This is a genomic window from Nocardia sp. NPDC055029, assembly GCF_053608525.1.
The window spans coordinates 1-57671 of record NZ_JBSGVQ010000018.1 but is presented as its reverse complement, the minus strand read 5'-3'; the positions used below and the strand labels follow the sequence as shown (position 1 = coordinate 57671).

Annotated in this window: 50 protein-coding genes and 1 pseudogene (1 of these 51 running past the window's edge); 21 read left to right on the top strand and 30 right to left on the bottom strand. The window is 69.7% G+C overall.

The annotated features are described in order from the left end of the window. Positions 1-1811: the 3' portion of an AMP-binding protein gene (locus ACWF9G_RS17625; RefSeq protein ID WP_452516436.1), read on the top strand. The gene continues 733 nt to the left of window position 1, outside the view; the window shows 1811 of its 2544 coding nt (coding positions 734-2544); the start codon falls outside the window, past its left edge; its stop codon occupies positions 1809-1811. Here the strand turns inward: ACWF9G_RS17625 and ACWF9G_RS17620 are convergent. Beyond that, entirely contained in the window at positions 1713-2018 is a 306-nt protein-coding gene (locus tag ACWF9G_RS17620) for a hypothetical protein (RefSeq protein WP_189023021.1), read from the bottom strand. The two genes, ACWF9G_RS17625 and ACWF9G_RS17620, sit on opposite strands and share 99 nt — an antisense overlap. A gap of 335 nt (positions 2019-2353) precedes the next feature. On the opposite strand from ACWF9G_RS17620, the gene ACWF9G_RS17615 reads away from it, so the two are divergent. The 6 genes from ACWF9G_RS17615 (at position 2354) to ACWF9G_RS17590 (ending at position 12503) form a co-directional block, all read left to right on the top strand. Then, on the top strand, positions 2354-3493 hold the full coding sequence (locus tag ACWF9G_RS17615) for an XRE family transcriptional regulator (RefSeq protein WP_452516434.1): 1140 nt from the start codon (positions 2354-2356) through the stop codon (positions 3491-3493). A gap of 83 nt (positions 3494-3576) precedes the next feature. After that, on the top strand, positions 3577-5136 hold the full coding sequence (locus tag ACWF9G_RS17610; RefSeq protein WP_452516433.1) for a TIGR02677 family protein: 1560 nt from the start codon (positions 3577-3579) through the stop codon (positions 5134-5136). Further along, positions 5133-6515, top strand: coding sequence for a DUF2398 family protein (locus ACWF9G_RS17605; RefSeq protein ID WP_452516432.1), 1383 nt, complete (start codon positions 5133-5135; stop codon positions 6513-6515). Before ACWF9G_RS17610 ends, ACWF9G_RS17605 begins: the two co-directional genes overlap by 4 nt. A 4-nt stretch (positions 6516-6519) precedes the next feature. Continuing rightward, positions 6520-10749, top strand: coding sequence for a TIGR02680 family protein (locus ACWF9G_RS17600; protein ID WP_452516430.1), 4230 nt, complete (start codon positions 6520-6522; stop codon positions 10747-10749). Between the two features lie 531 nt (positions 10750-11280). Further along, complete coding sequence (locus tag ACWF9G_RS17595) at positions 11281-12075, top strand: hypothetical protein (RefSeq protein WP_452516428.1); 795 nt, start codon at positions 11281-11283, stop codon at positions 12073-12075. Then, positions 12072-12503 carry a hypothetical protein gene (locus tag ACWF9G_RS17590; protein ID WP_452516427.1) on the top strand — a complete coding sequence of 144 codons (432 nt, stop codon included), beginning with the start codon at positions 12072-12074 and terminating at the stop codon, positions 12501-12503. Before ACWF9G_RS17595 ends, ACWF9G_RS17590 begins: the two co-directional genes overlap by 4 nt. A 6-nt stretch (positions 12504-12509) precedes the next feature. Here the strand turns inward: ACWF9G_RS17590 and ACWF9G_RS17585 are convergent, their stop codons facing one another. After that, positions 12510-13472, bottom strand: coding sequence for a helix-turn-helix transcriptional regulator (locus ACWF9G_RS17585; protein WP_452516425.1), 963 nt, complete (start codon positions 13470-13472; stop codon positions 12510-12512). A gap of 83 nt (positions 13473-13555) precedes the next feature. Here ACWF9G_RS17585 and ACWF9G_RS17580 point away from each other — a divergent pair, with 83 nt between their 5' ends. Beyond that, positions 13556-14692: an epoxide hydrolase family protein gene (locus ACWF9G_RS17580; RefSeq protein ID WP_452516423.1), complete on the top strand. Its 1137-nt coding sequence runs from the start codon at positions 13556-13558 to the stop codon at positions 14690-14692. Between the two features lie 61 nt (positions 14693-14753). Here ACWF9G_RS17580 and ACWF9G_RS17575 read toward each other — a convergent pair whose 3' ends face one another. The 6 genes from ACWF9G_RS17575 to ACWF9G_RS17550 all read right to left on the bottom strand — a co-directional run bounded on the left by ACWF9G_RS17575 (position 14754) and on the right by ACWF9G_RS17550 (position 21599). Beyond that, on the bottom strand, positions 14754-15272 hold the full coding sequence (locus ACWF9G_RS17575; RefSeq protein ID WP_452516421.1) for a M15 family metallopeptidase: 519 nt from the start codon (positions 15270-15272) through the stop codon (positions 14754-14756). A gap of 106 nt (positions 15273-15378) precedes the next feature. Further along, the gene (locus ACWF9G_RS17570; protein WP_452516419.1) at positions 15379-16698 is read right to left on the bottom strand and encodes an MFS transporter; all 1320 of its coding nucleotides are present in this window, start codon (positions 16696-16698) and stop codon (positions 15379-15381) included. Further along, on the bottom strand, positions 16695-17804 hold the full coding sequence (locus tag ACWF9G_RS17565) for a PLP-dependent cysteine synthase family protein (protein ID WP_452516417.1): 1110 nt from the start codon (positions 17802-17804) through the stop codon (positions 16695-16697). Before ACWF9G_RS17565 ends, ACWF9G_RS17570 begins: the two co-directional genes overlap by 4 nt. Positions 17805-17906: 102 nt before the next feature. Beyond that, positions 17907-18308 (bottom strand): putative copper homeostasis (lipo)protein LpqS, encoded by a 402-nt coding sequence (lpqS, locus tag ACWF9G_RS17560; protein WP_452516415.1) that lies wholly within the window; start codon positions 18306-18308, stop codon positions 17907-17909. A gap of 109 nt (positions 18309-18417) precedes the next feature. Continuing rightward, positions 18418-19821 carry an ABC1 kinase family protein gene (locus ACWF9G_RS17555; protein WP_452516413.1) on the bottom strand — a complete coding sequence of 468 codons (1404 nt, stop codon included), beginning with the start codon at positions 19819-19821 and terminating at the stop codon, positions 18418-18420. A 101-nt stretch (positions 19822-19922) separates the two neighbouring features. Then, positions 19923-21599, bottom strand: coding sequence for a fumarate hydratase (locus tag ACWF9G_RS17550; RefSeq protein WP_379307089.1), 1677 nt, complete (start codon positions 21597-21599; stop codon positions 19923-19925). 220 nt (positions 21600-21819) lie between these two features. Here ACWF9G_RS17550 and ACWF9G_RS17545 point away from each other — a divergent pair, with 220 nt between their 5' ends. Continuing rightward, positions 21820-22350 (top strand): MarR family winged helix-turn-helix transcriptional regulator, encoded by a 531-nt coding sequence (locus tag ACWF9G_RS17545; protein WP_452516411.1) that lies wholly within the window; start codon positions 21820-21822, stop codon positions 22348-22350. A 25-nt stretch (positions 22351-22375) separates the two neighbouring features. Here ACWF9G_RS17545 and ACWF9G_RS17540 read toward each other — a convergent pair whose 3' ends face one another. The 3 genes from ACWF9G_RS17540 to mftE form a co-directional block, all read right to left on the bottom strand. Further along, a complete protein-coding gene (locus ACWF9G_RS17540; RefSeq protein ID WP_452516410.1) occupies positions 22376-22843 on the bottom strand; it encodes a hypothetical protein in 468 nt (155 codons plus the stop codon). Between the two features lie 164 nt (positions 22844-23007). Then, positions 23008-24225, bottom strand: a complete 1218-nt coding sequence (gene mftD / locus ACWF9G_RS17535) for a pre-mycofactocin synthase MftD (protein ID WP_452516408.1) — start codon at positions 24223-24225, stop codon at positions 23008-23010. Then, positions 24222-24926: a mycofactocin biosynthesis peptidyl-dipeptidase MftE gene (gene mftE, locus ACWF9G_RS17530; RefSeq protein WP_452516406.1), complete on the bottom strand. Its 705-nt coding sequence runs from the start codon at positions 24924-24926 to the stop codon at positions 24222-24224. The genes mftD and mftE overlap by 4 nt, the downstream gene beginning before the upstream one ends. A 64-nt stretch (positions 24927-24990) precedes the next feature. On the opposite strand from mftE, the gene mftR reads away from it, so the two are divergent. The 6 genes from mftR to ACWF9G_RS17500 all read left to right on the top strand — a co-directional run bounded on the left by mftR (position 24991) and on the right by ACWF9G_RS17500 (position 30374). Beyond that, positions 24991-25590 (top strand): mycofactocin system transcriptional regulator, encoded by a 600-nt coding sequence (gene mftR, locus ACWF9G_RS17525; RefSeq protein WP_452516405.1) that lies wholly within the window; start codon positions 24991-24993, stop codon positions 25588-25590. A 118-nt stretch (positions 25591-25708) separates the two neighbouring features. Further along, complete coding sequence (locus tag ACWF9G_RS17520) at positions 25709-26614, top strand: STAS domain-containing protein (protein ID WP_379033410.1); 906 nt, start codon at positions 25709-25711, stop codon at positions 26612-26614. A gap of 10 nt (positions 26615-26624) precedes the next feature. After that, complete coding sequence (locus ACWF9G_RS17515; RefSeq protein ID WP_379033604.1) at positions 26625-27005, top strand: STAS domain-containing protein; 381 nt, start codon at positions 26625-26627, stop codon at positions 27003-27005. Next, a complete protein-coding gene (locus ACWF9G_RS17510) occupies positions 26995-27408 on the top strand; it encodes an ATP-binding protein (RefSeq protein ID WP_189024773.1) in 414 nt (137 codons plus the stop codon). The genes ACWF9G_RS17515 and ACWF9G_RS17510 overlap by 11 nt, the downstream gene beginning before the upstream one ends. Further along, the gene (locus ACWF9G_RS17505; protein WP_189023053.1) at positions 27401-28024 is read left to right on the top strand and encodes a PP2C family serine/threonine-protein phosphatase; all 624 of its coding nucleotides are present in this window, start codon (positions 27401-27403) and stop codon (positions 28022-28024) included. Before ACWF9G_RS17510 ends, ACWF9G_RS17505 begins: the two co-directional genes overlap by 8 nt. Positions 28025-28034: 10 nt before the next feature. Continuing rightward, complete coding sequence (locus ACWF9G_RS17500; RefSeq protein ID WP_452516403.1) at positions 28035-30374, top strand: SpoIIE family protein phosphatase; 2340 nt, start codon at positions 28035-28037, stop codon at positions 30372-30374. A gap of 469 nt (positions 30375-30843) precedes the next feature. Here the strand turns inward: ACWF9G_RS17500 and ACWF9G_RS17495 are convergent, their stop codons facing one another. The 15 genes and pseudogenes from ACWF9G_RS17495 to ACWF9G_RS17425 all read right to left on the bottom strand — a co-directional run bounded on the left by ACWF9G_RS17495 (position 30844) and on the right by ACWF9G_RS17425 (position 49723). After that, positions 30844-32340 carry a flavin-containing monooxygenase gene (locus ACWF9G_RS17495; protein ID WP_452516402.1) on the bottom strand — a complete coding sequence of 499 codons (1497 nt, stop codon included), beginning with the start codon at positions 32338-32340 and terminating at the stop codon, positions 30844-30846. Then, the gene (locus tag ACWF9G_RS17490) at positions 32337-33830 is read right to left on the bottom strand and encodes a flavin-containing monooxygenase (RefSeq protein ID WP_452516400.1); all 1494 of its coding nucleotides are present in this window, start codon (positions 33828-33830) and stop codon (positions 32337-32339) included. The genes ACWF9G_RS17495 and ACWF9G_RS17490 overlap by 4 nt, the downstream gene beginning before the upstream one ends. 9 nt (positions 33831-33839) lie before the next feature. Then, positions 33840-35012, bottom strand: a complete 1173-nt coding sequence (locus ACWF9G_RS17485) for a hydroxymethylglutaryl-CoA synthase (RefSeq protein ID WP_452516399.1) — start codon at positions 35010-35012, stop codon at positions 33840-33842. Beyond that, on the bottom strand, positions 35009-36067 hold the full coding sequence (locus ACWF9G_RS17480; RefSeq protein ID WP_379307066.1) for a hydroxymethylglutaryl-CoA reductase: 1059 nt from the start codon (positions 36065-36067) through the stop codon (positions 35009-35011). The genes ACWF9G_RS17485 and ACWF9G_RS17480 overlap by 4 nt, the downstream gene beginning before the upstream one ends. After that, entirely contained in the window at positions 36060-37157 is a 1098-nt protein-coding gene (gene fni / locus ACWF9G_RS17475; protein ID WP_379307064.1) for a type 2 isopentenyl-diphosphate Delta-isomerase, read from the bottom strand. The genes ACWF9G_RS17480 and fni overlap by 8 nt, the downstream gene beginning before the upstream one ends. Next, positions 37154-38338 carry a phosphomevalonate kinase gene (locus ACWF9G_RS17470; protein WP_452516397.1) on the bottom strand — a complete coding sequence of 395 codons (1185 nt, stop codon included), beginning with the start codon at positions 38336-38338 and terminating at the stop codon, positions 37154-37156. Before ACWF9G_RS17470 ends, fni begins: the two co-directional genes overlap by 4 nt. A gap of 94 nt (positions 38339-38432) precedes the next feature. Then, a pseudogene (mvaD, locus tag ACWF9G_RS17465) lies at positions 38433-39422 on the bottom strand (diphosphomevalonate decarboxylase); the annotation flags it as partial. A 98-nt stretch (positions 39423-39520) separates the two neighbouring features. Continuing rightward, positions 39521-40570, bottom strand: coding sequence for a mevalonate kinase (gene mvk / locus ACWF9G_RS17460; RefSeq protein ID WP_452516395.1), 1050 nt, complete (start codon positions 40568-40570; stop codon positions 39521-39523). A gap of 76 nt (positions 40571-40646) precedes the next feature. Continuing rightward, positions 40647-41456, bottom strand: coding sequence for a methyltransferase family protein (locus tag ACWF9G_RS17455; protein ID WP_379307058.1), 810 nt, complete (start codon positions 41454-41456; stop codon positions 40647-40649). Next, positions 41447-42439: a fatty acid desaturase gene (locus ACWF9G_RS17450; protein WP_379307056.1), complete on the bottom strand. Its 993-nt coding sequence runs from the start codon at positions 42437-42439 to the stop codon at positions 41447-41449. The genes ACWF9G_RS17455 and ACWF9G_RS17450 overlap by 10 nt, the downstream gene beginning before the upstream one ends. Positions 42440-42497: 58 nt before the next feature. Continuing rightward, positions 42498-43769, bottom strand: a complete 1272-nt coding sequence (locus ACWF9G_RS17445) for a hypothetical protein (RefSeq protein ID WP_379307054.1) — start codon at positions 43767-43769, stop codon at positions 42498-42500. Continuing rightward, entirely contained in the window at positions 43766-44779 is a 1014-nt protein-coding gene (locus tag ACWF9G_RS17440; protein WP_379307052.1) for a polyprenyl synthetase family protein, read from the bottom strand. The genes ACWF9G_RS17445 and ACWF9G_RS17440 overlap by 4 nt, the downstream gene beginning before the upstream one ends. Before the next feature lie 881 nt (positions 44780-45660). Continuing rightward, positions 45661-47376: an ABC transporter ATP-binding protein gene (locus ACWF9G_RS17435; RefSeq protein WP_379307050.1), complete on the bottom strand. Its 1716-nt coding sequence runs from the start codon at positions 47374-47376 to the stop codon at positions 45661-45663. Continuing rightward, a complete protein-coding gene (locus ACWF9G_RS17430; protein WP_452516392.1) occupies positions 47373-49187 on the bottom strand; it encodes an ABC transporter ATP-binding protein in 1815 nt (604 codons plus the stop codon). The genes ACWF9G_RS17435 and ACWF9G_RS17430 overlap by 4 nt, the downstream gene beginning before the upstream one ends. Positions 49188-49285: 98 nt before the next feature. Beyond that, positions 49286-49723, bottom strand: coding sequence for a DoxX family protein (locus tag ACWF9G_RS17425; RefSeq protein WP_452516391.1), 438 nt, complete (start codon positions 49721-49723; stop codon positions 49286-49288). Positions 49724-49834: 111 nt separating this feature from the next. Between ACWF9G_RS17425 and ACWF9G_RS17420 the strand changes: the two genes are divergently transcribed. The 3 genes from ACWF9G_RS17420 to ACWF9G_RS17410 all read left to right on the top strand — a co-directional run bounded on the left by ACWF9G_RS17420 (position 49835) and on the right by ACWF9G_RS17410 (position 51861). Then, on the top strand, positions 49835-50404 hold the full coding sequence (locus ACWF9G_RS17420; protein WP_379307044.1) for a TetR/AcrR family transcriptional regulator: 570 nt from the start codon (positions 49835-49837) through the stop codon (positions 50402-50404). 41 nt (positions 50405-50445) lie between these two features. After that, positions 50446-51219 (top strand): helix-turn-helix transcriptional regulator, encoded by a 774-nt coding sequence (locus ACWF9G_RS17415; protein ID WP_452516389.1) that lies wholly within the window; start codon positions 50446-50448, stop codon positions 51217-51219. Positions 51220-51372: 153 nt separating this feature from the next. Beyond that, positions 51373-51861 carry an HIT family protein gene (locus ACWF9G_RS17410; protein ID WP_452516387.1) on the top strand — a complete coding sequence of 163 codons (489 nt, stop codon included), beginning with the start codon at positions 51373-51375 and terminating at the stop codon, positions 51859-51861. A 7-nt stretch (positions 51862-51868) separates the two neighbouring features. Here the strand turns inward: ACWF9G_RS17410 and ACWF9G_RS17405 are convergent, their stop codons facing one another. The 3 genes from ACWF9G_RS17405 to hutC all read right to left on the bottom strand — a co-directional run bounded on the left by ACWF9G_RS17405 (position 51869) and on the right by hutC (position 53878). After that, on the bottom strand, positions 51869-52471 hold the full coding sequence (locus tag ACWF9G_RS17405; protein ID WP_452516385.1) for a hypothetical protein: 603 nt from the start codon (positions 52469-52471) through the stop codon (positions 51869-51871). Between the two features lie 9 nt (positions 52472-52480). Beyond that, the gene (locus ACWF9G_RS17400; RefSeq protein ID WP_379307037.1) at positions 52481-52804 is read right to left on the bottom strand and encodes a hypothetical protein; all 324 of its coding nucleotides are present in this window, start codon (positions 52802-52804) and stop codon (positions 52481-52483) included. 294 nt (positions 52805-53098) lie between these two features. Beyond that, a complete protein-coding gene (hutC, locus tag ACWF9G_RS17395; protein ID WP_452516513.1) occupies positions 53099-53878 on the bottom strand; it encodes a histidine utilization repressor in 780 nt (259 codons plus the stop codon). 140 nt (positions 53879-54018) lie between these two features. Between hutC and hutU the strand changes: the two genes are divergently transcribed. After that, positions 54019-55698: a urocanate hydratase gene (gene hutU / locus ACWF9G_RS17390; RefSeq protein ID WP_379307034.1), complete on the top strand. Its 1680-nt coding sequence runs from the start codon at positions 54019-54021 to the stop codon at positions 55696-55698. Between the two features lie 246 nt (positions 55699-55944). Here hutU and ACWF9G_RS17385 read toward each other — a convergent pair whose 3' ends face one another. Next, on the bottom strand, positions 55945-56442 hold the full coding sequence (locus ACWF9G_RS17385; RefSeq protein ID WP_452516383.1) for an NUDIX hydrolase: 498 nt from the start codon (positions 56440-56442) through the stop codon (positions 55945-55947). Between the two features lie 107 nt (positions 56443-56549). On the opposite strand from ACWF9G_RS17385, the gene ACWF9G_RS17380 reads away from it, so the two are divergent. Then, on the top strand, positions 56550-57119 hold the full coding sequence (locus tag ACWF9G_RS17380; RefSeq protein WP_452516381.1) for a TetR/AcrR family transcriptional regulator: 570 nt from the start codon (positions 56550-56552) through the stop codon (positions 57117-57119). After that, complete coding sequence (locus tag ACWF9G_RS17375) at positions 57116-57646, top strand: hypothetical protein (protein WP_452516380.1); 531 nt, start codon at positions 57116-57118, stop codon at positions 57644-57646. The genes ACWF9G_RS17380 and ACWF9G_RS17375 overlap by 4 nt, the downstream gene beginning before the upstream one ends. Positions 57647-57671: the final 25 nt, after the last annotated feature.

Genomic DNA, 57671 nt, shown 5'->3' with positions numbered 1-57671 from the left:
TCGAACCGGACAGGGTGCGCGCCTACGCGCGGCTCGGCGCGGCGGCGGGCTGGCGGTTCTTCGTGATGTACGGGCAGACCGAGGCCACGGCCCGGATGGCCTATCTGCCACCGGAACTGGCGGTGGATCATCCCGACTGCATCGGAATTCCGGTGCCCAATGGGCATTTCACGCTCGAGCCCGTCGACGACGGCTTCGCCGACGAACTCGTCTACCACGGCCCCAACGTCATGCTCGGCTACGCGCGCCGCCCCGCCGACCTGGCGCTGGGGCGCACCGTGGACGCCCTGCGCACCGGCGACCTGGCGCGACGCACGGCCGACGGCCTGTTCCAGGTCGTCGGCAGGCGCAGCCGCTTCGCGAAGCTGTTCGGCCTGCGCATCGACCTCGGCCGGATCGAATCCGAGCTCGCCGCAGCCGGTTTCGGCGCGGCCTGCGCCGAGGACGGCGCGCGGTTGATCGTGGCGGTGAGCGGCACCGGCCGTGGTGATCCCGCCGCGCTCATCGCCCGGGTGTCCGGGCTGCCCGCCGCGGCGATCGCGGTGGTGCCCGTCGGCGAGCTGCCGCGCCTGGCCAACGGCAAGATCGACTACCCGGCTGTGCGGGCGACGGCCCCGGAACCGACCGCGACGGGCGAGGATGTCCGGTCGATCTACGCCGACGCGCTGGCGATCCCCGCCGAGCGGATCTCGCCGCAGCAGAGTTTCGTGGAGCTGGGCGGCAATTCGCTCAGCTACGTCACCACGGCCGCCCGGCTCGAACGGGTGATCGGCCGGTTGCCCGCCGACTGGCCGCAGCAGCCGATCGATCGACTCGAGCGGACACCGCGCTCGCGCACCGGCTTCGGCCGGGCTCTGGACACGTCAACGGCCTTGCGCGCGATCGGCATGGTCCTCGTCCTCGGCTCGCATATCCAGCTGTTCGAAGTGTGGGGCGCGGCGCACGTGCTGCTCGCGGTGGCCGGCTACAACTTCGCCCGCTTCGCGGTGAGTTCGGCGCCTGCCGCACAGCGGCTGCGCCACACCGGGCGGGCGGTGGCGATGATCGCGGTGCCGACGGCACTGTGGGTGCTGCTCACCATGATCGTCCAGCCCGGCTATTACAGCTGGCAGAATGTGTTGCTGCTCAACAAGGTCCTCGGCCCGCGTAACGACACGGCGGGACATCTGTGGTTCCTGGAGGTGCTGGTCTACTGCACGGTGGCCGCGGCGCTGCTGCTGCGGATCCCCCGGATCGACCGGTGGGAGCGGCGCGCGCCGTTCTGGTTCGCCCTCGCGCTGCTCGGTCTCGCCCTGGTGCTGCGCTGGCAATCGTTCGGGCTCTACCCCGAGCGGGAAATCCCGTTGTCACCGCTGGCCTGTTGGTACTTCGTTCTCGGCTGGGCCGGAGCGAAGGCGACGGCAGTCTGGCAGCGGCTGATCGTCAGCGCCGTGCTGCTGGCAAGTGTGCCCGGGTATTTCGGCGTCACCGATCGGGAACGCCTTGTCATGGCGGGCATTCTCGTGCTCGTCTGGTTGCCCGCGCTGCGCGTGCCCGCCGTCTTCGCCGTGGTGGCGGTGACAGTGGCCGACAGCTCCTTGTTCGCGTACCTGCTGCACTGGCAGGTGTACCCGATGTTCGGCGACCAGCGACTGCTCGCACTGTTCGCCTGTCTCGCGGCCGGAGCCGTCGCTACCGGGATGGTGGTTCGGAGTCGGCGGATGTGGCCACGGCTAGCGCTCCAGGGTCAGAACCTGGGCGGCCGCTTCGTGCGCCAGCTTCGCGATCAGCATGTCGCGCGGGATCGTCTGGCCGGCAAGGTGATCGAGTGACGGCACCACCACATGGTGGGCGTCGGCCCGCTTCAATTCCTGGGTGAGCTCGGCGAACGCCGCACCGTCACCCGCGGTCGATTCATGGAATGTCGCGGCGAAACACATCCCCGCAGTGCGCGCCAGGCTGCGTAGCGCGTCCTCCAATTGGTCGCTCTGGCCGTCGGCCAGGTCGTCCCGCAAGTATCCATAGATCAACGCTTCCACCCGAACCTCCGTTGGATAGGGATCGCTGTTCTGTTGTCGGATCCCCCCGCGCCACGCCGTACGTCGCGCGGGGGTACTGCGTTGCCCTGCAAGCTCTCCTGCACAGCGGGTGTCCGGTCTCTGCGGGCCGAGCACCTGCTTACAGCATGCGTATTCGCGGCCCGCCGCAGCAGATGTCAAGCCGATGACATCTACATGCCCTATTCGGGACGCCGAACGTTAACTGGTGGGATACTACCGCCGTGACCGCAACTGATGATCGACCCGTCTGGGCTGTCCGGATGCGCTCGGAACGTGACGCGAGGGGGTGGTCGCAAGCCGATGCCGTCCGCGCGATGCGTGCCAAGTCCTCCCACAACCTGCCGACGGACAGTACTCTGCTGCGCAACTGGCGGCGCTGGGAATCCGGGGAATCGCGACCCGACGAGTTCTACGCGCCGATCATCGCGGCCGCGTTCGACACCGTCACCGCCGCGTTCTTCCCCAAGTCCCGGCCCAACCGCGATGACGAGCTGTTATCGGCGACAGGCATGGACACCTTGGAGTTCATCGGCAGGCTCCGGATGTCCGACGTCAACAGCGCGACCCTGGACGCGGTGCGGATCACCGCCGAACGGCTGTGCTGCGAGTACGCCTACGCCGACCCGCACGAGCTGCACGCCGAGGGCACCGCGTGGCTGCGCCGGATCACCTCGCTGCTCGACGGCAGGCTCACCCTGAACCAGCATCGGGAAATCCTCGTGCTGGCAGGCTGGGTGGCGTTGCTGGTCGGTTGCGTCGACTACGACCTCGGGCAGCGGGCGGGCGCCGAGGCGACCCGCCGGGCAGCGGATTCGCTCGGGCGGGAGGCGGGCAATGTCGAGATCTCCGCGTGGGCCGCCGAGATGTCGGCCTGGTTCGCGCTGACCGAGGGCAACTTCCGGGGCGCGATCGACGTCTCGGAGAAGGCGATGCCGGGCACCACGTCGATGAGTGTCGGGGTGCAGCTGGCCGCTCAGCGCGCCAAGGGCTGGGCCCGGCTCGGCGACCGCCGCGCCGTGCAGACCGCGCTCGACGAGGGCAGGGCCATCCTGTCGCGGATGGGTCATCCGGCCGGTCTGGACAACCACTTCGTCATCGACGCGACGAAGTTCGACTTCTACGCCATGGACTGCTGCCGCGTCGCCGGTCAGGACCGGCTGGCCGAACGCTACGCCCACCAGGTGATCAGCGATTCGACCCGGCCCGACGGGTCGATCCGCAATCCGATGCGGGTGTCGGAGGCGCGGCTGACGCTGGCCGTTGTCGCCGTGCGCGACCGCGATCTCGAACGCGCGATCGAGGAGGGCATGTCGGCCTTCACCGCGGGCCGGCGCTCGTTGCCGTCGCTGGCGTGGATCGCGGGCGAGGCGGCCAGGGAGATCATCGAACGCTACCCAGGAGATCCGCGCACGCGGTCGTTCCTCGGGCAGCTGCGCTCGCTCAACGTCGGGTGAACCGTGAATACCAGACGCGGGAGGCGCGCCGATCCGGGACGGGTCCCCATGACCTCCCGGCGGCCACCACTAACCTGTCTCCGGTGACCGACCTCGCCGACGGCCTGCCCAGCGCCGTACCCGCCCTGTGGGACGAGCGTCTGCGGTTGTTCTCGTTCGCGACCGCCGAGAAGCGCGCCGATTACCTGCGGGTGCTGCGCGCTTTCGACAGCGCCCGCGCCGCGTACGTGGTGTTGTTGCACGCCGACGACGTCGCGGAGTGGATCGCCAGGGCCGAGACGGGCGTGCACGCGGGGCCCGCGGGCGTGCCGTTGCCCGCCGTCGAGATCGGCCCGCTGCTCGAGCAGCTGCATCGCTGGGGCGTGCTGGAGCGCAGCTACGACGGCACCAGGGCGGCCACCCTCGCCGAGTACCGCAACCGGCACTACGTCTACCAGTTCGCCCAGGCCGGTTTCCAGGCGTACCGGGCGGTGGCAGGGGTGCTGACGGCGAGGATGGACGACGCGTCGCTGTCGCGCCTGGTGCTGCCCGAGCTGCTCACCGATCTGCGCACCCTGGCCACCGCCAACCGCGACGGCGACGCCGAGCGCGTCTACACGACGCTGCGCAGGCTCGACGCGACCCTGACCGACATGGCGGCGCGGGCCGCGCATTTCTACCTGTCGCTGGGCGATCTGGTGCGCACCACCGAGATCACCCCGGAATCCTTTCTCGCGCACAAGGATGCGCTGCTGGCGCACATGCGCGAGTTCAGCATGGACCTGGCGCGTTTCGCGCCCCGGCTGGCGGCCGCGATCGGTGAGGTCGAGGACACCGGGGTCGAGCAGCTCATCGGGCGCGCGGCGAGCTGCGACGAGCGGGTGTTGCTGAGCCCGGCCGAGCGGGAAGCGGACTGGCGGTCGCGCTGGGACGGCCTGCGCACCTGGTTCGTCAGCGCGGGCAGCGGCGAGGCGAACGAGTCGTGCGAGGCCGACCGGCTGCGGGAGGCGACGATGAGTGCGATCGCCGCGGTGCTGTCGCTGTTGCGCCGGGTCACCGAGACCCGCCGCGGCGGGGTCAGCCGGGAATCGGCGCTGCGGCATCTGGCCGCCTGGTTCGTCGACACCCCGACAGCGGGCAGTGCGCACGCGCTCTACGACGCGGTGTTCGGCCTGGGCAGACCGCGCCACCTGGCGCTGGAGCATCCCGATGCGGAGGTGATTCCCGCGGGCCGATCCTGGTGGGAAGCACCACCGTTGGAAATCTCGCGGACTCTCGCCGAGACGGGCCGCGCACCGACCGCGGGCGCGCCGGCCCGGATCGCGCGCAACGACGCGGGCATCCGCAGACTGCGCGAGGCCCAGCTGGCCGCGCAGCGCGAGCGCGCGGCGGCCGCGGCATCGCTGGCCACCGGCGCCGTGCACGAGCGGGTGCTCGACCAGCGCGAGACCGAGGTCCTGCTGCGACTGCTCGACGCGGCATCGACGGCGTGGGTGCCGGTCAGCGGGAAGGTCGACGGCACAACGGGTTCCGACAACGGCGTCACGCTGACGGTCCGCCCCTGTGACGGGTCGACGATCATCCGCACCGCGGCGGGCCTGCTGCATCTGAACAATCGCCGCCTCGAGGTCACCGCGACGACGCGACGGGGGACGCCACGATGAGACAGCAACGCCGCATCGACGCCCTCGCCCTGGACAGCTACCAGCGCGCCGCCCGGGTGATGCTCGCCAACCACCTGGTCACCCGGGTCTATCCCGACCGGATCGCGCTGCCGTTGATCCGGCGCTGGGCCACCGAGCTGCGCGAGGACCTCGCCGAACTGTTCGGCTACCGCCTGGAAGTCACCGAGACCACGGCCCGGCTCTACCCCGTGCACGACCGGCTCGACGACACCGTGCCCGCGCGCAGCGTCAACGATCGCGTCTTCGATCGCCGTCGCTACGCCTACCTCGCCCTGGCACTGGCCGCGCTCGGCCGGGCGGGCGACCAGATCACCCTGTCCGAATTGGCCGAGCACGTGGCCGACTACGCGAGCCGGATCGATGGCCTCGAGTTGTCCACCGACCGCGCCGCCGACCGGGACGCCTTCGTCGACGCGGTCGGCTGGCTGGGTACCCGGGGCGCGCTGACACTGGCCGACGGGGACGCGGGCGGCTGGGCCAGCGATCCCGAGGCGGGCGAGGCGCTCTACGACATCGACCGGCCGGTGGTCTTCGCGCTGTTCCGGCCGCCGCGCGCGCTGCAGCACCTGCACAGCGTGCGCGGTCTGCTCGCCGACGACACCGAGCAGGCGCCCGCCGAGCAGGCCCGCCGGGTACGCCGCGCCCTGGTGGAGCGGCCGGTCGTGTACCTGGCGGACCTCCCGCCCGCCGACCGTGCCCTGCTCGGCCAGGACCGCCTGGTGGGTGAGGTCGAGTACTGCACGGGTCTGCGCGCCGAGCGCCGCGCCGAAGGGGTCGCGCTCATCGACACCTCGGGCAGGTTGTCCGACACCCGCTTCCCCGGCACCGGCACCCTCGCGCAGGTGGCGCTGCTGCTCATCGGCGAGATCGCCGACGTGGTCCTCGACATCGACAATCCGGTGCCACACCGCCCCGCTGCCGCCGACGAGGACGCACTGCTCGACCTGCTCGACGCGGCCATCCCCGAGGCAGGCGTGTTCGCCCCGCTCGCCGAGGATGCCGAAACCCTCGACACCGCAGCGGATTCCCGCGCCGAAGACCTCGGTGACACCGGGCCGGTCACCTACCCGTTCCTCGAGGACACCTGGGTGCGCGGCACCGTCACCGCGCTCACCGACCGCTACGGCGCGACCTTCGCCGCGCAATGGCAGGCCGACGTCGGCGGGCTCACCACCGAGGTGATCGCCCTGCTCACCAGATTGCGGCTGATCCGGCCGGTCGAGGGCGGGCTGCTCGTGCTGCCCGCGCTGGCCAGATACCGCGGCGCGGTGGTCACCGTGCGGGTCCGGCAAGCCGAGGAATTGTTCGTCACCGCCGCCGGCACCGACGGCAGCAGTACCGGAACGGGAGGGAACTGAGGAGATGTCGCTCATTCACGGCGGAGTGCGTTTCGTCCCGACCCGCGCGGGCATCGTCAACCTGTGGGACTACCGCGACCAGGAGTTCTGTTTCGCCGACGGCCGCCTGGTGCTGCGCGGCCCCAACGGATCCGGCAAGACCAAGGCCCTGGAAGTGCTGTTCCCGTTCGTCCTCGACGGGCGGATCGAGCCGCGCAGGCTCAATCCGTTTGCCGGTGAAGAACGCACCATGAAGTCGAACCTGCTCTACCGCAAGCAGGAATCGGCCTACTCGTATGTGTGGATGGAGTTCGCGCGCGGCAGCTGGGACGATCCGGAAGTCGTCACCGTCGGGATCGGCATGCGCGCGACCCGGTCTTCGGACAAGGTGACCCGCTGGTACTTCGTCGCCGACGGCCGCGCGGGCGTGGACTTCTCCCTCATCGGTCCCGACGACCGCCCGCTGACCCGCAAGCAGCTCGCCGAGCAGATCGGCAGCGACGCCATCGTCGACCGGCCGGTGGAGTACCGCGCCGCCATCGACGCGCGCATGTTCGGGCTCGGTGTGCAGCGCTACGACCAGCTGATCAACCTGATCCTCACCCTGCGTCGGCCGCAGCTGGCCAAGAACCTGGACCCACGGGGCCTCTCCCAGGCGCTGACCGACGGCCTGCGGCCGCTCGACGAGCAGCTGATCCTGGACGCGGCCCGCTCGTTCAGCGATATGGAGGAGGTCGGGCGCACCCTCGACGGGCTCGTCCAGGCCGACACCGCGACCCGCCGTTTCGTCGACGTGTACCGGAAATACCTTGCGGTACAGGCGAAGACCGATGTCGACCAGGTCCGCACCCGGCTCGACGCGGTGACCAACGCCTCGACCGCCCTGTTCGCGGCCACCGCCCTGCGCACCCGTCGCGAGGCCGACCGCACCGAAGCCGAGACCAGGGCCGAGGAGGCCGACCGCGCCTACGAGCAGGCCATCGCCGACCGCGAGAACCTGCAGCGTTCCAGCGCCTACGAGGGCAAACAGCAACTCGACGACCTCGCCGACGCGGTCCGCAGGCTCGAGACCTCCGCGGCCGTGCACCGCGACAAGGCCGCCGAGGCGGGCCAGACCCTGCAGCGCCGCGCCGAAGAGGCCGAGCGGGCCGCCGAAGCGGTGCGCACCGCCGCCGCCGCACTGGTCCGGGGCGAGGACGCCTTGCGCGCCGCCGCCGAGGAAGCCGGCATCGAGTGGGTGGCGCCGAGCGCCGACGGCCGCGGCGACCAGATCACCGCCGCCGTGCGCGGGCACGCGGAGGAACGCGATGCCGATGTCCGCGCGGTGCGAAAAGCGTTGAGCCGCTGGGAATCCCTGGCCGCCGACCGCACCCGCGCCCAGCGCCTCGCCGAACGTGCGGTCGAGTTGCGCGACGCCGCGGCCGCCGAGGTGGCCCATGCAGAAGCCGCCGTCGCCCTGGCTCGAACCGAATCCGCTGCCGCCCTGCGCACCTGGTGGCAGACGAACTCGGCGGTCTTCGCACCGCTCGTCGCCGATCCGAATCGCCCCGGGCTGTTCGCCGCCTTGGAATCGGCCGTTGCCGCGGCGGGCGCCGAGGACGCGCCGTCCGCGCACGAGGTGCTGGCCGAGCATTGCGAGCCCCTGCAGGAACAGATCCGCACCCGCCGTCAGGACGCCAAGTCCAGGGCAGCCGCTGCCATCGCGCGCCGGGAAAGCCTTCGCGCCGAACGCAAGCGCGTGGCCGCTGAACGCGACGACGCACCACCCCCGCACCCCACCGACTCCGGCGAACACGACGGTCTGCCCGGCGCGCCCCTGTGGCTGCTGGTTCGCTTCGCGGACACTGTAACTCCCGCCGAAGCCGCGGGCATCGAGGCCGCCTTGCAAGCCGCAGGCCTCCTCGACGCCTGGATCTGCGGCCCCGACCTCCCACCGGATGTCGAGGGCGTTCGCTACCTCCTCCCGCTTGCCACCGAGGACCGTCCCACCGGCCGCACCCTCGCCGAAGTCCTTGTCGTCGAGGAGAATTCCGACGACCTGTCGATCCCGACCGCGACCGTCGCCGACGTCCTCGCCTCGATTGCGCTCGACGACGCATCGGCATCGGACAACGAGGCCCCCGTCGTCATCGGTACCGCAGGTGCCTACCGCCACGGCCTGCACGTGGGCCGCCACACGAAGCCCGAGGCCGAATTCCTCGGTGCGACCGCACGCGCCCGCCGCCGTGAATTGCGCCAAGCCGAGCTCGACGCGGCGATCGACGAAGCCACGGCTGAGGCAGACGCGGCAAAGGCCGAGGAGGCCACGGCCACCGCCGAATTGGCGGCCATCAGTGCGGCGACCAAAGCCCTCCCCCGCCCCTCCGCGATCACCTCGGCCCTCCGCGCCGTCGCCGAGACCGCCGGTCTCATGCGGTCGAGATCCGAGGCCGTCACCCAGGCCGAACGTGAGCTCGACCAAGCGGTCGGCGAGGCCACCGCGATGGACAAGAAGCTGCGCGCCACCGCCCAGGCGCACCGCACCCCGACCGAGGCGCGCGAACTCGACGCGCTGGCCGCCGCGATCCGGCACTTCGAGAACACCGGAACCGGGCTGCTGCGCCTGCGGGCCGAGCACGAGCGGGAGCGCGAACGCGAACGCGAGGGCGCCGACCGCCACGACGAGGCGCGGGCGCTGGCCGAGGCCTTCGCCGAGGAGGCCGAGGCAGCCCGCCTCGGATACACCGAGCAGCAACGCAAGCTCGAGACCCTGCGCGAGGCACTGGGTGCGAGCGCCGCCGATATCGATCGCGAACTCGACGCCGCGCGCGCCGCGATCGAGGCCGCCAAGGCCGAGCAGCGGGCCGCCCGCAAGGCCGCCAATGCCGCGATCGAAGCCGTCGGCGATGCCGAGGCCGCCTATCGCACCGCCAACGAAGCCCTCGCCACCGCCCTCACCGAGGTACTCGCCGAGGTGCGCTCGCTGGCGCCCTATGCCCGGCCCGACCTGCTCAGCCTGCTCGGCGCGTCCGTCGAGCACCGCTGGCCGAGCACCGAGGCCGCCTGGTCGACCCAGGAACAGTTGCAGTACCGGATCGTCGCCGCAGGCCCCGAGACCGATCCCGTGGTACTGCCCGACGAGGTAGGCGCCCTGTTCGCCGATCTCGACACCGCCACCGCCCAGGTGCGCGCCACCGAGGCCGGGCGCAAGTCCACCCGCTCGGCGGTCACCAGCGCGCTGCAGGAGTTCGACGCCGCGCTCACCGCCTCGGGCCGCGACTACCGGCTGCACTGGGACGCCGCCGACGGGCTCACCGTGGTGGCCGTGCACGACGAGAACGGTCAGGCCGCGCTCGCCGATTTCGCCGCCCGCATCGACGCCGCCCGCCGCGACCAGGAACTGCTGCTCACCGACGCCGAGCGCCGCATCCTCGAGGACGCGCTGCTGACCGGCCTTGCCCAGCAGATCCACGAACGCACCAGCGACGCACGCGAACTCATCTCCCGCATGGGCGCGGAGATGAAGCAGCGACGGATGTCCTCGGGCAACACCATCGGGGTGCACTGGGTGCTGGCCGACGGCCTGTCCGAGGCCGCCCGCGCCATGTGCAAGCTGCTCGACCGCGACACCGCGGCGCTGAGCCCGGAGGATCTGGGTTCCGTCCGTGCCCATTTCGCCAGTGAGATCCGCGCGGCCCGCACCGCCCACCCGGAGCGGTCCTATCCCGAGATCCTCGCCGCCACCCTCGATTACCGCACGTGGCGGGTGTTCTCGTTCACTCTCATCAACGGCGACGGTAGCGAGGACAAGCTGACCGTGGCCCGGCACAGCGCGCTCTCCGGTGGCGAGCAGTCGGTCTCGCTGCACCTGCCGCTGTTCGCCGCGGCGCACGTGATGCTCGACTCCGCCGACCCGCAGGCCCCGCGCCTGCTCGCGCTGGACGAGGCGTTCGCCGGTGTCGACGACAACGGCCGCAGCGAATTGCTCGGCCTGAGTGTGCAATTCGATCTCGACCTGTTCATGACCGGCTACGACCTGTGGATCACCTACGGGCACGTCCCCGGCTGCGCCCACTACGACCTCGCGCATTCGACCGCCGAGAACACCGTCAGCGCGACGCTGCTCGTGTGGGACAGCGGCGAACTACTGGCCGAACACGACGGCGGTGACCTCACCACCGCACTGGGCTCACCCAACCGGCGCCGCGTCCCCAACACCATCGAGGGCGGACTCACCCTGGAGGGCATGCCGGGCGAACCGGCGCCGGTGGGCTGAACAACCTCCGGTTCGCCAACCGTCCTTGACGCCACCACGCGGCCGCGGCAGCGTGGTGGCCAGGGAATTGCCGGACACCCGAGACCGACCGGTTTTCTCTCTCGGGAATTGTCGCATCGAATTTCGCGGAATCGGTTGCTCGAAATCCTCAGTGCTGCCAGGATTTTGCTCACGTGACGGCGAAGACCCGGTCGGGCCGACACGATCACGGTGCGGTCGACACCGCACATCGTCAGCAAGTCTTCAGGGGATCGTCGTGCCTTACCGACAGAATCAACACCTTCCACCCCAGTTTTACCGGCAGATTTCCGCTATCGCGCGGAGCCGCGCACTCGTGCGTTCCGGCCCGTCGTGGTCGCCGCGTGCACCGATGCGCTGAGTTCGCCGGAACTCGGCCGACCCAACCCGATGAAGGTGCCGGAAATATTCGCCGGAATTGTTCGGTGGCCGTTGCTGGCCCGCCTGCGCGGGGGTCGCCATTCCCTCGAGCCTGCACCGACCTTCCCCTGTCCACCGCGGGATGTGACCACCATGCAGCTACCCGTCCCCCTGCGGGACACCACCCGTCCGCTCGACACCGCACTCACCGACGCGCGCACGGGCCGGCGTTCCGGCATCCTGCGGGTCACCGGCGAACCGGGCGGTGACATCCGGTTCGCCGACGGCCGGATAGTCACCGTGAACACCTGCGGCGCACCGGGTTTCGACGTTCTCGACCGGGAGGAGCAACCGCTCGGCGCGGCCCGCGCCCGCCTGCTGCGGATGACGGCCACCGTCGACGGCCTGTTCGCCATCGCGGCGGGCTGGATCGATCGCTGCTACTGGATCGACGCCGACCCGGAGGTCTTCGCGGGTGCGGATCCCGGCTACGAATCCGAGTGGCTGCTCGGCGAGACCGCGCGCCGGCTGTCCGCGCTCGCCGCCGCCGGCTTCTCACCGCACCGGAACCTGTTGGCACTCACCGAGTTCGGTCGTTCGCGGCGTGACGAGGATGACAGCGCCGCCATTCTGCGCCTGGTCGACGGCACCCGCAGCTGCCGCGATCTGGCCTTCCTGCTCGGCCGCCCGCTCTACCCGGTCACCGTCGAGGTCGCCCGCCTCCTCGCCTGCCACCAGCTGACCATCCCCGCCCGGCCTGCCGCCGCCCGATCCCCCGGCACCGCGGACACCGGGATGGTCGATCCGGCACTTCCCCGCCGCCGCCGTGGCGCCAGCGGAATCAACGACACTCTGCGGCCGCGCCCACCGCAGGCCGCGCCCCCGTCCGCGATCGCCGTGGACGTGCCCGACTCTTCGCCACGGCGGAGAACCGAAAGGATCCCATGAACCCCAACGGCACCCCCGCCACCATGACCGAACGGCTCGGCGCGACGGTGAAATCGCTGCGCGCCGAAGTACCCGACTGCGTCGCGGCGGGCGTCATCGACCTGTCGACCGGCATGCTGCTGTCGGTGGAGACCGTCGACAACCACCCGCCCGAGGTCCTCGACCTGCTCGCGGCCGCCACCCTCGACCTGTTCCAGGGCCGCAATGTGGTGATGATCGAGGACATCTGGAAGGAACGGCGCGGCATCCGCAGCGACGACCACTATTTCCAGGAGATCCTGGTCAATTCCAACAACCTCACCCACCTGTTCCTGCGCGCCGAGAGCCGCGATGATCTGGTGGTCGTGGTGGTCTGCCGCAAGACGGTCAATGTCGGCATGCTCTTCGCCCAGTCACGCCGGGTGCTCAAGGACGCGGGCAGGCTGTAGCCCGGTTCATCCCTCCAGCGCGTGCGCGACGCGCCCCGCCAGCTGCCGCAACCTGGTGCGCAGCTCGGGCGAATCGTGCACACGGAAGCGCACTCCCAGTGACATCAACTGCGCCGCAAGCCATTCCGGGTCGTCGTCGCGGGTCTCGGTGAGCCTGCACGCGGTGTCGCCGTCGGCGACCAGCGAGTCCACGGTCTCGCCGAGCCTGCCCGCGACCCGCGGCAGCGGCGCGTCGATCGTCACGTCGACCCGGTATTCCGGTGTGCCCCAATCGGTCCGGTACCCGCCCACGTACTCGGCGGCATTCGCGGCGGGCAGCTGCCGCGCGACGATGCGGGCGCCGGTGGGCTGCGGACTCTCGATGCGGTCGGCGCGAAAGCTGCGCCACGCTTCCCGGTCGAGGTCATAGGCGACGAGATACCAGCGCCTGCCCGCCGCCGCGACGCCCACCGGTTCGACGTGACGGCGCGACTCCACACCGGCCGCGTCCCGGTAGCGCAGCCGCAGCCGTTCCCGGTTGCTCACCGCGGCGGCGAGGGTGGTGAGCACCTCCGGATCGACCGTGGGCCCGGTGCCCGCGCGCACCGCGACGGCCGCGCCGACCACCCGCACCCGCCTGCGCAGTTTCGCGGGCAGCACCTGCTCGAGCTTGGTCAGCGCGCGCACGGAGGCATCCTCGATACCGGCGACGGCTTGCCCCGCCGCGACCCGCAGGCCGACCGCGACGGCCACCGCTTCGTCCTCGTCGAGCACCAGTGGTGGGAGTGCCGATCCGGCGGTGAGCCGGTATCCGCCGGTGGCGCCCATGGCCGCCACCACGGGATAGCCCAGCTCGCGGAGCCGGTCGACATCGCGGCGGACCGTGCGGTCGGTGACGCCGAGCCGCTCGGCGAGTTCGCTGCCCGGCCATTCGCGGGGCATCTGCAGCAGCGAGAGCAAACGGAGCAGGCGGGCGGCGGTATCGGTCATGCCGAGAATTCTCTCCTACATCTAGGACCGATTCTGTCCTAGATGGCTTCTACCGTGGTGAACACACCGACCGAGGAGTTCGCATGACGACCATTCGCCCCTTCCGTATCGACATCCCGCAGGCCGACCTCGACGACCTGCGCGACCGCCTGCGCAGGACCCGCTGGGCGGCGCCACTGCCGGGTGCTGGCTGGGATCGCGGCGTGCCGACCGACTATCTGCGCGAGCTGGCGCGGTACTGGGCCGAGGACTTCGATTGGCGCGCACAGGAATCCGCGCTCAACGAGTTCCCGCAATTCGTCACCGAGATCGACGGCCTCGACGTGCACTTCCTGCACGTCCGCTCCCCCGAGCCCGATGCGGTGCCGCTGCTGCTCACCCACGGCTGGCCGCTGTCGTTCGTCGAATTCACCCGCACCATCGGCCCGCTGACCGATCCGCGGGCCCACGGCCTCGATCCGGCCCTCGCCTTCCACGTCGTGGTGCCCTCGGTCCCCGGCTTCGCCTTCTCGGCAGCGCCGCGCGACACCGGGATGAGCACGGCCAGGGTGGCGCGCATGTGGACGACCCTGATGGACCGCCTCGGCTACGACCGTTACGGCACCCAGGGCGGTGACCTCGGTGCCTACATCGCCCCCGAGATGGCGCTCGCCGCGCCCGAGCACGTCATCGGCGTGCATCTCGACGGCGGGATCGGCATGCCGACAGACGCCGACGTGCCGACGATGTCGGACGAGGACCTCCTGCAGTGGGAGGAGATGCAGCAGTGGATGACCGGCGGCATCGACCACCACACCCTGCTGCGCGCCGCGCCGCAAACCTTCGCGCTGGGCTGGAACGATTCCCCGGTGGCACTGCTGGCCTGGCTGATGCAGAAATACCAGGAGTTCACCCCGATGGCCGACCTGGCCGAGGACGTGATCGACCGCGATCACTTGCTCACCAACATCGCGATCTACTGGTTCACCCAGACCACCGGCACCTCGTCCTGGCCGATGTACAACGGCCTGCGCGACGGCGGTTTCGGCTGGCCCACCGGCCAGAACCTTGTCCCGACCGGCGTCTACGGCGGCGGCTCACCCCTGATGCGCAAACTCGCCGACCGCGACAACAAGATCACCCACTGGCCCTCCGGCAACCCGGGCAACCACTTCGTCGCCATGGAGGAACCCACGGCCCACGTCACCGACATCCGAACCTTCTTCGCCGCCCTCCGCTGAGCCGCAGCGAGCCGGGCACGCGTCACGCTGCCCGGCTCGGTCGGCTACCGCGGACCCGGCCTCACCGCATACTGGCGTCGGGCACCCGCGGTGGGCACGCTGCGCCGGGGGCGGTGGCCAACTCGAAATGCCACCATTCGTTGTCGAAGGTCCGGCACAGGCCCCAGCGGTTGCCGTTGGTTTCCAGCCATTGCGCGCCGACCTGGGGGCCGACGTCGACGGCATGGCCGGAGACGTGGGTCGACTCCTCCGGTGGCAGGACCCAGCGGCGGGCCTCGTCGGGGCTGCCGTAGGTGGCGAGGCCGTCCTGCCACAGCATTTCCTGCTGCTCGTGCGAGCGGTAGCCCGAGGTGATCGACAGTGGAATGCCCTCGGCGTGCGCCTGCTGTTCGGCGAGGGCGTAGGCCAGGGCCAACGACGGATCGAGCCCCTCGGTGCCCGCGGCGGACTGGAACTGTTCACGCTGGTCGGTGGCACCCGGCTGGGCCTCGACGATGCCGATACCGACGGCGGTCACGGCCGCGGCGGCCGTCATCGTCACCAGCATCCGGTCGGCCACCCGGCCGAGCACAGTAGTCATGGCAGGAGTCTATCGACCGGCCCGCGCCCGAGCCGACCACCGAGGTGGGCTCGAGCGCGGTGCACGGCGGTCACGGCGGATCATTCCGCCGGGGCCGGCGACCGTCTCACGGTGTGCGGGTCAGCTCGGCCGGGGACGCACCGGTTGACCGGACCGGCCAGCGGCCCGGTGCCGCGGTGTAGGCGGGCAGTGCGTCGGGCTGCCGGTGCCGACCGGGAACCGGCCGGATCGCGCGATGCACCGCGAGGCCGGTCAGCACGCCGATCAGCGTCAGTCCCACCCACACCAGCCGGTCGGCGCCCGCCGAGCGGGCCACGTCGAGGACCGCGCCCGTCCCCAGGTTGCCCGCCAGGATGGCCACCCCGACGATCGTGTTGTAGAACCCGTAGTGGGTCGCCACCAGCTTGCCCTCGCTCAGCGAGACGACGGTGTCCATCTCGAACGGGAAGACCGCCGCCGTCCCGACCGCCAGCAGCGCGGCGGACAGCAGCAGCGCCACGGCCGCGGCCACCGTCCCGAACGACCCAGCGCCGGGTACCAGCGCGAGCGGGACGAACGCCGCGGCCAGCACGCCGACGCCGAGGACCAGACCGCGCCCGATCCCCCAGCGCGCTCGCAACCACGCGGTGATCCGCACCTGACCGGCGACGGCGACCACACCGGACACCACGAACACCAGCGCGGTCAACTCCTGCGCGCCTGCCCCCGAGATGGCTCCCGCGTGCAGCGGCAGGGCCAGATACACCTGGAACGACAGCACATAGGTGCCGCCCATGGCCACCGCGAACGCCACGAAGCGCCGGTGACCGGCGATCGCGCGCCAGTCGGTCCACACCGACGAAGTCGTGGTCACGCCGCGGCGCTGTGGCAGTGCGCACAGCTGCGCCACCGAGAGCACCGCGAACACGGCGGCCGCTACCGCGGCGGTCCAGCGGAAATCCACGCCGAGCAGGGCGATACCGACGAGCGGGCCGGCCAGGATGCCCGCCTGGTAGAACACGTTGAACACCGCGAACGCCTCGACCCGCCGCTCGCCCGCGTCGGCGGCCAGGTACGCGCGCACCGCCGGGTTGAACAGGGCACCCGCAAATCCCGTTGCGGCGGAGGCGATCAGCAGCATCGGCAGCGAGGTGGCGAAGATCAGCGCGGCGAATCCCGCGGTGCGCAGCACACATCCGGCGACGATGAGCGGTTTGTAGCCGAGGCGGTCGGCCAGTGTGCCGCCGATCAGGAACATCCCCTGCTGCGAGAAGTTCCGGACGCCGAGCACCAGCCCGACCGCCCACGCGGCCAGGCCGAGCGGGCCGGACAGATACCCGGCCAGATACGGCATCAGCATGTAGAACCCGAGGTTGATGCCGAACTGGTTGATCATGAGCAGCCGGGCGGGTGTGTCGAAACCGGCGAAGGTCCGCAGCGTCTTCATGCGCGCACCGGTCCTGCCGCGTCCTCGGCCGCGAGCGCGCCGGGATCGAGCACCGTCGTGCAGCGCGTCCAGGACTCGACCACCCGCTCGGCCGGGTGGTCGATCGTGTCGGGGTCGGTGGCGGGCGGCCCCGTCAGCAAGCCGTGCTCCCGGCAGTAGCCGTCGTTGTAGACCGTGTCGAAGTAGCGGTGCGGGCCGTCGGGGAAGATGGCGACGATCCTGGTCTCCGCGTCGGCGGTCCGGGCGGCCCAGCCGGCGACGAGGGCGACCGCACCGACGCTCCACCCGCCGGTGGCATAGTGCGTGGCGGCCAGTGTCCGGCAGGCCCAGACCGCTTCCGCCGGTGCGACCCAATGAATCTCGTCGAAGGCCCGGTAGTCGACATTGGCCGGGTGGATGTTCGAGCCGAGGCCACGCATCAGCCGCGGCCCCGCGGGCTGGCCGAAGATCGTGGAGGCCACCGTGTCGACGCCGATCAGGCGAAGCCCGGGATACCGACGGCGCAATTCCCGTGCGACACCCGCGGAATGGCCGCCCGTGCCGACCGCGCAGACGAGCACGTCGACGCGCCCGACCTGGTCGATCAGCTCGTGCGCGAGCCCGGCGTAGCCGTCGGCGGCGTCGGGATTGCTGTACTGGTCCGGGCACCACGCGGTGGGCTCGGCGGCGAGGAGTTCGGCGACCCGGTCCCGGCGGGCCTGCTGCCAGCCCCCGGTGGGATGGGCCCGCTCGACCAGGTCGACCCGGGCGCCGAAGGCGGCGAGCATCCGCGCGACGATCGGTTCCAGCCCGGGATCGGTGACCACGGTGACCGGATGATCGTGCACAAGTCCGGCCAGGGCGAGCCCGAGCCCGAGTGTGCCGCTGCTGGATTCGACGATCCGCGCGCCGGGGGCGAGGTCGCCGCGCTGCTCGGCCCTGCGCACCATGTGCAGAGCGGGACGATCCTTCATCCCGCCGGGGTTGAATCCTTCCAGCTTGGCCCAGAACCCCCGGCCGGCGGTGGTCAGCGGCGCTCCCACCCACATCACCGGGGTATTGCCGACAAGTCCCTGTGGACGCTCGGCGATCGAGGCAACGCTCCGGTCGAGCACGTATTCCTGCATGTCTGTCGCTTCCTGTGTCGGCCGCCGGGCACGACGGCGCGGACGAGAACGGGCACGCGGACACCGGCCTGTCACCGGTGTGGCAGGCCTGGCGCTGACCGATCAGCGTCGACAGATGCAGAACTGGGTGAGGATGTCGCGGCCCTGGCGATACCGCAGCGGCGAGCGAGGCGGGGCGCGGGCGGCCACGGCCGGATGACCGAGGCTCGCGAGGAGAACGACGACCAGCGCGCCGAGCAAGCCCAGGATGGGCAGCACGAGCCCGGTATCGGGCGCCGCGGTACCGACCAGGCAGTGGTCGGGCAGCGGATGACCCGGAACGGCGAGCCCGGCCCCCTCGGCGACGACGGCGACCACGCCGAGCGGCGCGTCCACACCATGGTGGTCGTCGTGATGCACCGTGGTGCAGTCGATCACGAGCGCGCACACGGCGGCCACGATCATGACGAACGCGCACAGGACACCCGGGCGGCGCGGCGAGGGACGGTCAGTCCGATGACCCACCGTGCCTCCTTCCGCTCGTCGCCGGTGACCTACGCCGACCAAGCTACTACGTCATTGCGTAGACACAGGTCAGCGCCGTCGGACCGGCCGATCCGGGTGTGGTGGAGGCCTAGTGGCCCGCCCGCCTGCGGGCGATCGCGCGGCCGATCTCGGTGGCAGGCGGCTCGCCGTAGAGCCACTCACGGGCCAGCTGATGCCAGTTGGCCCTGACCTGCAACTGACCGAGGGTGGCGAAGGTGAACAGGTCGGCACGCCGGGAGAAGACGTGCTCGGGCGGGAGCAGTTGCCTGCGCATGCCCTGGAATTCGGCCGAGCGCGGGTCGACGGCGAGCAGGACGGCGCTGGTGGCCAATTCGGGGGTGATGGTGACTTCTTCGTCGAGCAGATGCCACCCGCAGGCCGCCCAGACATACGCCAGGCATTCCTCGACGGTGACCCCGGCGTCCGGGTCGATGATGCCGCGCCCGACCCAGGCCGCGTACAGGTCCTCGGGCCGGTCCTCGGCGGCGGCCCGCAGGCAGGAGCGCTCGAAATCGACGTGCTCGGGGTCCATCAGGTTGTAGAGCCCGAAATCGACGAAGGCGAGCCTGCCGTCCTCGGCGAGCAGCACATTGCCCGGATGCGGGTCGCCGCAGAACTCGTTGTCGGTGAACAGGGTTCCGAGGTAGAAGCGATAGATCAGTTCGCCGTAGTGGTCCCGGTCCGCGGCGGGCAGCCCTTGCAGGTGCGAGAAGCCGTGGCCCGCCACGTATTCGGTCACCAGCACGTTGTGCGAGCAGTGCTCCTCGATCGCGTCGGGCACGGTGATGTAGGGGTGACCGCGGTAGCGCTGGGCGACCAGGTGCTGGGTCCGCGCCTCCCGCAGGTAGTCGAGTTCGCTGCGCAGATTGGCGGCGATCTCCTCCAGCACTCCGGTGTCGGCCATGCTCGGGAGCACGGATCTGGCCATCTTGCTGAGGAATTCGAGATTGCCGATATCGGCGTGGACGGCGCGTTCCACGCCGGGGTACTTCACCTTGACCGCCACCGCGCGGCCGTCACGCAGGGTCGCCCGGTGCACCTGACCGATCGAGGCCGCGGCGATCGCGGTCTCGTCGAAGTCGGCGAAGATCCCCGACAGCGGGCCGAGGTCCTCCTCGATCACGCGGCGCATGGTGGGGAACTCGACCGCGGGAGCCCGGTCGCGCAGCGCCGCGAGCTGGCGGGTGAACTGCGCGCGGTGCGATTCGGGGACGAAGTCGAGATCGAGCACCGACAGCATCTGCCCCAGCTTCATCGCCGAGCCCTTCATGCTGCCGAGCACCGCGACGATCTGCTGCGCGGTCTTCATCGCCGACCGCTCGGCCAGCACCTGCCTGGCCTCCTCGGTGCGCCCGATCATCGACAGCCGCGTCCCGACCCCGCGCACGGTCTGCTCGGCGGCCAGCCTGCCCAGCTTCCCGCCGCGCGCCACTCGTCCGGAGGGAACTCCGGAGGTCGCCATCTCCACCCCCGTCGAGCCGGTCCAGCGCATGTCGCGTCACACTACACCGCACCGCGACCGCGCACGGCCGGACCAACGAAGACCCCGGATCGCACCGTGGCGAGGCCGGGGTCTTCGGGATCTGCGACCGACTACACGCGTTCCTTGGAGCGGGTGCGCACGCGCAGGGCGATGGGCTTGGAGGTTTCGGCGAAGAAGTCGTTGCCCTTGTCGTCGACGACGATGAAGGCGGGGAAGTCCTCGACGTCGATCTTCCAGACGGCTTCCATGCCGAGTTCGGGGTATTCCAGGACCTCGACGTTCTTGATGCAGTCCAGGGCGAGGCGGGCGGCGGGGCCGCCGATGGAGCCGAGGTAGAAGCCGCCGTGTTCGTTGCAGGCCTTGGTGACCTGGGCGGAGCGGTTGCCCTTGGCGAGCATGACCATCGAGCCGCCCGCGGCCTGGAACTGGTCGACGTAGGAGTCCATGCGGCCCGCGGTGGTGGGGCCGAAGGAGCCCGACGCGTAGCCCTCGGGGGTCTTGGCCGGACCTGCGTAGTAGACGGCCATGTCGCGCAGGTACTGCGGCATCGGCTCGCCCGCGTCGAGGCGTTCCTTGATCTTGGCGTGCGCGATGTCGCGGGCGACGACCAGCGGGCCGGTGAGCGAAAGCCGGGTCTTCACCGGGTATTTCGACAGTTCGGCGCGGATCTCGTCCATCGGGCGGTTGAGGTCGATCTCGACCACGTCGCCGCCGAGGATGTCCTCGGTCTGTTCCGGAAGGTACTGGGCCGGTTCGGTTTCCAGCTGCTCCAGGAAGATGCCGTCCTTGGTGATCTTGGCCAGCGCCTGGCGGTCGGCCGAGCAGGACACCGCGATGGCGACGGGGCAGGAGGCGCCGTGGCGGGGCAGGCGGACCACGCGCACGTCGTGGCAGAAGTACTTGCCGCCGAACTGCGCGCCGATGCCGAACTCACGGGTGAGCTGGAAGACCTCTTCCTCGAGCTCCAGATCGCGGAACGCGTGCCCGGTGATCGAGCCTTCGGTGGGCAGGTTGTCCAGGTAGTGCGCGGAGGCGTATTTCGCTGTCTTCAAGGCGAATTCGGCGCTGGTGCCGCCGATGACCACCGCGAGGTGGTACGGCGGGCAGGCCGCGGTGCCCAGCGAGCGGATCTTCTCGTCGAGGAACTGGAGCATGCGCTCGGGGTTCAGGACGGCCTTGGTCTCCTGGTACAGGAACGACTTGTTGGCCGAACCGCCACCCTTGGCCATGAACAGGAACTTGTAGACCGGGTTGTCGGGGGTGCCCTCGGTCGAGTACAGCTCGATCTGCGCGGGCAGGTTGGAGCCGGTGTTCTTCTCGTCCCACATGGTGATCGGGGCGAGCTGGGAGTAGCGCAGGTTCAGCGTGGAGTAGGCGTCGAACACGCCGCGGCTGATCCACTCGGCGTCGTCGACCCCGGTGAGCACGCCCTCGCTCTTCTTGCCCATCACGATCGCGGTGCCGGTGTCCTGGCACATCGGCAGCACGCCACCGGCGGAGATGTTGAGGTTCTTGAGCAGGTCCAGCGCGACGAAGCGGTCGTTACCCGAGGACTCCGGGTCGTCGATGATCTTGCGCAGCTGGCGCAGGTGCGCGGGGCGCAGGTAGTGGCTGATGTCGTGGATCGCCGTCTCGGTGAGCAGCCGCAGCGCTTCGGGCTCGACCTGCAGGAAGGTGCGGCCGTTGTGCTCGAAGGTGCTGACCCCCTCGGTGGTGAGCAAGCGGTACGGCGTGTCGTCGGCGCCGATCGGCAGCAGATCGGAATAGCGGAACTCCGGCGCGGTCACGAATCGCACTCCTCGGGTGGCTGGTCACAAAGCACTCGGAAGCCTATCGACCACCCGCACCCACCTGCTGGTTAGGCAACCCTATGTGACGCACGACAATTGCCTGAACCAAGATCGAGGTTGCACGTTCAACCCAAACGGTGCTACCCATTCTCCGGACGGTGGCGGGGTGTGCACCGTTCCAATCCGAAGCCTGCACCGGAGAATCTGGAGCTCGATCGTGACCGATCCACAGTGGCTCGATGATGTCGAAATGCGTGCCTGGCTGGGCTATGTCCGGACCCGTGACCTGATCGCCGCGGCGATCGGGCGTGACGCGGGCCGGGCAGCGAACCTCAGCTGGGTGGAGTACTCCGTGCTGGTCTATCTGGCCGACGCACCGGGCCAGCGGCTGACCTTCGCCGATCTGGCCGGTGCGCTCGAGTGGTCGCAGAGCAGGCTCTCGCATCAGATCACCCGCATGCAGAAGCGCGGGCTGGTGGCCAGGGAGACGATGCCGCACGATCAACGCCGCACCGTCGCCCGGCTCACCGCCGCGGGCGGGCAGCTCCTCACGACCGCGGCGCCCGCCCACGTGCGCAGCGTGCGCAGGCACATGATCGACGTGCTCGATCGTGGCCAGCTCGCCGCGCTCGCCGAGATCTACGACGTGCTGATCGACCATCACCGCAGTGCGGCAAACGGATTCGGGCCGACCGGGCGTGGCCCCGCCGCACAGCCTGCCGAGGAGCCCGCCGCGGATCTGGCGTAGGTGGCGACAGCGCCACCGGAGGGCGCTACGACCCGCTACCGCCGCCGGAATCGGGCCGGTTGTTTCCGAGACCGCCGCGCTGGACTTTCCCGCCGCTGTCGGGCACACCACGGTCGTAGACGCCCGTTCCGGACGGGCGGAGGAAACTGCCGGCGGCCAGGGCGACAGCGGCGCCGATCGCCGGGTACACCAGCGTGTCCGTGTGCTGATACCAGAAGTTGGCGTAGCGGCTGTCGGAGGTGTCGCACAGGCCGTCGGCCACACGGGTCGACGATGTCGTGTCCACGCAGACCCCGACGGCGGTCGGCTGCGCGGCGGCGCTGGTGGTCGGGCGGACCGAGGTGGTGGTCGTCGTCGGCCGCACCGTGCTGGTCACCGGGGGCTTCGTGGTGGTCGCCGCGCGGTGCGACGCCGCGTCGGCACCACACCCCGCCGAGACGAGCGCCATCGCCACGACCGCGGGCAGCGTGCAGGACACGCTGCGCGACTTCATGACTCGGGCACGCCGACGTTCGCTCCTGGATCCCCCGCTCACGCTGCCCCCTCAAGTCGGTACCGAACCCCGACGATCCTAGCGGCGCACCGTGACTCGCGTACCGTGATCGACTCCGGCGACGGACCCCGTCGTGGACGGGACCCGTCGCCAATAGACAAGTGCTACTGCTGGACGAGATCCGCTGTGCTGAGCGGTCGTTCGAGGTCGGCGGGCACGCCGAGGGCTCGTTCGAAACCGGCGGGCACGATGATGTCGCCGCGGTCGAGGTCGGCGATCGAGGTCTTGCGCAGGCCGAGCAGCGCGGAATCGATGCCGCCGCGCAGGATGTCGAGCACGTTCTCCACGCCGGCCTGCCCGTTGGCGGCCAGGCCCCACAGGTAGGCGCGGCCGATCAGCACCGCGCGAGCGCCCAGCGCCACGGCCTTGACGACGTCGCTGCCGCGGCGGATACCGCCGTCGAGCACGACCTCGATCTGGTCACCGACCGCGTCGGCGAGCACCGGCAGCGCCCGGATGGCGGCGGGGGTGCCGTCGAGGTTGTTGCCGCCGTGGTTGGACACCGAGATGCCCGCCACGCCCGCGTCGACCGCGCGCAGCGCGTCGTCGACCCGCATGACGCCCTTGAGCAGCACCGGACCGTCCCACTGCGCGCAGATCCAGGCGACGTCGTCCCAGTCGGGCGCCGGGGTCTGCATCCATTCGCCGTAGGCGCCGAAGAAGCCCGGCGCCGCGCCGCCGCCGACGGCCATGTTGGGTGCGGTCAGATCGGGGATGGAGCCCGAGCGCAGGTAGGTGGCGAGCCAGCGCGGGCGGGCCAGGGTCTGCGGCGCGAACTTCATCATGGTGCGCAGATTCAGCGATTCCGGGATGACCGGGCTGCCCCAGTCCCTGCCGTGCGAGAACGACCAGTCCAGGGTCAGGATGAGCCCGACCGCGCCTGCCGCCTTCGCCCTGGCCATCCGCTCGAGGATCTGGTCCTTGTTGCCACACCAGTACAGCTGGAACAGCGTGGACGGGTTGGCCGCGATCACCTCTTCGATCGGCTTGCTCGCGAACGAGCTCAGGCCCATGGCGATACCGCGCGCGGCGGCGGCCCTGGCGACGGCGACCTCACCGTCGGGGTGCACGGCCTGCACGCCCGTCGGCGAGATGAGCACCGGCATCGAGAGCTGCTGGCCGAGCACGGTGGTCGACTGGTCGCGCTCGCCGATCGGGCCCGCGCAGTGCGGGGCGAAGCCGAGTTCGGTGAAGGCGGTCTGGTTGTCCTCGATGGTCTGGCCCCGTTCGGAGCCCGCGATCAGCGCCCCGTACACCGATTTCGGCAGGCGCTTGCGGGCGCGGCGCTGCGCCTCGGCGACGGTCTCGAACCAGGGGTTCATCGAAGTGGTCCTTCCTCACGAGCCTGTGGCCACCATCGGCCCAGGTCTTCCAGTAGTGCGGTGGTGGCCGCGCGCAGCAGCGCGGCGCCTTCGTCGGCGCTCGACCCGGTGGGGTCGCCGAGAATTCCGTTGGGGCTCACGGCCCGGACGCCGCCCGCGCGCAGCAGCGGCAGCAGTTCGGTCAGCGGGCGCCGGTCCCCCGGTTCGGCCAGCTCGGCGCGCACGTGCTCCGGCGACAGCGCGAGCTGGATCGAGGTTTCGGTGCGGCCCGCGTGCGGGTCGCCGCCGTAGCCGGGTGCGAACAGCCGCACATCGCGCGACTCCGACCGCAGCAGCGCCACGGCGCGACGCAGCGCCTCGACATTGCCGCCGTGCCCGTTGACCAGCACGATCCGCGAGAAGGTGTCGGTGGCCGACCGGCACAGCTCGACGACCAGCAATTCCAGCGCGGCCTGCCCGATCGACAGGGTGCCCGCGAACCCGGCGTGCTCACCGCTGGCGCCGTAGGGAACAGCGGGCGCGACCACGACATCGGCCCGCTCGGCCGCGGCCAGGGCGCACACGGCGGCGGCGATATCGGTGTCGGTGGACAGGGGCAGGTGGGGGCCGTGCTGCTCGGTGGCGCCGAGCGGGATGACCAGGATCACGCCCGCGGCGGCACATGTGCCCGCCTCGGGCCATGTGAGGTGGGCCACGAACATGGTTCCGACATTAACGTCAGTCACTGACATAATCAAGAGCGCGCCGAGTCCCTAGTCTGTATCCATGTCAGCCCCGACACCGCGCGCTCATCGCGGTCGCCCACCGCGCACCACGCGCCGCGAACTCGAAGTCATCGCGATGAAGCTGTTCGCCGAGCACGGGTTCGACGACATCACCGTCGACCGCATCGCGGCCGAGGCCGGTGTCAGCGAACGCACCTTCTTCCGGTACTTCCCCAGCAAGGCCGAGGTGCTCTGGCACCAGTTCGACAATGAGGTCGCCGACCTGCGCGCCGCCTTCGCCGCGGTCCCCGACGACGAGCCGATGATGGCGGCCGTGCGCCGAATCGTGGTGGCGGCCAACAGATATCGCGCCGAGGACATCCCCGAGCTGCGCACCAGGATGCGCCTGGTCTCCGGTGTCCCCGCGCTTTCGGCCGGCGCCGGCGCGCACTACGACGCCTGGGAACGCGCGGTCGGCGAGTTCGCCGCGCGCCGGCTCGGCACCACCGCGGGCGACCTGGTCCCCCTGGCCGTCGGGCGCACCACGCTGGCCGCGGCGCGGGCCGCCTTCGACGCCTGGCTCGAACGCGGCGACGCCGATCTGACGGCCTATCTCGACCGCGCGCTGCGCGCCCTGGAGCGGGGGTTCGCCCCGGAGTAGCCCGCGTGCGGCGAACAACCCGCAGGTTTGGGCGGCATCAGGGATGGGGTATGAGTAGGCTCGGGTCAACGCGCGCTGTGCGCACCGACAATGTCCGTCGAAAGGGGCAGGAGTTTCCATGTCCGAGGTGTCCATGAGTCTTTCGGCGGATTCGCTGCCGGCACGCCCGGTAGACAACTTGCTGCCGCAATTGGTCGACCACCTCCGGCAGAACCGCACCGCCCTGCGTGAGGAATGGGCCCGGCGCATCACCGACGCCCAGCTGCTGACGGCGATGACCCCGGAGGAGATCTTCTCCGAGGCCACCTCGATCTTCGACAACTACGTCGAGGTGCTCGAGACCGGTAGCGTCGAGGCACTGCAGGCATACGCCCGCGATCTGTCCGAGCGCATCATTCCCCGAGGCGTCGAGACCGACGAAGTCCTCGGCATCGTGCTGCTGCTGCGCGACGTGCTGGCCCGCTCGCTGTTCTCCAAGTACCAGTCCAACTTCGAGCTGCTCAACCAGGTGCTCGACGCCTACGAGCCTGCCGCCAACCGCATCGCCAACACCGTGGGCGTGTCGTTCGTGCAGGAGCGCGAGCGCGTCATCCGCCAGCAGCAGGAAGCCATCCGCGAGCTGTCGACGCCGGTGCTGCAGGTGCGCGAACAGCTGCTCATCCTGCCCATCATCGGTGTGCTCGACTCCCAGCGCGCCCGCCAGCTGACCGAGCAGCTGCTGCGTGCCATCCGCGCCAATCGCGCCAAGGTCGTCGTCATCGACATCACCGGTGTCCCCGCGATCGACTCGGTGGTGGCCAACCACCTCGTGCAGACCGTCGACGCCTCGGGTCTGATGGGCGCCAACGTCATCATCACCGGTCTGTCCTCGGAGATCGCGCTCACGCTGGTCACCATCGGCCTGGATCTGTCCAAGATGAACGCCGTCGGTGACCTCCAGGGCGGTATCGAAGAAGCCGAGCGCCTGCTGGGCTACGAGGTCTCTCGGGTCACCGAGCGCGCCGGTGAGCGGGACGGGCGCTGATTCCCTCACCATGCCGGTACCTATTCTCAAACAGGGCACGTTCCTGATCGCTTCGGTGCAGTCGGCGTTGACCGATGCCGACACCGAGCGGTTGCAGGACGACCTGATGAAGCAGGTCAGTCGCTATCGCGCGACCGGCATCATCGTCGACGTCACCGCGATCGACGTCATGGACTCCTTCGCCGCGCGCTCGCTGCGCACCATCGCGCACATGACCCAGCTGCGCGGCGCGGAGACCGTCATCGTCGGTCTACAGCCCGAGGTCGCCTTCGCGATGGTGCAGCTAGGTCTGACCTTCGAGGACATGCACACCGCGCTGGATCTGGAAGAAGGCCTCGCCTGGCTGAACCGGCACCCGCGCCGACGAGACGGTCGCGACAGTGGCCGCTGAGCAGGTGGCGATCGCGGTCAAGGTGTCCGGTGACATCGTCATCGCCCGGCAGGCCGGACACGAACTGGCAGCAACACTCGGCTTCACCCTCACCGACCGCACCATGATCTCCACCGCCATCTCCGAAATCGCCCGCAACATCACCAGTTACGCGGGCAGCGGGGAGATTCGCTTGCTTGTCGACCTGCGCGAGGGCAGACGCGCGCTCGTCGTCCAGGCCGAGGACCAGGGTCCCGGCATCAGAGACATCCCTCGTGCACTGGAGGACGGTTACTCCACCGGCCGTGGCCTCGGCCTCGGCCTGCCCGGCGCACGCAGGCTGATGGACCGGCTCACCATCGATTCCGCCCCGGGTCGCGGGACGTTGATCGAGATGTGGAAGTGGGTACCCGACGGTGCATGAAGACGGGATTATCGGCCGCACGGAATGGTCGACGGCCGGTCGGGCACTGCCCGGCCAGGAAGTCTCCGGTGATCGTGCCGTCGTCCTCGACACCGGCGACGGTGGCGCGCTCTTCGGCGTGCTCGACGGGCTCGGGCACGGCGCCGCGGCGGCCGACGCGGCCGACCGCGCGATGGTCATCCTGTCCGACAACCGCGGCGAACCGCTGGACGTGCTGATGGTGCTGTGTCATCGCGCGATGGTCGAAACCCGCGGCGCCGCGGTCTCGTTGGCGCTGATGGGTCCCGGCGAGACGTTACAGTGGCTCGGTGTCGGCAATGTCGAGTCGCGACTGCTGACGCTGGGCCCGGCTGGTCCGGAACTCCGGGCGACCATGCTGCTGACCGGCGGCATCGTCGGTTACCGGTTGCCCTCGCATCTGCAACCGCAGACGCTGCCGATCCGCCCCGGTGACCTGCTGCTGATGGCGACCGACGGGATCGTCTCGGTCGGCCCCGAGTCGATCGACCTGGCCCGCCCCGCCACCGCGATCGCGGGCGATCTGCTCGCCCGCGACGCCAAGGACACCGACGACGCACTCGTGCTCGCGGCCCGCTTCCGCGGAGCCTGCCCGTGAAAGGTTGCCGATGACCGCTGGCCTGGCCGCATTTCTGGACGACTACTCGGCTGCGTTGCGCCGCCACGTCGCCGCGCCCGGCCAGGCGGGCCTGACCGAGGGGTACGACCTCGGCAGACGTGCCCTCGTCGAGGGCATCAGTTTGCTCGACCTCACCGAGAACCACTTCCGGGCGGTCGCGGAGTACACCGGCGCCGAGGGTGATCCGCGCAGCGCCGAGGTGGCGCTGGAATTCCTCCTGCAGACGATGGCCGCGCTCGACATCGCCACCCGCGGCTATCTCGACGGCACCCGCCGCTACGAACAGCAGCGCTCGCGGGCCGAGGATCTCGCCGGCCGCGACGCCTTCCGCACCGCGCTGGTGGAGTCGCTGCAGGACGGGTTCTTCGTCGCCGACTCCCAGGGCACCATCGTCGAGGTGAACTCCGCGTTCGGGGTGCTCACCGGGTACGGCGCCGACGACGTTCCGTACCGGCTGCCCCATCCGTGGGCGCTGTCGGACCAACCGGGCTATCCCCAGATCGGTACGGAGGCATCACGTTTCGTGATGCCGGTGCGTCACCGTGACGGCCGGGAGCGCTGGCTCGCGGTCAGCGCCAGCTCGCTGGTGAAGCAGGAGAACAACGAGCAGATCTTCGTCGGCACCGTGCGCGACGTCACCGCCGAGCACGATGCGCAAGCCCGTGATCAGGCGGCCTCGCGGCTGGCGACCGCGGTGGGCGCGGCGACGAGCATGGTGGAGGTGCTCGCGGTCGGGCTCGACGAGTTGCGCCGGACGATGGGCGCGCAGACGGCGCTCGTGGCGGTGTGGCCGAGCCGGACCGGGCAGCCGGACGTGTATTCCTGCGGCGAGCCGCCGTTCCCCGAGCCCACCGCCACCGAAAGTATCGAGGGCACACCGCGATTCGTCGCCGCTCCCGTCTCGGACCCCACGCGGCGGGTCACCCTCGACGAGGAGGTGCGGACGCTGCTCGATCGCTCGCGCAGGCAGCCCGCGCGCGGCCTCTCGGCCATCACCGGCGAGGAAGGCGGCGTCGACGCCGTGATCGCGCCGCTCGGCGAGACCGGCGATGCCGCGCTGTGGGTGCGCTTCGGCGCCCCGCGCGCGATCAGCGCGGCCGACTGGGCGCTGTATTCACTACTGGTCGGACATCTCAGCGTCGCGCTGCAGCGTGCCCGCAACTTCGACCAGGCCCGCGCCACCTCACTCACCCTGCAGCGCGCGATGCTCGGCCCGATCGAGCTGCCACCGCGCTTCTCGGTGCACTACGAGCCCGCGCTGCCGCCGCTCGAGATCGGCGGCGACTGGTACGACGTGGTGCCGTTGCGGGACGGCACCATCGGTGTCGTCGTCGGCGACTGCGTCGGCCGTGGCCTGTCGGCCGCGGTGGTGATGGGCCAATTGCGGACGGCGGCACGGGCTCTGCTGCTGCGCGGCGCCGGGCCCGCCCAGCTGCTTGCCGAGCTCGACGCCGTCGCCGCCCGGATCCCCGGCGCCATGTGCACCACGGTGTGCGCGGCCGTGCTCGATCCGGAGCGCGGCATGGTCCGCTACTCCAATGCCGGCCATATGCCCCCTGTCCTCGCGCCGCCCGGCGGACCGGGCCGGGTCCTCGAGGGCGGACGGGCCGTGCCACTGGCCACGTTCGACACCCCGCGCAGGCCGGAGGCCACCACGGCGCTGCCGCCGGGCGCGACCCTGGTGCTGTTCACCGACGGGCTCGTCGAGCAACGTGGGTACGACATCGAAGAGGGCTTCGTCAAGATCGCCGGCGTGCTCAGCGAGACCGGCGGCGCACTCCCCCGTGACGTCGCCGACGCCGTGCTGTCCCGGTTGTGTCCGCCCGCGGGCTACGACGACGACGTCGCGATGGTCGTCTACCGGCAGCCGCCCGAGCCGCTGCGCCTCGACATCCCCGCTGCCGCATCGGAATTGACGGGCCTGCGGCGCAACCTCTACCGCTGGTTCGCGACCGCCGCCGTCCCGCACGACCTGGCCGCCGACCTGGTCGCCGCCGCCAACGAGGCGTGCAGCAACAGTGTCGAACACGCCTACCGCGACACCGAGCCCGGCCGCGTCACGCTCACCGCGACGTGCGAAGGCGACCGCGTGGTCATCGAGGTCACCGACTCGGGCCGCTGGATTCCCACCCCGACCGATCCCGGTTATCGCGGCCGCGGTGTGGAGATGATGCGGGTACTGACCGAAGATCTGGAATTCAGTCATGACGAGAACGGCACCCGGGTCCGCATGTGGGTGACCCTGCCGTCGATAACATTTCCGACGGCAAATCCCCTGCGTGGGTCAACGCGGGCACCCGAACAGTCACCCAACAATACGTTCCGATAACAGCCGGTCTTCTTACCGTGCCGAAGAGGAAAGCCGGTCACGACGGCATTCCGCGACCGTGGCCGAGTCGGCACTCATCACAAATACCTGCCCTGACCAGGTCATTCGGCAGAGTTTCACGATTTCGTTAGCAAACCTCACCATCCTTGAACGCGTGAATCCACGTTTGCTACGGTGTGAACGCGATTCCACACCATCCCGGTGTGACCCAGAAATTCCAGCGATCTCCCCGCAATCTGAATTGCAGAGTTTCGCCAGTCTCTACCGCTTCGAAGAAGTCGACATATATGCGTCGATTTCATGCACGCCTGCGGGTCGATCATCCGAATGAAAGGAGATTCTCATGTTCTCTGCTTTTCTCGGTGACCTCCTCGATGTAGTCGTGACGTTGATCGAAACGCTGTCCGCCATCACCGAGTAACCCAGCACTGCCCCCGGGACGGCCCGCGCCGTCCCGGGGGCAGCTGTGTCAGGAGTTCGCCGCGGCCTGCTCGCTGTGCGTGGTCGTCTCGTAGGCCTCGACATCGAAGGAGCGCAGCATCCGATGGAATCGGAAGCTGAAGTCCGGCCACAGGCGGGAATGCTCGCCTCGTTCGTCGACGAACCAACTGGTGCAGTCGCCGTTCCAGACGGTTCCCGCGAACTTGGTCTGCAGGTCCCGGTTGTAGTCGGCCTGTGCCTGTTCGCGGACTTCCACGGTCCGCAGGCCCTGCGCGTCCATCGTCCTGATCGCATCGACGATGTAGTTGATCTGCGATTCGATGGTGAACACCGCCGAGGTGTAGCTCAAGGCGGCGTTCGGGCCGATCATCAGGAACAGATTCGGGAAGTTCGCGATCGTGGTGCCTTTGTACGCACTGAGACCGTCGGCACCGAACACCTCCGCCAGCGTGCGCCCGTCGCGGCCGCTGATCAGGTCGTAGGTCGGCGAGTCGGTGATCCGGAAACCCGTCGCCAGCACGATCGCGTCGATCTCGCGTTCGGTGCCGTCGTTCGCGACGATCGACTGCTCCCTGATCTCCTCGATGCCGTCGGTCACGACCTCGACATTGTCGCGCGCCAGCGCCGGGTAGTACTCGTTCGAGATCAGCATCCGCTTGCAGCCCAACCGGTAGCCCGGGGTGAGCTTGCGCCGCAGCGCCGCGTCCCGGATCACCCACCACAGCTTCAGGCGCGCGCCGAAGGCGAAGAAGTCGGCCAGCGGCGGGTATTTCGACTGCCAGAGCACGAAGGACTCACGCAGCCAGTAGACCCCGGCGCGGGCCACCCGTTGCGCTCCAGGGACATGCCGGTAGGCGAGGCGTTCCAGCAGGGTGTACCGGTGGCCGAACCGCGGCAGCACCCAGGGCGCACTGCGCTGGTACAGGTCGAGCCTGCCGACCTCGCCCGCGATCGACGGCACGATCTGGATGGCCGAGGCGCCGGTACCGACGACCGCGACCCGCTTACCGGCCAGATCGACGTCGTGATCCCACCGCGCGGAATGGAACAGCGCACCGCGAAACCTGGTGATGCCCTTGATGTCCGGCAACTTCGGCGCGCTCAGCGGACCCGCCGCCGACACGGTGACATCGGCGGTGAACGCCCCTTTGCCGGTCTGGATTTCCCAGCGTGCCGTCGCGCTGTTCCAGCGCGCGTCGGTGACCTCGCAGTCGAGCACAATCGCCTCGCGCACCCCCGCGCGGTCGACGACGTCCTGCACATACTGCTGGATCTGCGGCTGTGTCGAGAACGAGTGCGTCCAGTTCGGATTCGGCGCGAACGAATACGAATAGAGCTGGGACGGGACATCGCAGCCCGCACCGGGATAGGTGTTGTCCCGCCAGGTACCACCGATGTCACTCGCGCGCTCGAACACGACGAAGTCGGTGATCCCGAGCCGGCGCAGCCGCATGGCCACGCCGAGCCCGGCGAACCCGGCCCCGATGATCGCCACCCGCACATGGCGGCGGGGAATCTCGGTCACGACGTCTTCGCCGTGGTTTCGTAGGCCTCGATGTCGAACGCGCGCACCAGTTTCCGGTACCGGAAGCTGAAGTCCGGCCAGAGCGCGGAGTTGTTGCCGTGCTTGTCGAGGAACCAGCTGGTGCAGCCGCCGGTGACCCACACGGTGCGGGCCATCTTGGGCGCGAGCCCACGGTTGTATTCGTGCTGCGCGTCCAGCTTCACCTCGAACGACTGCAGGTTTCGCTGCTGCATCGTGGTCACCGCGTCGACGATGTAGTTGATCTGGGATTCGATGACGTAGATCAGCGAGGTGTAGTTCAGCCCGGAGTTGGCGCCGAGCATGAAGAACATGTTGGGAAAGTTGGCGACCGTGGTGCCCTTGTACATCTGGTAGCCCTCGGCGTCGGCCGCCTCCGACACCGTCCTGCCGTCCCGACCGGTGTAGAGGTTGAACGTCGGCGAATCGGCGACGTGGAAGCCCGTGGCCAGCACGATGGCGTCGACTTCACGCTCGGTGCCGTCCTCGGACACGATCGAGCGCTCGCGCACCTCGGCGATGCCGTCGGTGACGAGATCGACGTTGTCGCGGTCGAGCGCGCCGTAGAACTTGTTCGACACCAGCATGCGCTTACAGCCGATGCGGTGGTCGGGCAGCACCTTGCGCCGCTTCTCCGGGTCCCGGATCTCGAGCCACATCTTCGCCCGCCCGACCGCTTCCAGCAGCAGGCCGGTCCACGGGAACTTCACCTGGGTCACGACGAATGTTTCGCGGGCGATGTAGATCAGCGCCCTGATCATTCGTTGCAGGCCGGGAACGTGCTTGAAGGCAAAGCGCTCCGGCGCCAGGTAGGGCCGGTTCAGCTGCGGCATCACCCATGTCGCGGTGCGCTGGTACACATCGAGTCGCTCGACCTGCGGCGCGATCGACGGGACGATCTGCACCGCGGAGGAGCCGGTGCCGATGACGGCGACCTTCTTGCCGGCCAGGCTCGCGTCGTGGTTCCAGCGCGCCGAGTGGAAGATCTCGCCCTCGAAGCTCGAGATCCCCTTGATATCGGGCAGATTCGGCTCGGCGAGCACGCCCGCCGCCGACACCACGAAGTCGGCGGTGAAGGCACCGTTGCTGGTGTCGACCTCCCACCGGCCGTCGGCATCGATCCAGCGCGCGGCGGTCATCGTGGTGTCGAACAGGTGCTTGTCGCGCACGCCGTAGCGGTCGGCCACCTGCCGCAGGTACTGCTCGATCTCGGCTTGCGGCGAGAACGAGCGGGACCAGTTCGGGTTGAGCGCGAACGAATACGAGTAGAGGTGGGACGGCACGTCGCAGCCCGCCCCCGGATAGGTGTTGTCACGCCAGGTACCGCCCACGTCGGCGCCACGTTCGATGACAAGATAGTCGGTCAGGCCCCGCTGGCTCAGCCGGATGGCCGTGCCGAGGCCGGACAGTCCGCTGCCGATGATCAGGACCTGGATGTGCCGCCGGGACTCCGACGTGCCGTTACTGCTCATGTGGAGACCTCAGCGAGATTCGTAGATACGTTTGTGGCCGGAGACGGCGGCCAGCCGGTAGGGGCGGCGGGTTTCCTCCGGCATGGCGTGGTACGCGCCGTCGCTCGGTGAGGTGGCCTCGTGCAGCCGCAGGTAGTGGTCATAGTCCAGCAGCTCACGCGAGCTGATCGCCGCCCGGTTCGCCTCGGTCCGCAGATGCTCGCGGTAGCCGGGCTGCACTGTGCCGCTGAAGAATTCGGCAACGCTGCCCGATCCGTAGCTGATCATGGCCAGTGCGCGGTCGGTCAGATCGTCCGCGTGGTCGAGCAGCGATGCCAGGCCGAGGTAGAGCGAGGCGGTGTAGCTGTTGCCGACCGTGCGGTTGTAGTGGGTGGTGTCGCCGATCGCGGCCTCGATCTCGGCGGCGTCGGCGGTGTGGCCCTGGCTCTCGAGCAGGTGGCGGTGCGCCTTGTAGGCCATCTTGGTGAAGGGCTGGTGGTAGCAGAACGCGGCGAACTCCGACAGGTCGCGCCCGCCCTGGCGGCGGTAGTCGGTCCACGCCTCCTGGGCGGCCTTCTGGTAGGCGTTGACCGAGGTCTTGCCGTCGACGATGGCGGCGGTCCGGTAGTTGGGGCGCCAGAAGTCCATGATGTCGGCGCTGTAGAGCCCGGACTGCGGGTCCAGTCGCAGGATGGCCGGATTCGCGCTGACGAGCATCGCGACGGCGGCCGCGCCCTGGGTCGGTTCACCCGGGGTGTCGAGCTCGTACTTGGCGATGTCGGCGGCGATGACCAGCACCCGCTGCGACGGGTCGCGCGCGATCAGGCCCGCGGCGAACTGCAGGCCCGCCGTGCCGCCGTAGCACGCCTGCTTGAGCTCGACCACGCGCGCGGCGTTGGGCAGCCCGATCAGCGAATGCAGGTACAGCGCAGCGGCTTTGGACTGATCGACACCGGTCTCGGTGGCCAGCAGCACGGTGCGGATGTTGTCGGTGCCGTGCCGCTCGATGATCGGCTGCGCGGCGGCCGCGGCGATGGTGACGATGTCCTCGTCGGCCGCGGCGACGCTCATCTTCTCCTGGCCGATGCCGAGGTAGAACTTGTCGCGATCCACCCCGAGCCTTTCGGCGAGGACGGCGTGGTCGAGGGCGTAGTGGGTGGTGGCGAACGACAGGTCGTGGATGCCGACCGGAGTTGTAGTCATAGCTGTGTTCCGTTGCTCGTGGTTGACCGCTCGAATTGGGTATGGGCGCGCATCAATTCACCGCGATTGGTCTGTGCGGCCATCAGCGACAGCTCGCCGCACAGCACGGTCGCCGCGGCGATGACGGCGAGGCGGCGGGCGTTCTCGCCGGGCTCGCGGTCCTCGCGGCAGCCGAGGCGCTCGAGGTTCTCGTCCACGAAGCTCGCGTGTTTGCCGTTGCCGACGGTGCCGACGATGAGGTTGGGCAGCGTGCACGAGAAGTACAGGTCACCGTCGCGGTCCTCGGCGTGCGTGACGCCCTGGGAACCTTCGACGATATTGGCCGCGTCCTGCCCGGTGGCGAGGTAGAACGCCAGCAGCATGTTGGCGTAATGCGCGTTGGCGGAACGGATTCCGCCCGCCAGCAGCGTGCCGATCAGGTTCTTGCGGATATTGAGTTCCACTACCTGGCGGGCGGTGGTGTGCAGGCGCTGGGTCACCACGTCGCGGGGGATCAGCAGTTCGGTGACGACGTTCTTGCCGCGGCCGAGGATCCCGTTGACCGCGGTGGCCTTCTTGTCGGTGCAGTAGTTGCCCGAGATCGAGCCGTAGCGCACGCCGGAGACCGTGGTCAGGATGTGGTCCATCAGGTGATCGCTGGCCAGAGTGGCCATGTTGTGACCCGACGCGTCCCCGGTGCTGAACTCGAACCGCAGGAACAGCAGGTTGCCGTTGATCTGGTGGTGCAGGTCGATCAGGCGGGCGAAGCGGCTGCTGCCGGTGACGACCTCCTGCAACTCGGCGAAGCGATCCTTCAGCTGGCGCACCGCGGTGAGCGCGGTGTAGGCGTCGTCGGCTTCGAGCAGGATCGAACGGGTCATCCGCTCGTCGATGAGCGTCGAGACGATGCCGCGCTCGGTGAGGGTGGAGATCCGCGCGCCGCGCCCGACCGAGGGCCACAGGGGCGTTTCGTAGGTGGCAAGGGGAACGTCGACGGCATCGTCGACCACATTGCCCGTGATGCGCAAGGGCCCCACCCACTGCAGCGGGACCGCTGCGTACGACATGTCATTCATGGATGACTCCTCCTCGGTCGTTCGATTCGTGCCACCAGGGACTCCGGTGGGCAAGTGCTGCCACGTCGATGCCGCGCAGTGCGCAGAAGGTCGCCACGTCCCCGGTGATCAGCAGGTCGCAGCCGGCCAGCTCGGCCGGGGTGCGGGCGCCGAGCACGGTCAGGATCTGGCGCAGCTGGTCGAGCCAGGTGCGGATCTGCGTGACGAGCGCGTCGGTGTCCTGGCGCACGATCGTGTCCAGGAACGCGCCGGCCACACCGGTCGCGTCGGCGCCGAGCGCCAGCGCGCGGGCGATGTCGAGTGGTGAGCGGATGCCGCCGGACGCGGCGATATCGATCCCGGCGATCCCGGCGCAGTCCAGCAGACAGGTGGGGGTCGACTGGCCCCAGCTCTCGATGAAGGCGAAGTCGGCGGCCGGGCGCCGCTCGTTCTCGATGCGGGCGAAGTTGGTGCCGCCGCGGCCGCCGACATCGGCCACCGACACACCGGCGTCGCGCAGCCACGTGACGGTCTGCCTGCTGAGGCCGAACCCGACTTCCTTGACGATCACCGGAACCGGGACGTTGGCCGTGATGTGCTCGATCTGGCGAGGCCACGATCCGAAGGACCGGTCGCCCTCGGGCATGACGACTTCCTGCACGGCGTTGAGGTGGATCTGCAGCGCGTCGGCCTCGAGCAGGTCGATCGCCCGCAGCACCTGATCCAGCGAGGCCGTCGCGTTGACGTTGGCCATGACGAATCCGTGCGGGTTCTCCTGGCGCAGCACGCGATAGGTGCCGGCGACAGCGGGGTCGCGGAAGTAGGCGCTCATCGAGCCGGTCGCGATGGGGATGCCGGTTTCGCGGGCGGCGATGGCCAGTTTGCGGTTGATCTCGCCGGTGTTGGCGCTGCCGCCGGTCATTGCGTTGACGTAGAGCGGTGTGTCCCACCGCTTTCCGGCGACATCGACGGCCAGCGACACCTCGTCGCTGTCGATGCCCGCCAGCGCGTGGTGGACGAAGGTGACGCAGTCGAAGTCGTTGGCGCCGGTGTCGGCGCGGCGCTGGTTCACCGCGTGGCGAACGTGGTCGTCTTTGCGATCGGCGATCATGCGGTGTCCCCTTCGAACGGATGGGTCCGCAACGGCAACGGGCGGATACCGGCGGCGATCCACCGGCCGGTGAGTTCGGCCATCGCGGCCGTGCGGGTGTGGTCGACGAGCGCGATGCCGCAGTCGCCGCCGCCCGCGCCGGACGGTTTGGCCGCGGCGCCGACGGCGGCGCCCGCCGCGCACAGCGCGTGCAGGCGTTGCGTCATGATGCCGAGACCGGAGGTCTCGTCGAGGTCGAGCAGAAGGTTACGCGCGCAGTCGATCTCGCTGCCGATCGCGGCGGAGTCGTCGGCTTCGATCGCGGCCAGCAAGCGCTGCACGCAGTCGTTGCTGCGCGCGTTGAACGTCGCCCGGTCACCCGGCGTGCGCGTGGCCGCGCCGAGCCCTGCGACCAATGCCGGTGTGGAGGCCGGGTTGCCGGTCCAGCCGACCTGCAAGGTGAGTCCGGTCGGCGTTGGCAGCGGGCGCACGGACAACCCGGGCCACGGTGCACGCAACGCGGCGTCGATGCCATCGGCGGCGAGGTCGGCGACGACCGCGCGATCGGGGGAACCGTAGGCGAGCCAGCCGCCCCAGGTGCTCACCGCCACATCGCCGCCGGAGGCACGCGGGTTGACCGCGATCGTGGCCAGCATGGCCAGCCGGTACCGCTGCATCGTCGTGAGCTCGAGCTCGTGGAACTGCCCGAGGGCGGCGATGGTGGCTACCGTCACGGCCGCGCTGGAGCCGAGACCGTACTTGCGGCCGTCGGCATCGCCGAGGTCGGCCACGACGTCCACTTCGCAAGGGCGGGAACCGATTCCACGCTCGGTGAGCAACCGATCGATGACCGACGCGGCGGCGAAAACATAAGCGAATGCTGCGGGCACACCGGCATCGGGCGTCAATGGGACCAACCGGTCACCGTCGCGGCCACAGGCCAGCGTCACGCCACCGTCCAGGTCCGACCGCAGCGTCACAACCACCCCGGAGACCGCGCCGGTCACCGCGGCAGACGCCTCATGCACGCCAACGGACGCGCCGATCGCTGTGCCGAATTCCCCTGGCACCCCGGCAGTCGCGTCGGTGACCGTGGCGGTGGCGTAGCGGTCGACGGCGGTGAGTACGGCCAGATGCCCGGGCTCGACGACGGCGTACTCACCTGCGATGAATAGTTTCCCTGGTGCGCGACAACTGATCACAGGCCCGTCGCCACCGGTGCTCCCGGGACGACCTGCGCGGCCGGTCGGGGATCGTTGACTGTCCGCAGTCAGGGTCCCGGATAGATCTCCGCTACTACTCACCGTCGCCGCCCGTCGTCAGCCGTGCGCCCGGACCGATGTGCGCGGTCCGGGTGGTGACGAACTCGCCGAGGCCCTCGATCGTGGCGGCCACCAGGGGCGCGTCGGCGCGGGTGCACAGCACCTTCACGTTGGGCCCCGCGTCGATGGTCGCGTAGGCGACGATGCCATCGGCGCGCAGCGCGAGCACCGCGTCCAGGATCGCGAGCGAGTGCGGGGACAGGTAGCGAATGCCCGGTCGCGCCGTCAGCATGGTGGCGTGCATCCCGAGGGCATTGCGCTCGGCGATCTCACCGATCGCGGAAAGATCCTGGCGGGCAACGGCTGTGCGCATGTCCGCGAGATCGAGCACCGAGGATTCGGCCCACGGCTGGTAGAACGGCGAGGTCTCGGTGGTCTGGCGCATGGCGACGCGGCTCGACACCGCCTTCGCACCCGCTTCGACGACGGCCACAACGAGCGCCGGGTCGAGTTCGTCGCCGCCGATCGGCTCGGCGTAGGAGCTCAGATCGCCCGCGTCGCCGTCCCCCTCGCCCGCGTGCCAGACGACGAAGCCGCCGAAGATGGAGCGGGAGGCCGAACCGGAGCCGCGGCGGGCCAGGCGGGAGAGGGCGCGGCCGTCCAGGTCGAGTCCGTAGGCCGCGGCCGCGGCGGTGGCCAGTGCGGCGAATCCGCTCGCCGAGGAGGCCAGGCCGGCACCGGTCGGGCCCGCGTTGGCGGTCACCACCGCGGCGCGTTCGGTGCGGCCCGCCTTGGCGCGGACCAGGTCGAGGAACTTCTCGACGCGGGCGAGCGCGGTGCCGGTGGCGGCGGTGTCGTTGAGCTCGACGGTGTCGGCCGGTCCGTCGATCAGCCGGACCGACGTCGTGGTCGGGAAGATGTCCAGTGTCATCGACAGGCTCCCCGTGACGGGGAGGAACAGGGTTTCGTCGCGCTTGCCCCAGTACTTCACCAGGGCGATGTTCGGGTAGGCGAGGGCGACGGCCTCGCCGTCGCGGACACGATCCTCGGGCCGCTCGGACGCTAGGGGTACTGCAGGTACAACGGGTACTGCAGGTACTACGGGTACTGCGGAGGAAAATGTCATCGGTGTGTATCGAGTTCCGGTCTCGAGGAGGATAGGGACAGGGAGGCCGTACGCAGGCTCGCGGTGCCGACCGTCCAGGTCTGCACGGCACCGGCCCGGCGCAGCGCGGCACTCACCGCGAGTGCGCCGCCGGTCTCGGTGAGCGCGAGGACACAGCCGCCGAGGCCGGCGCCGGTCAGCTTCGCGCCGAACGCGCCCGCGTCGAGCGCCGCGGTGACGAGGGTGTCGATATGCGGTGTGCTGACACCGAGTTCGGCGAGCAGACCCTGGAATTCGAGCATCGTCGTGCCCAGCGACTCGGCACGCCCGGCCGACAGGTCGGCCGTCGCGGAACCGATCAGGTCGGCGGCCCTGGCCAGCAGTCGCTCCGCGGCGCGCGGATCGCGCTCCAGGGTGCGGCGCACCCCGGCCACCGCGTGCTGGGTGGAGCCGGGCACGCCGGTGTCGGCGATCACCAGGGCCGCGTCCAGGCCGATGTCCATCGGACGGGCCGTGCCCTGATGGAACAGGATCGGGCCGTTGGCCAGGACGGCGCTGGCGTCGATGCCGCTGGCCCGGCCGTGCGCGACCTGCTCGCCGCACTGCACGAGTTCGTAGAGCGTGCCGGGATCGACGGTGCGGCCGTACAGGTCGGCGACCGCGCGCACCGCCGCGCCCGCGCAGGCGGCACTGGAACCGAGGCCACGGGCCAGCGGAATATCGCACTCGACAACGACATCGACGATGTCGCCGTCGAATCCCCACCGCCGCAACGCCTCCTCGACCGCGACACGGGGCCCGGACGCGGTGGTCACCGTGTGTGGATCACCCGCGAGGAACCGGAAACCACCCTCGGCGGGCACATCCGATTGCACACCGGCATCGCCGGGACAGGCGAGGGCGCGCACCGGCAGCGCGGGCAGCGGAAACGCGATGGCGGGAGTGCCGTGGACGACGGTGTGCTCGCCGAGCAGGATCGCCTTGGCATAGGAATGGCCGACGCCGGGAACGGGGCCCGCGCCGGTGGAGTTGTGTCTGATGCGCTCTCGAACAGGATGACCGTTCACGTCGATTCCTCTCCCGAACTCGGGCGGGGTCCGCCCGGCGCGTCCCCGAACGGGAAACACGCCGGGCGGCACGCCTTTACGGCTGCCGAGTCGATCGGCCGAAGATGCGGAGCACGGACGGGAAGAAGGCGGGAACCTGCGCGGCATAGGCGCGGTAGGACGCGCCGAAGCGCGCGATCAGGTCGCGTTCCTCCAGATAGGTGCCCAGCAGGATGTAACCGGTCAACCCGAGTGCCCACACCAGGTGCCCGACGGTGAACGTGCTGGCGAACCAGAACGAGACCAGCAGGCCGGTCATCAGCGGATGGCGCACGAGGCGGTAGACCCCGTTCACCTGCAGCCGGTCGACGGTCGCGTCGGGAACCTGGATGACGTACTCGCGGTAAGCCTGGCTGATGCCGAGCAGGTGGAAGTGGTTCAGCAGCAGCGTCGCCGCGTAGACGAGCACGAACCCGAGCCAGAACCCGGCGTCGAGCACCAGTCCCGCGGTGCCATCGGCCGACCAGATCACCGCCGGAATCGGCTGCCAGGCCAGCATGATCACCCACATGACCAGGCACACCATCACGATGTAGACGGTCCGCTCCAGCGCTTCGGGCACCCAGCGGGTGACGAAGGCCTTGAACGAGGGCCTGGCCATGCCCGAGTGCTGCAGGCCGAACAGCGCCAGCAGTCCCACGTCGATGACGATCGCCGGGACGGTCGACAGGTGCGGGCCCTTGTCGATCGTCTTCGGCAGGAACCAGCCGCCGGCGAACAGCAGCATCAGCGGGACGGTGATGCCCGCGACGCCGTAGACGGCGAAGGAGAACAGGAACGGGACGAGCCGCGAACGGCTCGTCAGCACGTCCCGCGCCTGGGTCGGTGTCGGTGTGATCAGATCCATGCGAACCACGGCAGGTACCGCGAACGCACGGTCCCCTCTTCGATGCGCTGCTCCAGCCTGGCCTTCCACTTGGTGCCGTAACCCTCGTTGAGGAAGCCGCCGGGCCAGAACAGGCGCCAGCCCGACTGCGCGACCATCCAGTAGGGGACGATGACGCCGGGGTTGACATCACGCATGTAGTCGAGCTTGTCCGGAATCTGGCTCCAGTGGATACCGGGGTAGCGGTGGTGCACGCTGTGGTAGCCCTGGTTGAAGATCAGGAAGTTCAGGATGTTGCCCGCGTTGTTGAGCGAGGTGCTCGGGTCGTCCTCGAAGCCCTTGGCAGGCGCGTGGCTCAACCAGGCGAAGTAGCCCGCGTTGACCTGGGTGATCAGGAACGGCACCCAATAGAACAGCACGAAGCGATCGAAATCGACCAGATACCAGACGGTTCCGATGACCACCGCGTACAGCGCCATGTCGAGCAGGAACTGCTGGCGCGTCTTGCGGCGGCGCGGCGCCGGGTCGGCCGCGAAGATGGTCCGCATCGTGTGGATCTTGACGATGACGCCGTAGCGGACCCAGTACCAGATGGCGCCGAGGCCCTTCTCCATCCCGGCGGTCGAGGTGACGTCACCTGGCCCGTCGTTGAACCGGTGATGGTTGAGGACGTGGACCTCGCGCATCTCGGCCGCGGTCAGGTTGCCGGGCAGACAGCACAGGAAGTCGACGACCCGGTTCGGGAACTTCGACACGAACAGCGGCCGGTGGGTGTGCATGTGCATCACGCCGATGGTCAGCGAGAGGTTCAGCAGCGACAGCACGATGATCAGCGGCACCGCGATGTACCAGTTCGTGGCGAACGGCACGAACAGGCCGAGGGCAAGCATGCCGATCCACAGCGCGATGTGCATCAGCGGGCCGACGTTCGAGGCGTGCTCGAGCTTGAGCACGCGCTTGCTGAACGGGGTGTGCTCCGGCGCGACGGGCGTTTCGGTGCTCATAGGGGAGCTCCTTCGCTAGTGGTGTCCAGGACGGTGAGCGCGGTTCTGGTGACGATGCTCATGGGCGGCTCCCTTGGGTGCTGGTGTCGAGGGCAGCGAGTTGGAGTCTCGTGGCGAGCGCCTGCAGCGCTTCGGGTTCGTGCGGAGGCACCCGTTCCATGGCGCCGAAGGCCAGGTGATCGGCGATCATCATGGTGCGCACCTCGGCGTCGGGGAGTTCGCCGGTCAGCGGGGCCTCCGGCAGGGTCTGCACGAGCGCGAAGGTGGTGTCGACGATCAGCGGGACCAGCGAGGTCGGCTTCGACCGCGGGTCACCCGCGCCGAGCACCTCGGTCGCCTGGTTCGCACCGTCGGCGAAATCCGGTGAGGCGTCGAGCATCCGGTGGATCGCCAGATCGGCGGTGCGGCGCACCCGGTCCAGCATCCTGTCCCAGTAGGTGGCGGACGAAGCGGCCAGCAGCGCGGCGCCGAGCTTGCGCCGGTAGGGCGAGGGCGCGTCGACGACCGAGCACAGGAACGCGGTCGTGGTGATGGTCATGTACGCCATCGCCGCGCGCGCACCGCGACTCGGCGTGCCGGGGCCGAGGCGGGCGAGCAGGGCGAAGCCGCCCAGCGCGGGCGCCAGCAGCTGCAGCATCACCATCCGCTTCAGTTCCTCGCGGTCGGCGACGCCGTAGATCTCGAACTCGTTGTCGCGCAAGTCGTTCGCGGACTGGGCGATCACCGCGACGCAGCCGGTCAGTTCGCGCAGATCCGCTTCCGACAGCACGTCTTCGGCGACCAGGGCGCACGCGTAGTGGGTGACCCGCCCGAGCACGCCTTCGCTGTAGACGACCCGGGACAGGGGCGCGTCGAGATTGCGGGCCATGACACCGGCCACGTCGACGATCACCGCACCGACCCGCTTGCGCCCCTCCGCCGACAGCGCGGACAGCAGCGCCCTGATATCGCCGATGCGCTCGGCCAGCAGGCGGTCGACGGCCTCGCTGTCGCGAGCTTCCGCGGCGACGGCGGGCAGGGCGGGCGGCGGCGTGTCGGTGGTGCTGTTGAGGTAGTCGGCGGCCGCCAGCACGGCGCTGCTCGCGACCGCGCGATCGCTGAGGTCTTCGAAGGCGTCGAGCACCCGGCAGGCCAGCAGGGCGGCGGTCGCCTCGGCCCGCAGGTGCGCGGGCAGGAAGCTCACCGAGACGCCGAGGTTGCGGCCCGCGGGGATCAGCGCCAGTCTGGCCAGTTCCTCCGGTGACGCCGCCGCCCGCAGCGCGGCCATATCCGGTGCCCGCCGCAGGTGGCGCAGGCCGTAGGCCAGGGAGCCGATTCTGGTCTGTCTCATCGGTTGATCACCTGCTGCAGGAGTTCGCGGAGGTCCGCGCGCGCGGGCGTGGACGGGAAGATGTCCAGGGCCGCGCTCGCGGTCTCGGTGGCCTGCACCGCGACGACGCGCGCGGCCTGGGTGGCGCCGCTCTCGACCAGGTCGGTCTGCAGCGTGGCGCTGGACGTTTCCGCCGAGAGCCACAGCTCGCGCGCGCCGGGGCGCATCGCCAGCCATTCGATGACCGGCCAGGTCGGCACCCGCCGGTCCAGATCGCCGCAGGCGTCCTTGCCCAGCTCGGGGCCGCCCTCGATGTCGCGGACGTCGTCCATGATCTGGAAGGCGAGCGCGAGCTGGTCGGCGTAGTGCATCAGGGCTTGCAGCTGGTCGTGGTCGGCGCCGCCCGCCGTGCCGCCGTAGGAGCACGACAGGCGGAACAGCGTGCCGGTCTTGGCGCCTGCCACGAGTTCGTAGTGGCGGCGCAGCGCGGTCGCGTCGACCGCGGGCGGCAAGGTCTCGATGAGCTGGCCGTACGACAGATCCGACAAGCGGTCGGCATAGGTCACGCCGGGCGCGTCACCGATCCCGGCGAACACCGCCTGGTTGTCGGCCAGCACCTGGGCGACCACCTGCATCGCGGCGCCCGCCAGGTGGAATCCCGCCCTGGCGGCGATGCGCACGCCGAACGCGGCGGGCACCGAGGGCGCGCCGCGGCGCAGCAGGGAACCGTCACAGATGTCGTCGTGCAGCAGCGAGGACTCGTGCAGCATCTCCATCGCGCAGGCCAGATCGATGGCGGCCTGCTGTGGCGCCGCCGCGACATCGGGTAGCAGGCCGGCACACGCGAGCACGAGCCGAGCCCGCACCCGCTTGCCGGGCGCGGCGAGAACATGCCGGTAGATGGCGTCGAAATCGCCACCGGTGATCAGGATTTCGTGCAGCCGCTCGGTGACCAGCGGAAGCAATTCGACCGGCCCGACGGGCTTGTCGTCGACAACCGACTGCGTGGTGACCGACGGTCTGGGCAGCACCGCCACCTGATCGCCCGGGTGCACTGTCGGACGAGCATCCTGACGGTGCGCTGAGGGTAGCGCGTGATTGTCCATAGCGCTGAACTCCTTTGGTGTGGTCACGGTGGCAGTGAGGTTCACCCCGACTGGTGCACAGGGGTTCACGGGGGTTCAGGCGGGGCAGTCACTGGATGTGACTTGTCACAACTACCGGGCCTGAGCTTCCCGATCGCCGGCTACCGACGGGTAGTTTTGTGGACCGCTGGCCCACTTGTCAAGGACTACAACATGTTTCAATACACGAACGCGGTATTGGACAGTGCCACAAAGTAACTCGCGCGCCATGCGCGCTACTGAGACGGGGATCAACGTCCGGGGCCGGACCGGATGATGTCGAACTCGCAGTGCCCCAACAGATTCCGTGACCCTAACCGACCTATGGGTAGCAGTGTGTTGCGCAAAGGTAAATACCGCGGACTGGCGCGGCGCTGCGACAGAGATATTCGGACGCGACGACCCCCTGTAGGGTCGCGCCGACAACGAGGCCGATCCCCGGGATGCCGGGAAACGCCTGTTCAAACCGTTCGCCGAGGACATCATCGTCCTGCGGGCGATCACCGAGAAACATGCGGACAACGCTCGACCGCCGACTCTACGGCGGCGACCGCGATGCCGCGAATCGGGCTCGGCGCTTGGTGAGATCTCCGCGAATCGGACCAGGAACGGTTGGCAACTTTCCCAACCGGCCGGCATCTACACGGGGTCGAGATATGTACGCGTACTTGACAATTCACTGCCTGATGCCAAATCGAGACGAGGGCAGGTTCAGATTCCGCGTTGCCGGCCGGCCGGGGGAACTCCCGGCCGAACCGGCTCTCGCGTGCGACGGCACCGCCGCCGGGTCACCCGCCCGCGACGGAGGCGCCGGCGCTCGCCCAGAACCCGGCGTAGCGGCCGCCCGCGCGCAGCAGCTCGTCGTGGGTGCCCTGTTCCACGATGCGACCGCCGTCGACGAACACGATCAGGTCGGCACGCTGGACGGTGCGCAGGCGATGCGCCACCGTCACCACGGTCCGGCCCGCCATCAGGCGCTCGATGCCCTCGTGCACGGCCGCCTCGTTCACGGGGTCGAGCGCGGAGGTGATCTCGTCGAGGAGCACGATCGGCGCGTCCTTGAGCAGTGCGCGCGCGATCGAGACACGCTGGCGCTCACCGCCGGACAGGCGGGCACCGCCCTCGCCGACATGCGCGGACCAGCCACCGGGCAGGCGCTCGATCACCTCGTCGAGCCGGGCCGCCGCCGCCGCAGCGCGCACCTCGGCGTCGGTGGCGCCGGGGCGGCCGAGCCGCACGTTGTCCTCGATGGTGCCGTCGAAGAGGTAGACGTCCTGGAAGACGACGGCGATCCGGGACATCAGCTCCTCGGTGCTGATGTCGCGCACGTCCACTCCCCCGACCCGGACCGCGCCCGCGTCCACGTCGGCGAAGCGGGCGAGCAGTTGCAGCAGGGTGGTCTTGCCCGCGCCCGAGGGGCCGACGACCGCGAGCGTGCTCCCGTCGGGCACCGCCAGCGACACGTCGTCGAACACGGTGCGGTCGCCCTGCCGGAAGGCGACAGCATCGAAGGCCAGGTCGTGACAGGCAGGCAGCGCCGGTTCGCGCGGCTCCGGCAGCGGTTCGGTGCGCAGGACCTCGTCCAGGCGCGCCAGCACCGACCGCGCGGCGCGCAGCTTGCCGCCGATGTCGGCCAGCGAGAGCAGCGGATCGGCGCAGCGGGCGGCCAGCACCAGGATCGCCAGAATCTCCGCGGCACCGATACTTCCGTCGAGGACGAGGTACGCGCCGAGGACCAGCAAGACGGTGAACATCGCCTGCACCGTCAGCGCCAGGCCGATCACGCCGGGCAGCGCCGACAGGGTCGACCGGCGCGATGCCCGCTGCAGTGCGGTCAGGGAGTCGTCGAGCAGCCCGAACCGTTCACCGGTCCGGCCGCCCGCCCGCAGCACCGGCTGAGCCTGCACAAATTCGATGACTCGCCCGGTGGCCTCGACGCCGCGCGCGGCGGTGTCCGCGTCGCCTGCCGCCGTGGACCGGCCCGCCCAGATCTGGACGGCCGCGACGACCGGTGCGCCGAGCGCGGCGGCCAGGCCGAGTTGCCAGTTGTAGGCGAACATCACGACGACGATCGTCAGCGGCGTCACCGCGGCGGAGATGAACGGCGACAGCAGATGCGCGATGACACCCATCGCGTCGAGCACACCGCGGCTGGCCAGCGCCGACACCTCGCCGACCCGGCTCGCGCTGTACCAGCCGAGGGGCAGCCGGGCCAGATGGTCGCCGATCCGGTGATACATCCCTTCCAGCAGGGTGGTTCCGCTGCGGAAACCGGCGAGATCGCTGAGATAGCGCAGCACCGCGTAGGCCGCTACCGCGGCACCGAAGGCGATCAGCCACGGCCGGACCTCGCCGGGATCGCTGCCGAACAGCGCGTGCAGGACGGGAACCAGCAGGGCGTAGGACAGCCCTTCGACGATCGCGGTGACCGTCATCAGGGCGACGGTGCGGCGCACCGGCCCGGCGTACTCGTGGCCGAGCACGCGCAGCAGCATCCGGATCATCGGCCTTCGTCTCCTCGGGGTCCGTCGGCGAGCGCCGATCGATGGGCGTGCCAGAGCGTGGCGAACCGGCCGCCTGCCGCCAGCAGGTCGGCGGGCGTGCCACGTTCGACGATCACGCCGCCGTCCAGGACGACGACGGTGTCGGCGTCGGCGATGGTTTCCATGCGGTGCGCGATGACCAGCGTCGTCCGGTCGGCGGCCCCCGCCGCCAGCGCGCCCCGCACCGCCAGCTCGGTCTGCGGGTCGGCGAAGGAGGTCGCCTCGTCGAGGACGAGGACGGGGGTCGCGGCGAGCAGGGCGCGGGCGAGCGAGATCCGTTGCGCCTCACCGCCGGACAGTGTCACCTCGGCGCCGAGTACGGTCTGGTAGCCGTCGGGTAGTTCGACGATCCGATCGTGGATGCCGGCCTGCCTGGCGGCGCGCACCACGTCGTCGAGGTCGGCGTGCGGCACCGCGAGCGCGATATTGTCGGCGATCGTGGCGTGCAGCAGGGTGCTGTCCTGGAAGACGAACGACACCTGCCGGTAGAGCTCGTCGCTGCCGAGCTCGCGCAGATCGACGCCACCGAGCGTGACCGTGCCGTGGGCCGGGTCGAAGAAGCGCGGAAGTAGTTGGACCAGTGTGGATTTCCCGCTGCCCGACGGACCGACGAGGGCGGTGGTCGTGCCCGGCTCGAGAACGAGATCGATCCCGCGCAGCACTTCGTGGCCCGCCTCGTAGCCGAATCGGATGTCGCGCAACTCCACTCGATGGCCGGTGGGCACGATCGGGTGCGCGGGTTCCGGCAGCGGCGGTACGGCCAGCACGTCGGTGATCCGGCCGACGGCGCGCTGGGCGGCCTGCAGGTCGTCGAAGCCGTGGCCGAGCAGGGCTGCCACCGGCGCGGTCAGGCCGAGGCCGAGCAGGACGAAGGGCAGCAGGTCGGCCGGTGTCATGCCGCCGCTCGTGATCAGCCCCGCGCCGCCGATCAGCACGACCAGCAGGACGAACGGCGGCGACAGCGCCAACTGCATGCCCGCGGCGATCACCGACAGCCCGCGCACCATCCGGTAGAAGGTGCCGACGAAATCATCGGTGGCCGTGCGGAATGCGTGATGGGCGCGCCCGGATCCGCCGAACACCTTGACCACCGGGATGCCCTGGACGAACTCGATCACCGAATCCGCGATGCGTCCCATGGCGGTGTCGAATTCCTCCTGCTCGCGCTGCCGGGTCGGGGTCATCATCAACGGGATCAGGGCCATCGCCAGCACCACCGGGATCAGGGTGATCAGGGTGAGCCGCCAGTCGATCGTGAACAGGTAGATCAGCGACACCAGTGGCACCACGAACGCGGCGACGAGTTCACCGGGCGCGTGGGCGATGAACGGGTGCACCGCGTCCACGTCGTCCCCGACGACCTTCGCGAGTTCACCGGTCCTGCGCTGCCCGAACCAGCCGATCGGGACACGGCCGAGCCGCGCGGCCAGCTGCCTGCGGAACGACAGTTGCACCCGCCCGTCGAGCAGGTGCCCGAGGCCGGCGGAGGCCGCGGTGAACAGCAGCCGGACGAACAGGCCCGCCGCACCCGCGAGGACGACGAGCCAGACGTGTCCGTGGTCGATCGGAGTGGGCGACAACAGTGTTCGGCCCAGTTCGACCACGGCCAGCAGCGGTGCCAAGCCTGCGACGGCGCCGATCACCTGCAGGATCACCACAGCGGTGAAGCCGCCCAGGTAGGGGCGAAGCAGTCCGGCGACGGTCGGTCCCGCTGGCGCGGCGTCGGCCGCGGGTGGGGATTCCCGCACCTGCGCCACGTCGGTGATGGTCATGGTCGTTCCTCTCGCGTCTGTGCGGCCGCGCTACGGGCGGCGTATCGAATACTGTGACGTCACCGTCGGGCGGTGCGCTTTCGGAAACGTGCGGTCCCTCAGCCAAGGACGACGAGGCCGCAGGCGGCGAGGAAGAGTCCTTGCAGGACGGTGCGGGCGGGCAGCGGCATGGTCTTGATGCCCAGATCGGCCCGCGCGGCCCGGACATTCGCCGGGAACATGACGAGCAGCAGCACGAACAGGCAGGCCGCGGCGACAGGCGCGGTCGCCGGAATCAGCAGACCGACGGCGCCTGCCAGTTCGAGAACGCCGGTCAGAGCCACGAGTGCGGGCGCGTTGGGGAGGCCGGGCGGGACCATCGCGATCAGCGCGGACCGGCGCGGTTCGGCGAAATGCGCGCTCGCGGTGAGGGTGAACATCGCCGCCAGGCCGACGGCCACCGCCCGGGGCCAGGAGTCCAGCCAGGCGAGGTCGGTGAGCCATCCGATCAGCCTGGCCAGGGCGGTGACGACGGCGAGAGCGATGAAGGGTGCCATGGGAACTCCTCGAGGCGAACGTCGACTGGCCTAGCGCCAATCTTGACACTGGAAAGATTGACAGCAGCAGCGAAACTTGTCAATGACAAGTTTGTGCGTCAGGATCGAGGCATGACGAAAACCGGGTATCACCACGGGGATCTGCGGGCGGCGCTGCTCGACTCGGCGGCCGAGCAGATCGCGGCCGAGGGCATCGAGGCCGTGTCGTTGCGGGCGCTGGCCCGCCGGGCCGGGGTCTCGCACGCGGCGCCCGCGCATCACTTCGGTGACCGGGCCGGATTGTTCACCGCGCTGGCGATCGAGGGATTCGACCTGCTGGCGACGGAACTGGCGGCAGCGGGCGAGGACATGCGAGAGGTGGCCCTGGCCTATATCCGCTTCGCGCTGAGCAATCCCGGCCGGTTCGACATCATGTTCCGGCGGGAGGTGCTGCGCGCGGACGATCCCGAGCTGGTGGCGGCGCGGGAGCGATCGGGGACCGCGTTGCGCGCCGGGGTGGCCGAGATCCAGTCCGATCAGGAGCCGGGACGGCAGCGGGCGACGCGGCTGGCCGCGTGGTCGCTGGTGCACGGGTTCGCGACGCTGTGGCGGGAGGGCGCGCTCGACGGGTCCGAGCTGGCGACCTCCGCGGACCCGGAGCTGATCGCGCGCGAGATGCTCGCGACCGTGGCCTTCGACTGAGCCGGCGGCGGCGGGCGCGTGATACCGATACGCTGGCAACGGTGACCGTCGGTGCGCTTTCGGAAACGTGCGGTCCGGTGCGGTCGCCGGTGGTGTGGATGCGGCCGGGGCACGTGGGCTATGTCGGGCCCGAACTCGGCGTCGACCTGCACGCGCCCTCGGTGGCGGTGCTCAGTGTCGGCCTGGACGGGCCGTTCGTCCTCGACACCGCCACCCACGGCGAGATCCACACCGGCAGCTCGTTCGCGCCCGCCCGCGCGGTCCATCGGGTCAATGCTCCCGGCGGCTGGATCCTGCTGCTGTTCGTCGATCCCGCCGGTGCGCCCGCGACGACGATCGCCGACGAGATGACCGCCGTCGCCGGACCGTACGGGCTCGCCCACCGGCGCGAACGCCAGCTCGTCGAGCTGTGCCGCGCCGCTGTCGTCGAGCCGGAACGGATCTTCGCCGCCGCGGTCGCGGGCCACACGCCGGTCGCCGATCCGCGGATCGCGTGGGCCACCACCACGATCAACCGCAACCCCGACCAGGTCTACCGAGCCGAGGCGATGGCCGCCCACCTCGGCCTGTCGAAGGCGCACTTCCTGCGGCTGTTCGCCCGGCAGTGCGGCACCACCTTTCGTGGCTATCAGCGCTGGACCCGGGTCGTCCACGCGGTCCGGGACGCCGCCGCGGGCCGCGACCTCACGCGCTCCGCTGTCGACGCCGGTTTCGCCACCCCGTCCCACTTCAGCGAAACCTTCCACGACCTGTTCGGCATGTCCGCCTCCGGATTTCTGCGCACCGGTGTCCGCTTCGACCTCGGCCTCCCGTAGCGCAATGCGGGTCAAGGCCGCCGGAGACACGGCAGGCCCGTATCAGGTCGGTCAGCCGGATGCGCGCATCAGCTACGGCCGCGAGCGGGCGCGGGTACGCTCGAACACCCTTCTCGCACAAGCGTCGTCGGCGTACGACAGGAATGGGGCGGCATGTCGCAGGATCTGGAAGCGAACGACTGGCGCAACGATCGGGACGGCGCCGCGGCGGCGGGGACGAATCCGACGGTGCTGTGCCGGTTGACCACCGGGTGGGCCGTCATCGGGGATACCCAGCACCTGCCCGGCTACTGCGTGCTGATCTACGACGGCGAGGCCGATCAGCTCACCGAGTTGCCGCGGCCGGAGCGGGTCGCGTTCATGGCGGACATGGTGGTCCTCGGCGAGGCGGTGCAGCGCGCTTGCCGCGCGGCGGATCCGGCGTTTCTGCGGATCAACTACGAGGTGCTCGGCAATACCTGGGGGCACCTTCACGGGCATATCCACGCGCGCTACGCGTGGGAACCCGAGCAGCTGCGGGTCGGCCCGGTCCACCTGTACGGCGCGGAACGCTCGGCGCCCGAGCACGCGCTCAGTGCCCGGCACGACGGGCTGCGTGCGGCGATCACCGCGGCGGTGACCGAGATTCTCGCCGAGGGGTAACCGCGGGTCAGCGCGCCGCGGTGCCGCCGAGGACCAGCAGCTCCGGCAGTGGGTGATCGACGACCGGGGTCGCGGGCCGGACCGGCGCGCCGCGGCCGAGAACCGTACAGCGGCGGGCCAGTACGGCGCCGCAGGCGTGGATCGTCGTCGTGATCAGGTCCTCCGCCAGGGGCAGGTCGTCCTCGCGGTACCCGTACACCGAGAAGCGCACGGCGCGTGGATAGTTCATCGGGTCGGACTGGCAGGCCACCGCCGCCGGGCAGCTCGACAGCAGCATCACCGCGGTCGCGAAATCGGCATACGGGTCGCCGGCGCCGATCTCCTGGCCTGCCGCGACCGCCGCGAAAAGCGTTCGCAGGCAGGGCTGTTCAGGCATCTGCTCGGCATCCTGTATGCGCGACCAGCGGCGCAATGCCGGATGGTCGGCGATGTCGGGCCGCGCGTGCCAGCGGCGGCGGCCACAGTCGAGCAGGCGCGTGGCGGCGGCGTGCCAGACCGCGGGGTCGTCGATGCGGGCGACGATGCGCAGGCGGCGGCATTCGTCGACATCGTGAGGGCGGATCGGATCGATCGCGGGGACAGCGGAGCCTGCCGGGCGGTGCGTCTGCATGGCGAACTCCTATCGAACGAGGGAACCGAACGAGTGCTGCCCGGTGGCCGCGCCCCGGCGCCACGCGAGCCGGAACGCCATGGTCGCGGCCACGACGGCGGCGCACACCACGGCCGCGATCACCACGAGCACCAGCACACCCGACCGGCCCACTCCGGCGTACCTGGCGATCAACGCCGAGGCCGCGATGGGGCCTGCGGTGGCCAGGACGGGAATCAGCAAGATCAGGCCGACGGTCACCAGAGCAGACGGCGACATCGACGATTTCAGTGCGGAAATGCCCTGTCGGGAGATGATCCTGCGCGGCCCCGACTGCCGTGCGACTGTAGCCATTTCCGCCTCTCCGTTACCTGAATGGAACCCAGCGAACCATGGGCTACTAAACCTACAGCCCGGACCCGGACTACCAGGAGATTCGTCACGAAACAGTGATAACCCGCGGCGGCCAGACATTCATCCGCAAATGAAATTTGCAGGTCAAAGGCACTTTTAGGGTTAGCGGAGAATTTGCTGTCGGCGAATAGCATTCAGATCGCGTAACAATTCCGAGCACCATCGACGGGCGCGACAGGCAGGACCACCGGCCGGTGTGCACACTGCCCGGAATCGCCGGCGAGGTCGGGGTTCTTATTCGGCGTGCTTCGACCCGGAACCGAAGCTACCTTCCAGCCGATTGCGTGATCCCGGATGGATCAAACGCGCCGCGCTGACGAGCCCACCCGAGGACCAAGTGCGGCGCCGGATGAGCAGACACGGCTCGTCGCGGTCGATATCGAGGAGCTTGCACTCCTCCCTGCTGGCCCGCACCGCCTCCACGACATGTTCGCCGCGGATCAGGGGCGCGACCTCGCTGAGGTAGGTGTTCGGCGTGACGGTGGTGAAATCCTGGGCCAGGTAGTCGGGCGCCTGGGCCGGATTGACGTAGCGGTCCTCCACCTGAATCGGGACGTCGTCCTCGATGTGCACCAGCAGCGAATGGAACACCCTGCCGCTCATGGCGTTTCCGAGCACCGGATGCCGGTCGCCCGCCTCCTCCGCGCGCACGAACACCACCTCGGTGCGATGCCGGTGCCCGCGCCGGGAGATCTCGTCGGCAATATTCCTGACCTCGAACAGCGGCGAGGCGGCCTTGGTCGGCGCGACGAAGGTGCCCACACCCATCACCCGGTTGAGCGCGCCGTCGGCGGTGAGATCACGCAGCGCGCGATTGATCGTCATCCGGGACAGGCCGAGCGCGTTGACCAGCTGATTCTCCGAGGGGATCTGCTCGCCCTCGACCCACCGGCCGCCCTTGATCTGCGCCATGATCAGCTGCTTGACGCGTTCGTACGCCGCGAATTCGGTCCCCAGTTCGCTGTACAGCGCGGCCAGGTCCGCATCGACCACTTCGATCGCCACCACCGGTATCCGTTCCCTCAGTTTGTCCAGAGAATACGTTGCGCCCGGACGGCACAGCACGCTTGACAGCTACTTGTATATACAGGACTATACCACTAGTCTGGATTCCAGTGACCCAGGACACAGCCGTCTTTTCGAGGAGTGAACCGATGACCGACGCCGCCACCCCGCCACCTTCCGGCCCCCGGCCCGTGTCCGCCCCGCGCGGATCGCAGCTGCACACGCTGGGCTGGCAGCAGGAGGGCGCCCTGCGGATGCTGATGAACAACCTCGATCCCGAGGTCGCCGAGCGTCCCGACGACCTGGTCGTCTACGGCGGCACCGGCCGTGCCGTGCGCAGCTGGGCGGCGTTCGACGCGATCGTGCGAACGCTGGAGACCCTGGCCGCCGACGAGACGCTGCTGGTGCAGTCGGGCAAGCCGGTCGGCGTGTTCCGTACCAGCGAGTGGGCGCCGCGCGTGCTGCTGGCCAACTCCAATCTGGTCGGCGACTGGGCGAACTGGGAAGATTTCCGCAAGCTCGAGCAGCTCGGGCTGATGATGTACGGCCAGATGACCGCGGGATCGTGGATCTACATCGGCAGCCAGGGCATTCTGCAGGGCACCTACGAGACCTTCGGCGCGGTGGCGCGCAAGCGTTTCGGTGGCACCCTGGCAGGCACCATCACGCTCACCGCGGGTGTGGGTGGGATGGGTGGCGCGCAGCCGCTGGCGGTGACGATGAACGAGGGCGTCGCGCTGTGCGTCGACTGCGATCCGGCACGTATCGATCGGCGGATCGCGCACGGTTACCTCGATACGAAGGCCGAATCCTTGCAGGAGGCACTGGATCTCGCGATCGCGGCGCGCGACGAACGCCGCGCGCTGTCGATCGGCCTCGTCGGCAATGCCGCCGAAGTGTTCCCGCAGCTGCTGGCCATGGACGCGCCGATCGATATCGTCACCGACCAGACCTCGGCGCATGATCCGCTGTCCTACCTGCCGATCGGTGTCGCGCTCGAGGATTGGCACACCCTCGCCGAGAAGGACCCGGCGTGGTTCACCACCGAGGCACAGGCGTCGATGGCCAAGCACGTCGAGGCGATGGTCGGGTTCCTCGACAAGGGTGCCGAGGTGTTCGACTACGGCAACTCGATTCGTGACGAGGCCCGAAAGGGCGGCTACGACCGGGCTTTCGCGTTCCCCGGTTTCGTGCCCGCCTACATCCGCCCGCTGTTCGAGGAGGGCCTCGGCCCGTTCCGCTGGGCGGCCCTCTCGGGCGACCCGAAGGACATCGCCGCCACCGATCGCGCGATCATGGAGCTGTTCCCCGAGAACGAGCACCTGAAGCGCTGGATCACCATGGCGGGCGAGAAGGTGCAGTTCGAGGGCCTGCCTGCCCGCATCTGCTGGCTCGGCTACGGCGAACGCCACCGCGCCGGCCTGAAATTCAACGAGATGGTCGCCTCCGGCGAGCTGTCCGCGCCACTGGCCATCGGCCGCGATCACCTCGACTCCGGCTCGGTGGCCTCCCCCTACCGCGAAACCGAGGCCATGGCCGACGGCTCCGACGCCGTCGCCGACTGGCCCCTGCTCAACGCCCTGCTCAACACCGCCTCCGGCGCCTCCTGGGTCTCGATCCACCACGGCGGCGGCGTCGGCATGGGCCGCTCCATCCACGCGGGCCAGGTCTGCATCGCCGACGGCACTCCCCTGGCCGCCCAGAAGCTCGAGCGGGTCCTCACCAACGACCCCGGCATGGGCGTCATCCGCCACGTCGACGCCGGCTACGAGCACGCAGCCGACGTCGCCCGGGAGCGCGGGGTGCGAATCCCCATGCAGGAGAACTGATCCCCTCCGCCGCCCGTACCGCTCGGTGCGGGCGGCGGACCGGTCACAGTAGCCGCCACGACGACTCACGCCCAGCCATGGTCGATGCCTTACCGCGAGCGGGTGTGACTACCGGGTTCCCACACGTACTCATCGAGACTGCGCAGCGGCTCGGAACGGAATCGGAGCATCGCGGACGTGGCCGCCGAGCGTGTGACACCGAGGGAGCGGAGCAACGCGTCAGCTTCGGCCGGTGCGCTCTCACACCTAGGCGCCAAGGGTGATCGGTTCAGCGGGTGGGCCTTTCAGCAAGAGGTCCGCCAGTCGGCTGATCAGCTCGCCGGGGGCCACGCGGTCGGGGTTCTCGGTGAGGCCGGCCAGGGTCCACCAGCGGTGGCCGGTGACGGTGGCGCGTTCGACGGCGGTGAAGCCTGAAGTGTCGATGTCGAAGGCGGCTACGCGGACCAGGAAGTAGCGTTCGCGGCAGTCGTAGGTGACGCCGCCCCAGGTGGCGAAGGCGCGGCGGCGCCAGAGTTCGGGGCCTACGACGAGGTCGGTGAGGCCGGTCTCCTCCCTCGCTTCGCGGGCGGCTGTCTGCTGGGCGGTCTCACCTTCTTCGCAGCCGCCGCCGATCGGGTACCAGAAGGGGTGGCCGTCGGTTTCGTCGATGTCGGAGAACAGCAGCAGCCGGTCGTGCTGGTCCAGCATTACCAGGCGAATCGAGTGCCGCACAGTCGGTTCAGGGTGTTCGGTCGGTGGAGGCATGGGGACTCCTGTTCTGTCGACGAGCGAGAAGCCCTATCCAGATTGCCTGAGGACCCGAATCCCGGAACAGGGTTTATTATGACTGACCAGTCAGGCATAATAGATCCATGCCGAAGATTGTCGATCGTGCCGCGCGGCAGGAGGAAATCCTGCTCGCCGCGGCTGCCGTGTTCGCTCGTAAAGGTTTCTCCGCTGCGCGGATCGAGGATGTGGCTGCCGAGGCGGGGATCGCCAAAGGCAGTGTCTATCTGTACTTTCCGAGTCGGGATTCGCTGCTCGCCGGGGTTTTCGAGAGCTACGCACTGCGGTCGGCGCGGGTGCTCGACGAGATGGGTGAGGGGCCTGCGCTCGAACGTTTGGAGCGGTTGATCCGTGGCGCGCTGGGGATGCTGGCCGAGTATCCCGATCACGCGCGCGTCCTGCTGGATGTGTGGGCCGCGAAACCGCCCATCGATATGGTCGCGATCTATCGCGAATATCGGGCGGCTGTCACCGGATTGCTGCGTGCGGCCGATGCCGAGGGCACGCTGCGCGACGGGATCGATGAGCGGCATGCGGCGGTGATCATCGGGGCAATCGAAGGGTGTCTCATCCAGACTTTGGTGGACCCGGAGCTGTCGCTGCCGGATCTCACCGAGCCGGTCGTGCAGGTCTGTATGGAAGGGATCCGGCGATGACACTCACCGATCGGCTGATCGCGCCGGGTGCGACCAGGGCCGAGGTCACCCTCGGCTTCTCCGTCGCGATCGGCGGCGCGGCCGGTGCCGCGGCACTGGCGATTCGGGCGCAGCATTCGTGGCCGGTTGTCGCGGTGATCGCGGTGGTGGCGTTCGACCTGTTCGGTGGGTCCGTCGTCAACGCGATGGGTTCGGCCAAGCGCTGGTATCACCGGCCGGGACGCACAGCGGTCCACCATCTGGGCTTTGTCGCGATCCATATCCAGCCGTTCCTGCTGGCCTGGGTGGTGCCCGCGTTCAGCTGGACCGCGGCCGTCACCATCTATGGACTGGCGTTGGGCGGAGCGCTCATCGTGACCGCCGCACCGGCCGCGTTGCGCAGGCCGATCGCCTTCGCCGTCACGGCCTTCGCGCTGCTGTGGGTGACCGGCGTGCTCGCCGTCCCGGCCGAGGTGGCCTGGTTCGCGCCGGTACTGCTGATCAAATTGCTGCTCGCGCACCTGCTTCCGGAGGAAGCGAGTCGCTGATCCGGAAACGACGGTGCCCCTGCCG

Bases quoted from the DNA above. Each gene is read 5' to 3' on its own strand.
- ACWF9G_RS17425 (WP_452516391.1), bottom strand. From the start codon at position 49,723: ATGGCACCCTTCATCGCTCTCGCCGTCGTCACCGCCCTGGCCAGGCTG.
- ACWF9G_RS17420 (WP_379307044.1), top strand. From the start codon at position 49,835: ATGACGAAAACCGGGTATCACCACGGGGATCTGCGGGCGGCGCTGCTC.
- ACWF9G_RS17405 (WP_452516385.1), bottom strand. From the start codon at position 52,471: ATGCAGACGCACCGCCCGGCAGGCTCCGCTGTCCCCGCGATCGATCCG.
- ACWF9G_RS17490 (WP_452516400.1), bottom strand. From the start codon at position 33,830: ATGAGCAGTAACGGCACGTCGGAGTCCCGGCGGCACATCCAGGTCCTG.
- ACWF9G_RS17590 (WP_452516427.1), top strand. From the start codon at position 12,072: ATGAACCCCAACGGCACCCCCGCCACCATGACCGAACGGCTCGGCGCG.
- ACWF9G_RS17375 (WP_452516380.1), top strand. From the start codon at position 57,116: ATGACACTCACCGATCGGCTGATCGCGCCGGGTGCGACCAGGGCCGAG.
- ACWF9G_RS17385 (WP_452516383.1), bottom strand. From the start codon at position 56,442: ATGCCTCCACCGACCGAACACCCTGAACCGACTGTGCGGCACTCGATT.
- ACWF9G_RS17410 (WP_452516387.1), top strand. From the start codon at position 51,373: ATGTCGCAGGATCTGGAAGCGAACGACTGGCGCAACGATCGGGACGGC.
- fni (WP_379307064.1), bottom strand. From the start codon at position 37,157: ATGATCGCCGATCGCAAAGACGACCACGTTCGCCACGCGGTGAACCAG.
- ACWF9G_RS17565 (WP_452516417.1), bottom strand. From the start codon at position 17,804: ATGCAGGAATACGTGCTCGACCGGAGCGTTGCCTCGATCGCCGAGCGT.
- ACWF9G_RS17380 (WP_452516381.1), top strand. From the start codon at position 56,550: ATGCCGAAGATTGTCGATCGTGCCGCGCGGCAGGAGGAAATCCTGCTC.
- ACWF9G_RS17580 (WP_452516423.1), top strand. From the start codon at position 13,556: ATGACGACCATTCGCCCCTTCCGTATCGACATCCCGCAGGCCGACCTC.
- ACWF9G_RS17600 (WP_452516430.1), top strand. From the start codon at position 6,520: ATGTCGCTCATTCACGGCGGAGTGCGTTTCGTCCCGACCCGCGCGGGC.
- ACWF9G_RS17615 (WP_452516434.1), top strand. From the start codon at position 2,354: ATGCGTGCCAAGTCCTCCCACAACCTGCCGACGGACAGTACTCTGCTG.
- ACWF9G_RS17575 (WP_452516421.1), bottom strand. From the start codon at position 15,272: ATGACTACTGTGCTCGGCCGGGTGGCCGACCGGATGCTGGTGACGATG.
- ACWF9G_RS17540 (WP_452516410.1), bottom strand. From the start codon at position 22,843: ATGAAGTCGCGCAGCGTGTCCTGCACGCTGCCCGCGGTCGTGGCGATG.
- ACWF9G_RS17570 (WP_452516419.1), bottom strand. From the start codon at position 16,698: ATGAAGACGCTGCGGACCTTCGCCGGTTTCGACACACCCGCCCGGCTG.
- ACWF9G_RS17430 (WP_452516392.1), bottom strand. From the start codon at position 49,187: ATGACCATCACCGACGTGGCGCAGGTGCGGGAATCCCCACCCGCGGCC.
- ACWF9G_RS17595 (WP_452516428.1), top strand. From the start codon at position 11,281: ATGCAGCTACCCGTCCCCCTGCGGGACACCACCCGTCCGCTCGACACC.
- mftE (WP_452516406.1), bottom strand. From the start codon at position 24,926: ATGTTCGTGGCCCACCTCACATGGCCCGAGGCGGGCACATGTGCCGCC.
- ACWF9G_RS17455 (WP_379307058.1), bottom strand. From the start codon at position 41,456: ATGGATCTGATCACACCGACACCGACCCAGGCGCGGGACGTGCTGACG.
- ACWF9G_RS17605 (WP_452516432.1), top strand. From the start codon at position 5,133: ATGAGACAGCAACGCCGCATCGACGCCCTCGCCCTGGACAGCTACCAG.
- hutU (WP_379307034.1), top strand. From the start codon at position 54,019: ATGACCGACGCCGCCACCCCGCCACCTTCCGGCCCCCGGCCCGTGTCC.
- ACWF9G_RS17450 (WP_379307056.1), bottom strand. From the start codon at position 42,439: ATGAGCACCGAAACGCCCGTCGCGCCGGAGCACACCCCGTTCAGCAAG.
- ACWF9G_RS17555 (WP_452516413.1), bottom strand. From the start codon at position 19,821: ATGCGCTGGACCGGCTCGACGGGGGTGGAGATGGCGACCTCCGGAGTT.
- ACWF9G_RS17400 (WP_379307037.1), bottom strand. From the start codon at position 52,804: ATGGCTACAGTCGCACGGCAGTCGGGGCCGCGCAGGATCATCTCCCGA.
- ACWF9G_RS17515 (WP_379033604.1), top strand. From the start codon at position 26,625: ATGCCGGTACCTATTCTCAAACAGGGCACGTTCCTGATCGCTTCGGTG.
- ACWF9G_RS17445 (WP_379307054.1), bottom strand. From the start codon at position 43,769: ATGAGACAGACCAGAATCGGCTCCCTGGCCTACGGCCTGCGCCACCTG.
- mftR (WP_452516405.1), top strand. From the start codon at position 24,991: ATGTCAGCCCCGACACCGCGCGCTCATCGCGGTCGCCCACCGCGCACC.
- ACWF9G_RS17485 (WP_452516399.1), bottom strand. From the start codon at position 35,012: ATGACTACAACTCCGGTCGGCATCCACGACCTGTCGTTCGCCACCACC.
- ACWF9G_RS17585 (WP_452516425.1), bottom strand. From the start codon at position 13,472: ATGACCGATACCGCCGCCCGCCTGCTCCGTTTGCTCTCGCTGCTGCAG.
- ACWF9G_RS17435 (WP_379307050.1), bottom strand. From the start codon at position 47,376: ATGATCCGGATGCTGCTGCGCGTGCTCGGCCACGAGTACGCCGGGCCG.
- ACWF9G_RS17480 (WP_379307066.1), bottom strand. From the start codon at position 36,067: ATGAATGACATGTCGTACGCAGCGGTCCCGCTGCAGTGGGTGGGGCCC.
- mftD (WP_452516408.1), bottom strand. From the start codon at position 24,225: ATGAACCCCTGGTTCGAGACCGTCGCCGAGGCGCAGCGCCGCGCCCGC.
- ACWF9G_RS17500 (WP_452516403.1), top strand. From the start codon at position 28,035: ATGACCGCTGGCCTGGCCGCATTTCTGGACGACTACTCGGCTGCGTTG.
- ACWF9G_RS17520 (WP_379033410.1), top strand. From the start codon at position 25,709: ATGTCCGAGGTGTCCATGAGTCTTTCGGCGGATTCGCTGCCGGCACGC.